The 55,801-nt window shown below is 69.1% G+C and carries 58 protein-coding genes (2 of these 58 running past the window's edge); 24 read left to right on the forward strand and 34 right to left on the reverse strand.

The window, feature by feature from the left end; translation table 11 throughout:
• Positions 1–433, reverse strand: the 5' portion of a protein-coding gene (locus tag B0293_RS09290; RefSeq protein WP_005149572.1) for a nuclear transport factor 2 family protein. It extends 59 nt beyond the left edge of the window; 433 of the gene's 492 nt are visible here — the first part of the coding sequence; it begins with the start codon at positions 431–433; its stop codon lies beyond the left edge, outside the window.
• On the reverse strand, positions 430–1,026 hold the full coding sequence (locus tag B0293_RS09295) for a TetR/AcrR family transcriptional regulator (protein WP_005149571.1): 597 nt from the start codon (positions 1,024–1,026) through the stop codon (positions 430–432). The genes B0293_RS09290 and B0293_RS09295 overlap by 4 nt, the downstream gene beginning before the upstream one ends.
• Positions 1,027–1,106: 80 nt before the next feature.
• On the opposite strand from B0293_RS09295, the gene lhgO reads away from it, so the two are divergent.
• A complete protein-coding gene (gene lhgO / locus B0293_RS09300; protein ID WP_005149569.1) occupies positions 1,107–2,291 on the forward strand; it encodes an L-2-hydroxyglutarate oxidase in 1,185 nt (394 codons plus the stop codon).
• Here the strand turns inward: lhgO and B0293_RS09305 are convergent.
• Together B0293_RS09305 and serS are read right to left on the reverse strand one after the other, a co-directional pair.
• Positions 2,288–3,280 (reverse strand): DUF3558 family protein, encoded by a 993-nt coding sequence (locus B0293_RS09305; RefSeq protein WP_005149567.1) that lies wholly within the window; start codon positions 3,278–3,280, stop codon positions 2,288–2,290. The genes lhgO and B0293_RS09305 overlap by 4 nt on opposite strands.
• A gap of 26 nt (positions 3,281–3,306) precedes the next feature.
• Complete coding sequence (serS, locus tag B0293_RS09310; protein WP_077241281.1) at positions 3,307–4,575, reverse strand: serine--tRNA ligase; 1,269 nt, start codon at positions 4,573–4,575, stop codon at positions 3,307–3,309.
• 166 nt (positions 4,576–4,741) lie between these two features.
• Here serS and B0293_RS09315 point away from each other — a divergent pair, with 166 nt between their 5' ends.
• Positions 4,742–6,025, forward strand: a complete 1,284-nt coding sequence (locus B0293_RS09315) for an aspartate aminotransferase family protein (protein WP_005149565.1) — start codon at positions 4,742–4,744, stop codon at positions 6,023–6,025.
• A gap of 85 nt (positions 6,026–6,110) precedes the next feature.
• Here the strand turns inward: B0293_RS09315 and B0293_RS09320 are convergent, their stop codons facing one another.
• From B0293_RS09320 to B0293_RS09335, 4 genes are read right to left on the reverse strand one after another with little or no spacing between them, the layout of a single operon-like run.
• Positions 6,111–7,016 (reverse strand): haloalkane dehalogenase, encoded by a 906-nt coding sequence (locus tag B0293_RS09320; protein WP_005149564.1) that lies wholly within the window; start codon positions 7,014–7,016, stop codon positions 6,111–6,113.
• Positions 7,017–7,070: 54 nt separating this feature from the next.
• A complete protein-coding gene (locus B0293_RS09325) occupies positions 7,071–7,523 on the reverse strand; it encodes a DUF350 domain-containing protein (protein ID WP_005149563.1) in 453 nt (150 codons plus the stop codon).
• Between the two features lie 56 nt (positions 7,524–7,579).
• The gene (locus B0293_RS09330) at positions 7,580–8,746 is read right to left on the reverse strand and encodes a glutathionylspermidine synthase family protein (RefSeq protein WP_005149562.1); all 1,167 of its coding nucleotides are present in this window, start codon (positions 8,744–8,746) and stop codon (positions 7,580–7,582) included.
• A complete protein-coding gene (locus B0293_RS09335; protein ID WP_245191797.1) occupies positions 8,747–9,355 on the reverse strand; it encodes a hypothetical protein in 609 nt (202 codons plus the stop codon).
• Between the two features lie 94 nt (positions 9,356–9,449).
• Here B0293_RS09335 and B0293_RS09340 point away from each other — a divergent pair, with 94 nt between their 5' ends.
• The 4 genes from B0293_RS09340 (at position 9,450) to B0293_RS09355 (ending at position 12,795) form a co-directional block, all read left to right on the forward strand.
• Positions 9,450–10,460, forward strand: coding sequence for a septum formation family protein (locus B0293_RS09340; protein WP_005149560.1), 1,011 nt, complete (start codon positions 9,450–9,452; stop codon positions 10,458–10,460).
• A 4-nt stretch (positions 10,461–10,464) separates the two neighbouring features.
• Positions 10,465–10,815 carry a metallopeptidase family protein gene (locus B0293_RS09345; protein WP_005149559.1) on the forward strand — a complete coding sequence of 117 codons (351 nt, stop codon included), beginning with the start codon at positions 10,465–10,467 and terminating at the stop codon, positions 10,813–10,815.
• Between the two features lie 212 nt (positions 10,816–11,027).
• Positions 11,028–12,299 (forward strand): MFS transporter, encoded by a 1,272-nt coding sequence (locus B0293_RS09350; protein WP_005149557.1) that lies wholly within the window; start codon positions 11,028–11,030, stop codon positions 12,297–12,299.
• A 61-nt stretch (positions 12,300–12,360) separates the two neighbouring features.
• Positions 12,361–12,795: a hypothetical protein gene (locus B0293_RS09355; protein ID WP_039914854.1), complete on the forward strand. Its 435-nt coding sequence runs from the start codon at positions 12,361–12,363 to the stop codon at positions 12,793–12,795.
• Positions 12,796–12,800: 5 nt separating this feature from the next.
• On the opposite strand, the gene B0293_RS09360 is transcribed toward B0293_RS09355, so the two are convergent.
• The 3 genes from B0293_RS09360 to pheA all read right to left on the reverse strand — a co-directional run bounded on the left by B0293_RS09360 (position 12,801) and on the right by pheA (position 15,132).
• Positions 12,801–13,451 carry a DUF4232 domain-containing protein gene (locus B0293_RS09360; RefSeq protein ID WP_005149554.1) on the reverse strand — a complete coding sequence of 217 codons (651 nt, stop codon included), beginning with the start codon at positions 13,449–13,451 and terminating at the stop codon, positions 12,801–12,803.
• Between the two features lie 155 nt (positions 13,452–13,606).
• A complete protein-coding gene (locus tag B0293_RS09365; protein ID WP_005149551.1) occupies positions 13,607–14,227 on the reverse strand; it encodes a histidine phosphatase family protein in 621 nt (206 codons plus the stop codon).
• Complete coding sequence (gene pheA / locus B0293_RS09370) at positions 14,224–15,132, reverse strand: prephenate dehydratase (RefSeq protein WP_005149549.1); 909 nt, start codon at positions 15,130–15,132, stop codon at positions 14,224–14,226. The genes B0293_RS09365 and pheA overlap by 4 nt, the downstream gene beginning before the upstream one ends.
• A 97-nt stretch (positions 15,133–15,229) precedes the next feature.
• On the opposite strand from pheA, the gene B0293_RS09375 reads away from it, so the two are divergent.
• The 3 genes from B0293_RS09375 (at position 15,230) to B0293_RS43680 (ending at position 17,611) form a co-directional block, all read left to right on the forward strand.
• Entirely contained in the window at positions 15,230–15,871 is a 642-nt protein-coding gene (locus tag B0293_RS09375) for a macro domain-containing protein (protein ID WP_005149548.1), read from the forward strand.
• Between the two features lie 157 nt (positions 15,872–16,028).
• The gene (coaA, locus tag B0293_RS09380; protein ID WP_005149547.1) at positions 16,029–16,961 is read left to right on the forward strand and encodes a type I pantothenate kinase; all 933 of its coding nucleotides are present in this window, start codon (positions 16,029–16,031) and stop codon (positions 16,959–16,961) included.
• A gap of 479 nt (positions 16,962–17,440) precedes the next feature.
• Positions 17,441–17,611, forward strand: a complete 171-nt coding sequence (locus B0293_RS43680; RefSeq protein ID WP_005149546.1) for a hypothetical protein — start codon at positions 17,441–17,443, stop codon at positions 17,609–17,611.
• 33 nt (positions 17,612–17,644) lie between these two features.
• On the opposite strand, the gene B0293_RS09385 is transcribed toward B0293_RS43680, so the two are convergent.
• The 5 genes from B0293_RS09385 to B0293_RS09405 form a co-directional block, all read right to left on the reverse strand.
• Entirely contained in the window at positions 17,645–18,061 is a 417-nt protein-coding gene (locus B0293_RS09385) for a type II toxin-antitoxin system VapC family toxin (RefSeq protein ID WP_005149545.1), read from the reverse strand.
• Complete coding sequence (locus tag B0293_RS09390; RefSeq protein ID WP_037315524.1) at positions 18,058–18,357, reverse strand: type II toxin-antitoxin system Phd/YefM family antitoxin; 300 nt, start codon at positions 18,355–18,357, stop codon at positions 18,058–18,060. Before B0293_RS09390 ends, B0293_RS09385 begins: the two co-directional genes overlap by 4 nt.
• Positions 18,358–18,427: 70 nt before the next feature.
• Positions 18,428–19,984 (reverse strand): DUF1841 family protein, encoded by a 1,557-nt coding sequence (locus B0293_RS09395; RefSeq protein ID WP_039914961.1) that lies wholly within the window; start codon positions 19,982–19,984, stop codon positions 18,428–18,430.
• Between the two features lie 199 nt (positions 19,985–20,183).
• Positions 20,184–21,497, reverse strand: a complete 1,314-nt coding sequence (locus B0293_RS09400; protein WP_005149541.1) for a hypothetical protein — start codon at positions 21,495–21,497, stop codon at positions 20,184–20,186.
• A complete protein-coding gene (locus tag B0293_RS09405; RefSeq protein WP_005149540.1) occupies positions 21,494–22,387 on the reverse strand; it encodes a nitrate- and nitrite sensing domain-containing protein in 894 nt (297 codons plus the stop codon). The genes B0293_RS09400 and B0293_RS09405 overlap by 4 nt, the downstream gene beginning before the upstream one ends.
• Before the next feature lie 151 nt (positions 22,388–22,538).
• On the opposite strand from B0293_RS09405, the gene B0293_RS09410 reads away from it, so the two are divergent.
• The 4 genes from B0293_RS09410 to B0293_RS09425 all read left to right on the forward strand — a co-directional run bounded on the left by B0293_RS09410 (position 22,539) and on the right by B0293_RS09425 (position 27,232).
• Positions 22,539–22,856 (forward strand): nucleotide pyrophosphohydrolase, encoded by a 318-nt coding sequence (locus tag B0293_RS09410; RefSeq protein WP_005149538.1) that lies wholly within the window; start codon positions 22,539–22,541, stop codon positions 22,854–22,856.
• 89 nt (positions 22,857–22,945) lie between these two features.
• Positions 22,946–25,447, forward strand: a complete 2,502-nt coding sequence (locus tag B0293_RS09415; protein WP_039914848.1) for a M14 family zinc carboxypeptidase — start codon at positions 22,946–22,948, stop codon at positions 25,445–25,447.
• 9 nt (positions 25,448–25,456) lie between these two features.
• Positions 25,457–26,596: a hypothetical protein gene (locus B0293_RS09420; RefSeq protein ID WP_005149536.1), complete on the forward strand. Its 1,140-nt coding sequence runs from the start codon at positions 25,457–25,459 to the stop codon at positions 26,594–26,596.
• 9 nt (positions 26,597–26,605) lie between these two features.
• Positions 26,606–27,232 (forward strand): response regulator, encoded by a 627-nt coding sequence (locus B0293_RS09425; RefSeq protein WP_005149535.1) that lies wholly within the window; start codon positions 26,606–26,608, stop codon positions 27,230–27,232.
• 4 nt (positions 27,233–27,236) lie between these two features.
• On the opposite strand, the gene B0293_RS09430 is transcribed toward B0293_RS09425, so the two are convergent.
• The 9 genes from B0293_RS09430 to B0293_RS09470 all read right to left on the reverse strand — a co-directional run bounded on the left by B0293_RS09430 (position 27,237) and on the right by B0293_RS09470 (position 38,785).
• Positions 27,237–28,514 (reverse strand): HAD family hydrolase, encoded by a 1,278-nt coding sequence (locus B0293_RS09430; RefSeq protein WP_039914844.1) that lies wholly within the window; start codon positions 28,512–28,514, stop codon positions 27,237–27,239.
• Between the two features lie 42 nt (positions 28,515–28,556).
• Positions 28,557–29,165 (reverse strand): histidine phosphatase family protein, encoded by a 609-nt coding sequence (locus B0293_RS09435; RefSeq protein ID WP_005149532.1) that lies wholly within the window; start codon positions 29,163–29,165, stop codon positions 28,557–28,559.
• A 9-nt stretch (positions 29,166–29,174) separates the two neighbouring features.
• Positions 29,175–29,816 carry a class F sortase gene (locus B0293_RS09440; protein WP_005149531.1) on the reverse strand — a complete coding sequence of 214 codons (642 nt, stop codon included), beginning with the start codon at positions 29,814–29,816 and terminating at the stop codon, positions 29,175–29,177.
• On the reverse strand, positions 29,813–30,292 hold the full coding sequence (locus tag B0293_RS09445; RefSeq protein WP_005149530.1) for an excalibur calcium-binding domain-containing protein: 480 nt from the start codon (positions 30,290–30,292) through the stop codon (positions 29,813–29,815). The genes B0293_RS09440 and B0293_RS09445 overlap by 4 nt, the downstream gene beginning before the upstream one ends.
• A 112-nt stretch (positions 30,293–30,404) precedes the next feature.
• A complete protein-coding gene (locus B0293_RS09450) occupies positions 30,405–31,550 on the reverse strand; it encodes a GAF domain-containing sensor histidine kinase (protein WP_005149529.1) in 1,146 nt (381 codons plus the stop codon).
• A gap of 14 nt (positions 31,551–31,564) precedes the next feature.
• Entirely contained in the window at positions 31,565–34,810 is a 3,246-nt protein-coding gene (gene cydC, locus B0293_RS09455) for a thiol reductant ABC exporter subunit CydC (RefSeq protein WP_005149528.1), read from the reverse strand.
• Positions 34,807–35,814 (reverse strand): cytochrome d ubiquinol oxidase subunit II, encoded by a 1,008-nt coding sequence (gene cydB, locus B0293_RS09460; RefSeq protein WP_005149527.1) that lies wholly within the window; start codon positions 35,812–35,814, stop codon positions 34,807–34,809. The genes cydC and cydB overlap by 4 nt, the downstream gene beginning before the upstream one ends.
• A gap of 423 nt (positions 35,815–36,237) precedes the next feature.
• Positions 36,238–37,749 (reverse strand): cytochrome ubiquinol oxidase subunit I, encoded by a 1,512-nt coding sequence (locus B0293_RS09465; protein WP_005149526.1) that lies wholly within the window; start codon positions 37,747–37,749, stop codon positions 36,238–36,240.
• Between the two features lie 82 nt (positions 37,750–37,831).
• Complete coding sequence (locus B0293_RS09470; protein WP_005149524.1) at positions 37,832–38,785, reverse strand: S41 family peptidase; 954 nt, start codon at positions 38,783–38,785, stop codon at positions 37,832–37,834.
• A 187-nt stretch (positions 38,786–38,972) separates the two neighbouring features.
• On the opposite strand from B0293_RS09470, the gene B0293_RS09475 reads away from it, so the two are divergent.
• Together B0293_RS09475 and B0293_RS09480 are read left to right on the forward strand one after the other, a co-directional pair.
• Positions 38,973–39,560: a TMEM165/GDT1 family protein gene (locus tag B0293_RS09475; protein ID WP_039914838.1), complete on the forward strand. Its 588-nt coding sequence runs from the start codon at positions 38,973–38,975 to the stop codon at positions 39,558–39,560.
• Between the two features lie 88 nt (positions 39,561–39,648).
• Positions 39,649–40,311: a DUF998 domain-containing protein gene (locus tag B0293_RS09480; protein ID WP_005149522.1), complete on the forward strand. Its 663-nt coding sequence runs from the start codon at positions 39,649–39,651 to the stop codon at positions 40,309–40,311.
• Positions 40,312–40,315: 4 nt separating this feature from the next.
• Here the strand turns inward: B0293_RS09480 and B0293_RS09485 are convergent, their stop codons facing one another.
• Both B0293_RS09485 and B0293_RS09490 read right to left on the reverse strand, forming a co-directional pair.
• On the reverse strand, positions 40,316–40,957 hold the full coding sequence (locus B0293_RS09485) for an IclR family transcriptional regulator (protein WP_005149520.1): 642 nt from the start codon (positions 40,955–40,957) through the stop codon (positions 40,316–40,318).
• Positions 40,954–41,808 carry a hypothetical protein gene (locus B0293_RS09490; protein ID WP_005149519.1) on the reverse strand — a complete coding sequence of 285 codons (855 nt, stop codon included), beginning with the start codon at positions 41,806–41,808 and terminating at the stop codon, positions 40,954–40,956. Before B0293_RS09490 ends, B0293_RS09485 begins: the two co-directional genes overlap by 4 nt.
• Before the next feature lie 85 nt (positions 41,809–41,893).
• On the opposite strand from B0293_RS09490, the gene B0293_RS09495 reads away from it, so the two are divergent.
• The 3 genes from B0293_RS09495 (at position 41,894) to B0293_RS09505 (ending at position 45,757) form a co-directional block, all read left to right on the forward strand.
• Positions 41,894–43,069: a homogentisate 1,2-dioxygenase gene (locus tag B0293_RS09495; protein WP_005149517.1), complete on the forward strand. Its 1,176-nt coding sequence runs from the start codon at positions 41,894–41,896 to the stop codon at positions 43,067–43,069.
• Between the two features lie 118 nt (positions 43,070–43,187).
• The gene (locus tag B0293_RS09500) at positions 43,188–45,005 is read left to right on the forward strand and encodes a substrate-binding and vWA domain-containing protein (protein ID WP_005149516.1); all 1,818 of its coding nucleotides are present in this window, start codon (positions 43,188–43,190) and stop codon (positions 45,003–45,005) included.
• Positions 45,006–45,016: 11 nt separating this feature from the next.
• On the forward strand, positions 45,017–45,757 hold the full coding sequence (locus tag B0293_RS09505; RefSeq protein WP_005149515.1) for a hypothetical protein: 741 nt from the start codon (positions 45,017–45,019) through the stop codon (positions 45,755–45,757).
• A gap of 2 nt (positions 45,758–45,759) precedes the next feature.
• Here B0293_RS09505 and B0293_RS09510 read toward each other — a convergent pair whose 3' ends face one another.
• Complete coding sequence (locus B0293_RS09510) at positions 45,760–46,767, reverse strand: hypothetical protein (RefSeq protein ID WP_005149514.1); 1,008 nt, start codon at positions 46,765–46,767, stop codon at positions 45,760–45,762.
• 95 nt (positions 46,768–46,862) lie between these two features.
• Between B0293_RS09510 and B0293_RS09515 the strand changes: the two genes are divergently transcribed.
• Complete coding sequence (locus B0293_RS09515; protein ID WP_005149512.1) at positions 46,863–47,651, forward strand: DUF2470 domain-containing protein; 789 nt, start codon at positions 46,863–46,865, stop codon at positions 47,649–47,651.
• 531 nt (positions 47,652–48,182) lie between these two features.
• Here the strand turns inward: B0293_RS09515 and B0293_RS09520 are convergent.
• Both B0293_RS09520 and B0293_RS09525 read right to left on the reverse strand, forming a co-directional pair.
• Complete coding sequence (locus B0293_RS09520) at positions 48,183–48,368, reverse strand: hypothetical protein (RefSeq protein ID WP_039914835.1); 186 nt, start codon at positions 48,366–48,368, stop codon at positions 48,183–48,185.
• Positions 48,369–48,824: 456 nt separating this feature from the next.
• Complete coding sequence (locus tag B0293_RS09525) at positions 48,825–49,286, reverse strand: PPOX class F420-dependent oxidoreductase (RefSeq protein ID WP_005149511.1); 462 nt, start codon at positions 49,284–49,286, stop codon at positions 48,825–48,827.
• A gap of 23 nt (positions 49,287–49,309) precedes the next feature.
• Here B0293_RS09525 and B0293_RS09530 point away from each other — a divergent pair, with 23 nt between their 5' ends.
• From B0293_RS09530 to B0293_RS09540, 3 genes are all read left to right on the forward strand, one after another.
• The gene (locus B0293_RS09530) at positions 49,310–50,107 is read left to right on the forward strand and encodes a CPBP family intramembrane glutamic endopeptidase (RefSeq protein ID WP_039914833.1); all 798 of its coding nucleotides are present in this window, start codon (positions 49,310–49,312) and stop codon (positions 50,105–50,107) included.
• A gap of 13 nt (positions 50,108–50,120) precedes the next feature.
• Positions 50,121–51,332, forward strand: a complete 1,212-nt coding sequence (locus B0293_RS09535) for an arginine deiminase (protein WP_077241282.1) — start codon at positions 50,121–50,123, stop codon at positions 51,330–51,332.
• 157 nt (positions 51,333–51,489) lie between these two features.
• Positions 51,490–52,041, forward strand: a complete 552-nt coding sequence (locus tag B0293_RS09540) for a ferritin (protein ID WP_005149504.1) — start codon at positions 51,490–51,492, stop codon at positions 52,039–52,041.
• Positions 52,042–52,125: 84 nt separating this feature from the next.
• Here B0293_RS09540 and B0293_RS09545 read toward each other — a convergent pair whose 3' ends face one another.
• The 4 genes from B0293_RS09545 to B0293_RS09560 form a co-directional block, all read right to left on the reverse strand.
• Positions 52,126–52,968 carry a hypothetical protein gene (locus B0293_RS09545; protein ID WP_005149503.1) on the reverse strand — a complete coding sequence of 281 codons (843 nt, stop codon included), beginning with the start codon at positions 52,966–52,968 and terminating at the stop codon, positions 52,126–52,128.
• On the reverse strand, positions 52,965–53,477 hold the full coding sequence (locus B0293_RS09550; protein WP_005149501.1) for a SigE family RNA polymerase sigma factor: 513 nt from the start codon (positions 53,475–53,477) through the stop codon (positions 52,965–52,967). Before B0293_RS09550 ends, B0293_RS09545 begins: the two co-directional genes overlap by 4 nt.
• Before the next feature lie 204 nt (positions 53,478–53,681).
• Positions 53,682–54,035, reverse strand: a complete 354-nt coding sequence (locus tag B0293_RS09555) for a DUF952 domain-containing protein (RefSeq protein ID WP_005149499.1) — start codon at positions 54,033–54,035, stop codon at positions 53,682–53,684.
• An 87-nt stretch (positions 54,036–54,122) separates the two neighbouring features.
• Positions 54,123–55,007, reverse strand: a complete 885-nt coding sequence (locus B0293_RS09560; protein WP_005149497.1) for a DUF5926 family protein — start codon at positions 55,005–55,007, stop codon at positions 54,123–54,125.
• Positions 55,008–55,307: 300 nt separating this feature from the next.
• Between B0293_RS09560 and B0293_RS09565 the strand changes: the two genes are divergently transcribed.
• Positions 55,308–55,520, forward strand: coding sequence for a hypothetical protein (locus B0293_RS09565; RefSeq protein WP_039914830.1), 213 nt, complete (start codon positions 55,308–55,310; stop codon positions 55,518–55,520).
• A gap of 61 nt (positions 55,521–55,581) precedes the next feature.
• A protein-coding gene (locus B0293_RS09570) for a cytochrome P450 (protein WP_005149493.1) crosses the window boundary here: on the forward strand, positions 55,582–55,801 show its start. Its footprint extends 950 nt past the window's final position; 220 of the gene's 1,170 nt are visible here — the first part of the coding sequence; it begins with the start codon at positions 55,582–55,584; its stop codon lies beyond the right edge, outside the window.

The raw sequence follows: 55,801 nt of genomic DNA on the forward strand, positions 1-55,801 counted from the left end.
GCAGAGGTTTCGTGGCCACCGAGAGCAGCCGGGCCGCGAACGTGCGCCCGTTGCGGCGCGCGATGTCCGGGCCGAAGGCGTCCATCAGCGCGACGAGGCCGGGCAGCGGCCGCACGAACAGCGTCACCTCGGTGATGAGCCCGTCCTCGCCGAGTTTCAGCACCGCCGCCTCTTCGATCTCCTCCTCGCCGATGCGCGCGGTGTAGACGACCACCCGCGTCGACGCGTCGCCGGTGTCGGTGTGGAACCGCACGTCGCGCAGATGCGAGTAGGCGACTTCCAGCAGCGGCTCGAGTTCCGCGTGCCCGGTGAACCGGACCCGGCTCGTCAGCGGCGAGTGCACGACCGCGTCCGGCGCGAAGGCGCTCAGCGCGAGTTCGACGTCCCTGGTCTCGAGGGCCCGGCGGTACCGCTCGGTGGTGTCGATGCTCATGTGTCCTCCTGGATCAGGTTCCCCAGACCGCGCCACAGCAGATCCGCCGTGAGCGCGACGACTTGCTCCCGCGGGATGTCGCGGTTGCTCCACCACCAGGTGGCGATGGCGTTCAGTGCGCTCTTCGCCGCTTCGGCGAGCGCTTCGTTCGCGCGGTCGCGCGGCAGGTCCGCGGTCAGCGCCAGGCCCGGGACCCTGGCGAACACCTCGGTCAGCTGCCCGGTGGCCCTGGCCTGCCCACGCCGGTGCACCTCGGCGACGCCCTCGTCGGACGGCGTCTCGGCGAAGATCATCCGCCAGCCGCGTTCGTTCGTCTCCATCCAGGCGAAGATCGCCGCGACCCGGCCGCGCAGCAGTTCCTCGGCGGTGTCCGACGGCGGCAGCTCCGCCCAGCCCGCCAGCAGACTGTCCACTTCGGACTCCAGCAGACCGGCGTACAGCGCGGCCTTGGACGGGAAATGGTCGTAGAGCACGGGCGTGCTGATCCCGGCGGCCGTCGCGACCTCGCGCATCCCGGCCGCGTCGTACCCCGACGCGGCGAACACCCGGGCCGCCGCGGCCAGGATCCGCTCCCGGCGTTCGTCCTTGCTCAACCGTTTACCTGACATCGGTCAGGTACGCTACCAGTTAACCTGACACCTGTCAGGTAGCGCTCCGGGTAACCTGGTCGATCGTGCGCACAGTCGTAGTCATCGGGGGCGGGATCGTCGGTCTCGCCACAGCCTGGGAACTGACCAAACGAGGCCTGGACGTCACGGTGCTCGAAAAGGAGGACCGCTGGGCGGCCCACCAGACCGGGCACAACTCGAACGTCGTGCACGCGGGGCTCTACTACAAACCGGGATCCTTCAAGGCGAGGATGTCCACCGCGGGCAACCGGTCCATTGTGGACTTCGCGCGGCAGTACGGGGTGCCGGTCGAGGTGTGCGGCAAACTGGTCGTCGCCACCTCCGAAGCTGAGCTCCCGGCGCTGAAGGTGCTCGCCGGACGGGCCGAAGCGAACGGCGTCCCGGCCAAGCTGATCACGCCGAGCGAGGCACGCGAGTACGAGCCCGAGGTCTCGTGCGTCGCCGCGCTGCGTGTGGAGTCCACCGGCATCATCGACTTCCCCGCCGTCTGCTCCGCGCTGGTGCGGCTGCTCGACGAATCCGACGCCGACCTGCGGCTCGGCACGTCCGCGCTGGGCATCCGCCCCGGCCGCACCGGCGGCGTCGAGGTGGCGACCGGCGACGAGGTGATCCACGCGGACGCGCTCGTCAACTGCGCGGGTCTGCACGCGGACCGCGTCGCGCGGCTCGCCGGGCTCACCCCGAGCGCGCGGATCGTGCCCTTCCGCGGCGAGTACTACGAGCTCAAGCCCGAACGCCGTCACCTGGTGCGCGGCCTGATCTACCCGGTGCCGGACGCGTCGCTGCCGTTCCTCGGCGTGCACCTGACCCGCATGCTCGACGGCAGCGTGCACGCCGGCCCCAACGCCGTCCTCGCGCTGCGCCGCGAGGGCTACACCTGGCGCGACTTCTCCGCGAAGGACCTCGCCGAGGTCGCGCGCTTCCCCGGCGTCTGGCGGCTCGCGCGCAAGTACGCGTACCCGACGGGGCTCGACGAGGTCCGCCGGTCGTTCTCCCGCCGCCGCTTCGCCGAAAGCCTCGCGCGGCTCGTCCCCGCCGTCACCGAGGACGACATCGTGCGGCACGGCTCCGGTGTCCGGGCGCAGGCGCTGCGCCCGGACGGCGCGCTCGTCGACGACTTCCTGATCGAGACCGCGCGGAACCAGGTGCACGTCCTCAACGCGCCCTCACCGGCGGCGACGAGCGCGCTGGAGATCGCGAAGCACATCGCCGACGAGGTGTCCGCCTAGGCGGCGGGCGCGTTCGCGGTCACCAGCGGCATGACGGCCTGCGGGATCTCGCAGGCCTTGGCGTTGTCACTGAGGTCACCGGTGTCGAGCTTGATCGACGAGGTCTCCGTGATCGGGAAGAGCGCGACGCAGATCGGGCTGTCCGAGGCGGAGTAGACGATCCACTTCCGGCCGTTCACCATCTGCTCGGCGGGCGTGCCCTCCAGCCCGGGGACGTCCGCCGTCTTGGTCGCCGTGTAGACCCAGAGGTCGAGAGCCTTCTTGCCCTTGTCGCCGTCCGTGTCGTCCCACTGGCAGCCGTTCTTGGGATCCCTCGACGAGCCGTTCATCGGCCGCGCGGCCACGAGGTTGAACGAGGCCGCCTGCTCCGGCTTGAGCAGGGAGCACGGGTCGACGTTCACCAGCGGACCGGTCGGCTCGATCGGCTTCTGCCCCGGCGGCGCGGTGATCTCCCCGCTCGGCTGCCCGCCGGGCAGATGCGAGGCGATCGCGGGAAGGGCGGCCTTCGCCAGGTCACAGGCCTTGCTGTTGTCGCCGCCGGGGGCGTCGCTGGAGACCTCGATGAACGTCTTCGCGTCCAGTTCGGTGGTCAGCGAGCAGTAGCTCGGCCCGAGGATGGTCGCGTACCTGGTCCAGGTGAAGCCGCCGACGCCGAACTTCTCCCCGGGCTGGGCGCCCGCATAGTAGTCGACCGCCGAGAGGTCCTTGCTCTGCGAAACCTCCAGCGCGACGCCTTCCGGCGCGTCCTCGAGTTCGGGGAAGCGGCAGACCCCGGGGATCTTGCGCTCGGGTTTCGCCGGACGTTCCTTGCCGGGGAACGTGACGCCGAGGGCGTCCGCCTGCTCGGCCGTCAGCAGCGCGCACGGCTCGGCCTTCGTGATCACCGGCCCCTGTCCGGGCACCGGCGAGGCCGTACCGCCGATCGTCGACGTGCAGCCGCCGAGCGCCAGCACCGCCAGTCCGATCGCGAGCGAATTCCGAAACCGCATGCGTCCCCTCCTCTTCGGCTCGCACCCTACTTCGATGCGGGCGTGAGCACCTCGGTTCCGCCGAGGAAGGGGCGAAGCGCTTCCGGCACCCGGACCGAACCGTCTTCGAGCTGGTGGTTCTCCAGGATCGCGACGATCCACCTGGTGGTGGCGAGCGTGCCGTTCAGCGTGGCGACGGTCTGCGGGCGGCCGTCGTCGTCGCGGTAGCGGATGCCGAGGCGGCGGGCCTGGAACGTCGTGCAGTTCGACGTCGAGGTCAGCTCGCGGTAGGTCTCCTGCGACGGCACCCACGCCTCGCAGTCGAACTTCCGGTACGCCGACGTGCCGAGGTCGCCGGTGGCGGTGTCGATCACCCGGTACGGGACCTCGATCTTGGCGAGCATCTGCTCTTCCCAGTCCAGCAGGCGCGCGTGCTCGGCCTCGGCGTCCTCGGGACGCGTGTAGACGAACATCTCGACCTTGTCGAACTGGTGGACGCGGATGATGCCGCGGGTGTCCTTGCCGTACGAACCGGCCTCGCGGCGGTAGCAGGACGACCAGCCCGCGTAGCGCTTCGGCCCCTTGCCGAGGTCGAGGATCTCGTCGGCGTGGTAGCCGGCGAGCGGGACCTCGGAGGTGCCGACGAGGTACAGGTCGTCGTCGCGCAGCCGGTAGACCTCCGACGAGTGCGCGCCGAGGAAGCCGGTGCCCGCCATGATCTCCGGCCGGACCAGGGTCGGCGTGATCATCGGGGTGAAGCCGTTCGCCGTCGCCTGGGCGATGGCCATGTTCAGCAGGCCGAGCTGGAGCTGGGCGCCGATGCCGGTGAGGAAGTAGAACCGCGAGCCCGAGACCTTCGCGCCGCGCTCCATGTCGAGCGCGCCGAGGCCCTCGCAGAGTTCGAGGTGGTCCTTCGGCGTGAAGTCGAACTTCTTCGGCTCGCCGACGTGCTTGAGCACGACGTAGTCGTCCTCGCCGCCTTCGGGCGCGTCGGGGTGGACGAGGTTCGGCACCACGCGGTGCAGCTGCTCGAACTCCTCCGACGCCTCGGTCTGCTCGACCTCGGCGGCCTTGACCTGGGCGGCGAGGTCCTTCGCCTTGGCGAGCAGCGCGGCCCGCTCGTCACCCTGTGCCTTCGGGACGAGCTTGCCCAGCGACTTCTGCTCGGCGCGCAGCGTGTTGGCGGCGGCGATCGAGGACCGGCGACGGGAGTCGAGGGAGAGCAGCTTGTCGACCACTCCTTCGTCCTCGCCACGGGCGCGCTGCGAAGCGCGCACGACGTCCGGGTCATCGCGCAGAGTCCTGGGGTCAATCACGAGTGCAGAGGTTAGTCCTAGGACTATCCGCGCTTCGAGGCAGTTTCCCTGAACACACTGTGCGGGCCGCCGCGGAGAACCCGACAGTCTGATCGTTGTCGCCCGTTTCGGGCCGTCCCCATACTGAGCCCGGCCCCGGATTCCCTGCTGCGGACGGAGAAACGCGATGACCGATGCGGACCTGCTGGCGCGGCACAAGGCGGTACTCCCGTCGTGGCTGGCGCTCTACTACGACGAGCCGATCGAGATCGTGCACGCGCAGGACCGCCGGGTCATCGACTCGACCGGGCGCGGCTATCTCGACTTCTTCGCGGGCATCCTGACGAACTCGATGGGCTACGACGTCTCGGCGATCAGCGACGCCGTGCGCAAGCAGCTCGACACCGGGATCCTGCACACCTCGACGCTGTACCTGATCCGCTCGCAGGTCGAACTGGCCGAGCGGATCGCGAAGCTGTCCGGCATCCCGGACGCGAAGGTGTTCTTCACCAACTCCGGCACCGAAGCCAACGACACCGCGCTGATGCTCGCCACCCAGTACCGGCGCAGCAACCAGGTGCTGGCGATGCGGAACTCGTACCACGGGCGGTCGTTCGCGACGGTCGGCATCACGGGCAACCGCGGCTGGTCGGCGTCGTCGCTCAGCCCGGTGAAGGTGAGCTACGTGCACGGCGGCTACCGGTACCGCAGCCCGTTCCGGGCGCTTTCGGACACGGAGTACATCGACGCCTGCGTCGCGGACCTGGTCGACGTGCTGGAGACGGGCACTTCGGGCGACGTCGCCTGCATGATCGCCGAGCCGATCCAGGGCGTCGGCGGCTTCAGCTCACCGCCGGACGGCCTGTTCAAGGCGATGAAGGAGGTCCTCGACCAGTACGGGATCCTGTTCATCTCCGACGAGGTCCAGACCGGCTGGGGACGGACCGGGGAGCACTACTGGGGGATCCAGGCGCACGACGTCGTCCCCGACGCGATGACCTTCGCGAAGGGCCTCGGCAACGGCCTCGCGATCGGCGGTCTCGTCGCCAGGGGCGACCTCGTCGACTGCCTGACCGCGAACTCGATCTCGACCTTCGGCGGCAACCCGGTCGCGATGGCGGGCGCGGCCGCGGTGCTCGACCACATCGCCGACCACGACCTCCAGGCCAACGCGCTCGCGCGCGGCAACGAACTGCTCGGCGGCCTGCGCGCGGCGGGGAACCCGCTGATCGGGGACGTCCGGGGGAAGGGCCTGATGATCGGCGTCGAGCTGGTCGAACCGGGCGGCATGACGCCGAATCCGGGGGCCGCGGCGCGGATGATGGAGGAGACCAAGGCGCGCGGGCTGCTGATCGGCAAGGGCGGGCTGCACGGCAACGTGCTGCGGATCGCGCCGCCGATGACCCTGACCGCCGACGAGGCCGCGGAAGGCCTCGGGATCATCGTGGACGCGCTGTCCGCGGTGTCCTGAGCTGAAGGGGACTTTCCCCGCGTCTCACGCGACGAAGGGCGCTTTCCCTGCATCCGATGCGGGGAAAGCGCCCTTCAGCCGTGTCTCAGGAGGTCGCGAAGCGGGTGATGACCTCGCCCAGCCGCACACCGGCGTCTTCCTGGAGGAAGTGACCGGCGCCGGTGATCGTCGGATGCTCGAGTTCCCGCGCGCCGCGCATCGAGGCCCGCAGTTCGAGGCCCCACGGCGCGGTGATCGGGTCGCCGTCGGAGAACGAGACCAGGAACGGCTTGTCCAGCTCCGAAAGCACCTTCAGCGCGGCCCGGTTGGCGGCCGACGCGGGGTCGTCCGGGGTGATCGGGACGAGCGACGGCATCGCGCGGGGCGCCGCCTTGTACATCTCGTTCGGGAAGGGCGCGTCGTAGGCGGCGCGCACCTCCTCGGACAGCTTGGTCTGACAGCCCGACTGGACGAACCGCCCGACGTCGATGACCTGGGCGTTCTCCATGGTGTCCCGGAACTTGTGCCAGATCTCCGGCATGTCGGTGTCGCCGGTGGGGAGGCCGGTGTTGGCCGCGACGACCCTGGCGAACCGATCGGGGTTCTCGGCGACCAGCCGGAGGCCGATCAGGCCGCCCCAGTCCTGGCCGACCAGGGTGACGTCACGCAGGTCGAGCACGTCGAAGGCGAACGAGCGCATCCACTCGACGTGCCGCTGGTAGGTGTGGTCGACCATGTCGCCGGGTTTGTCGGATCGGCCGAAGCCGACCAGGTCGGGCGCGATGGCGCGCAGTCCGGCGTCGGCGAGCACCGGGATGACCTTGCGGTAGAGGTAGGACCAGGTGGGCTCGCCGTGCAGCAGGAGGACGGGCGGGCCGTCCGCCGGCCCGGCCTCCACGTAACCCACTCTGATCACGCCGCCATGGAGGTCGACGAGTTCCGCGTAGCGCGGTTCGAAGTCGAAATCGGGCAGGTCCGAGAACCGGTCTTCCGGAGTCCTCAAAAGGCGCACGGCTTCCACGTTAGTGGGAGCCGTGCGCCTCCGCCGTTTCAGCTGATCACAGATTCACGAGATCGCGACGGCCACGATCAGGCCGAGGGCGAGGTGCGCGGAGGCCACCACGACGCTGGCCGGGGCGAACTTCTCGCTCTCGATGGTCGAGCGGATGTCGATGCGGGTCGCCCACTCCAGCAGCCGGACCGCGAGCACCTGCACGATGATGCCGAGCAGGCCGTAGACCAGCGAGGTGATGAGGCCCTCGGTCAGGTCGCTGGCGGAGTTCGCGATCGCCACGACGATGATGAAGGCCATCGACAGCAGGCCCGACGCGGTGACGATGACCGCGTTCGGCAGGCCGCGGGTGACCAGCTGGGACAGCTTGCCAGGCGTGGTCCAGTCGATCGCCCAGAACCCGGCGAACATCATCAGCAGGCCGACGACGCCGTACAGCAGGATCGCGCCGATCCCCCGCACGAGGTCGGAGCCGAACGTGTCGGACAGCGCAAGGGTGGTGGTCACAGCGTTCTCCCGGAGAGCTACAGGCCGAAAATGTCAGGTTTGTGCGGTTGCTTCTATCACGACTCGACGATGCGGTGCGGGACGAACGCCGCACCGTCGTCCGTGACGAGGCCCGCGGTCTCGCGGATCCCGAGGCCGGCGGCCTGGTCCCCGACGATCCACGCGCCCAGCGCGGGGCGGTAGCCCTGGAACTCCGGGAGCGGGTCGAACGCCTGGTAGACGTAGCCTTCCGCGCCGTAGACGCCATCGGTCTGCGTCTCGTACCCGGTGGCGACGATCTGCACGTTCGCGCCCTCGCGGCCGAGTTTCGGCTTGCGGACGTACTCGGTCAGCAAACCGGGGTCGTCGGCGAAGGCGGGCAGCAGGTTCGGGTGTCCCGGGTAGTTCTCCCACAGGATCGCGAGCAGCGTCTTGTTGGAGAGGATCATCTTCCACAGCGGCTCGACCCACAGTGTGCGCGGCATGGTCTCGACGGCGAAGCGGCCGAACTCCTCGTCGACCACCCATTCCCACGGGTAGAGCTTCACCACGGTCGCCATCTGCGCCTCTTCGAGGTCGACGAACCGCTTGAGCACCGGGTCCCAGCCGATCTCCTCGATCGACAGGCCGACGGTGTCGAGCCCGGCCTCGGCGGCGGTCTCCTGCAGGTACGCCGTCGTCACGTGGTCCTCACCGGACGGATCGGCCGAGGACCAGGTGAAGTGCAGTTCGTTGGAGGGCAGCTTGTCGGCGAGCTCGCCCCAGCGCTCGACCAGCTTCTCGTGGATCGAGTTCCACTGGTCGTCGTCGGGGAAGACCGCGGTCTTCCAGTGCCACTGCAGCACCGCGGCCTCGAGCAGCGAGGTCGGGGTGTCGGCGTTGTATTCGAGCAGCTTCGCGGGGCTCTTGCCGTCGTAGCGCAGGTCGAACCGGCCGTAGACGTGCGGATCCTGCCGCTTCCACGACTCCGCGATATGCGGCCAGACCCACTCGGGGATGCCGAAGCGGTGGTACTGCTCGGTCGTGATCACGTTGTCCACGGCTTCGAGGCACATCGAGTGCAGCAGTTCGACGTCCGCCTCGACGGACAGGATCTCGTCCATGTCGAAGACGTAGTGGACCGACTCGTCCCAGTACGGCCTGGACTTGCCGGCGCCGTCACGGGCGGGGGTGCCGAAGACCAGGCCCTGTTCCTCGACGATGTTCTGCCAGTCCCGCCGGGGCGGCTTGGAATCCCGATACAACTACGAGCCCCCGCTCTTGCCGGTACCGCCGGAGGTACCGCTCTTGCCGCTGATGCCGAACCCGCCGCGCTGGACGGACTTGCCCGATTTGGTGCTGACGTTCGCCCGCGACGACGGCGGGTCGTACGAGCCGCCGGACACGCGCTGTCCGATCGCGCCGGTGCCGCCGTAGTTGTAGCGGTAGCTGTTGTACGCGCCGCCACCGATCGGGATGAAGAAGAAACCGCCGCTGGAGTAACCGCCGTGCGACCGCACGTAGTTCTCGTCGCAGTTGTCGTCGTTGTCGACGATGCCGTCACGCGTGCAGGTCGCCGTGACCTCAGTCGGCTTCGCGACGGTGTAGAAGGTCGCGACCAGACCGACCAGACCGACGGTCACCCCGGTCCCGATCAGGAGTTTCTTCTTGGTCGAAGACTTCTTCTCGGCGGCGCGGGCCTGTTCGGCCTGGAGCGCCTCTTGTCGTTCCTGCTCCGCCACCGCCTGCTGCCGCGCCCGCTGCTCGGCCAGCGACGGCTGCCGCGCCTGCGTGCTGCCGTCCTGAAAGCGCATGGTGCCGCGCTTGGGCGGCTCTTGAGGCGGCTGTGCCCCCTGGTTGTCATCCTGCGTCATCGAAGCTCCGTAATCGCCCGCCGGCCCGAACCCGTGTCCAACACTAACCACCCGGTACGCGCACCTTACGTGCGGCGCGGGCATCATGGAGTGGATGTCTCAACAGGCCGAGCGGTTCCGTGATCCGCGAAACGCGCTGAGCACCCTGCGCACCCGGCTCGTCATGGCCGGTGTGTTCGTGGGCGCGATCATCGCGCTTTCGCTGAGTGTGGCTTTCTCGTGGAACGTGGGCCCGGAGGGCGGTGCGGGCGGCGGCGCCCCCAAACTGTCGCCCGCCGCGGTCGAAGCGTTCCAGTCTCCCCCGGGGACCTGTCTGACCTGGAGCAACCCGGACGCCAACGACGCGAAGCGCGTGTCGTGCGCGGAGCCCCACCTGTTCGAGGTCACCAGCATCGTCGACATCGGCGCGCAGTACCCGGCGGGCGTGCCGAGCCCGAGCCTGGAGCAGTGGCAGGAGATCTCCCGGTCGCGCTGCACGGTCGACGTCAAGCCGTACCTCGGCCGCACGCTGGACCCGTACGGCAAGTTGAGCATGAACCTGCTCCGGCCGACGCCCGCGCAGTGGGAAGACGGCGACAGGCAGCTTCGGTGCGGTCTGCAATGGGCGGGCCAGGGCGGCAAGCTCCAGCCGACCAAGGGGGCGGCGAAGGAGCAGGACCAGTCCGCGGTGTGGGAGCCGGGCACCTGCCTCGCGCTGCTCAACAACAGCTTCGGCGACCCGATCGACTGCGCGCAGCCGCATTCGTACGAGATGATCGCGACGATCGACCTCAAGACGAAGTTCAAGGACGGCTACCCGTCGCAGGAGCAGCAGAACACCTGGCTGGACACCGAATGCTCGACGGCCGCGCAGGAGTACACCGGCAACGCGGACCTGGCGGCGAAGAAGCTCATCCTCAGCTGGGACGTCCGCGAGCAGGAGAGCTGGGACGCCGGGTCGACGCTGGTGAACTGCAAGGTGGCGGCGGTCCTGCCGGAAAACAAGGGGCTCGCCCCGGTCACCGGGAGCGTCAAGGTCGGCAACGGCGGCGGCAACGGGGACGCCCCGCCCTCGGACGGCGGCGGCCCGCCGGCGTCCTCCTCGGCGCCGAAGACCGGCGGGTGATCCGGTGCCCGTCGAGATGACCCGGCAGCGCTTCGAAGAGCTGGTGTCGGAGGCGCTGGACGAGCTCCCGCCCGAATTCGCGGACGCCATGGACAACGTCGTGGTCCTCGTCGAGGAGTTCAACGAGGAGTCGCCCACGATCCTCGGGCTCTATCACGGTGTCGCGCTGACGGAACGGACCCACGAGTACGGCGGGGTGCTGCCGGACCGGATCTCGATCTACCGGCGCCCGCTGCTACAGATGTGCGACTTCGAGGAGGACGTCGTCGAGGAGGTGCTGATCACGGTGGTCCACGAGATCGGGCACCATTTCGGCATCGACGACGCGCGGCTGCACGAACTCGGCTGGGGCTGAGCCGCCGGACGGGCGATAGCAAAGGTCCCTTGCTCCCCGCCGACGGATTCCGCGCCGGAGGGGGCATGGTGGGTGATTTTTGTGCGTCGGGCACCAAGGGTTCTCCGGATTCTTAACTGGACGTAACAACGCCGCCACTTTGAGCGACAGCCCCGCTAAACTTTCGACCACGTTGTCGTCGGCCGGCGCCGGCGAATGCCTGGGGAGGCGGAATGGCCGAGTCGACGGTGCGCGGGCGCGGGGACCGGCGGTTGCGCTGGCTGCTCGCGTCCAGCGCGGCGTCGAATCTCGGCGACGGGATCGGCAAGGTCGCGTTCCCGTTGCTCGCGGTCACCCTGACCCGGGATCCGCTGCTCATCGCCGGTCTCTCGGCGACCCAGTTCCTGCCGTGGCTGCTGTTCGCGCTCCCGGCGGGCGCGCTGCTGGACCGGATCGACCGGCGGCGCGCGATGATCCTCGCCAACAGCGCCCGCGCGGTCGTCGTCGGCGGGACGGCCGTCCTGGTCGCGGCCGGCGGGGTGACGATCTGGGCGGTCTACGCCGCCGCCCTGCTCATCGGCGTCGCGGAGGTGGTCGCCGACAGCGCCGCGAACGTGCTCATCCCGGCGGTCGTCGGCGAGGGTTCGCTCGACGGCGCGAACAGCAAGCTCCAGGCCTGCGAGATCGTCGGCCAGACCTTCCTCGGCGGGCCGGTCGGCAGCGCCACCTTCGCGCTCTTCGCGACGTTCCCGTTCCTGCTCAACTCGGTGGGCTTCGCGATCGCCGCGGTCGTGCTGCTCGGCCTGACCGGGAGCTACCGGGCCCGTCCTTCGACCACGGCCTCCAAGAGCTCGCGCACCGCGCTTCGCACCGAGCTGGCGGAGGGTTTCCGCTGGCTGAAGCACAGCGGGCTGGTGTTGCGCCTGGTCGTCGTCGCCGGATTGATCAGCCTGGTCAGCGAACTCGCGCAGGCGCAGCTGGTGCTGTACGCGATCGACTACCTGCGTCTCAGCGAAGCGGCCTTCGGGGTCTTCGCGTTCGTCGGCGGCATCGGCGGCCTGCTGGGCGCGGGGGTGGCTCCGCGGCTGGTGAAGGTGTCCAGCCGCCGCGCGGTGCTCCTCGGGGGCACCGCTTTGTGCGGTGTGGCGTTCACCGGCATGGGCCTGACCGGCTCACCGGTGGCGGGGGCGGCGCTGTTCGGCCTGTTCGCGGCGGCCGTCGTCGCGGTGAACATCGTGCTGGGGACGGCGCGGCACAAACTCGTCCCCGGCGAACTGCTCGGCCGGATCCTCGGCGTGTGGCGCACCGTCGTCTGGGGAGCGATCCCCCTCGGCGCGCTGCTCGGCGGGCTCCTGACCCACGCCCTCGGTTCCCCGGCCCGGACGTTCCTGACGTCCGGGCTGCTGCTGTTCGGAGTAGCCGCTTTCGCGTTCGTCTCGTTACGGCGAGGCGCCTTCGATGACGAAACGGCCACGGAGGTCCGGGTTCTCCACCAAGACCGGTGAAAACCCAGGCCTTTGGTGCTGAAATATCCCATCACCGCCAGCTGGTGACGGGAGGTCCGCGATGCAGCAGACACTGGTGCCGGAGGCCGGCGTGGGGACGACAGAACCTTCCAGACGCCCGCAAGTGCTCACCGCCGTCGCCGGCTTCGTGATCGGCGGTGGCGTGATCGGGATGCTGTGGGCGCTCTCGGGCGTCAACGCGGGAGCGCTCGAAGACGCGCAGGACGCGTGCCAGGCCCTGGCCAGGGTCGGCACGATCCCGGACACCACCGACTCCCCCGGCGACCGGACCGTGGCCGTGCTGGCCCCCGAGATCCTGCACCGGATGACGGCCGCGCGCGAACTCTCCGCCGCGGCGGCCGCCGCCAACGACACCTACCGGCCGCTGGCCGAACACATCGACGGCGTCAGCCGGATGGTGTTCAGCCTGCACTTCAACGAGATCTCCGGCCAGCGCCACCTGGCGCAGGCCGAACAGCTCTGCACCCAGCTCTGATTTCGTCAGCCCTTGTGGACGGTCTTGACGGTCAACTGGTTGCCCGGGATCTTCCCCGCGCAGCCCAGTCCCTGCACCGCCACGAAGTTCGAGGCCGTCTCCTGCGGCAGGTACACCCGCAGTCCCCGGGTCTCGGTCGGCTTGCAGGCCGCCTCGTCGTAGTTGCGGACGTTCACGAAGCCGATGTCGGCGGCCGCGCTCTCGCCGCTGTTCAGCTGGACGGGCCCGCCCTTGTCACCGTCGCGGTACGCGGCCTCGCCGACCTGATGGCCGTCCGCGCCGGTCACGTAGGAGACGCCGGGGAAGCCCTGGATGGTGCACGGGTGCCCGCTCGTGTTGGTGATCACGAGTTGCCGGTACACCGTGCCCGCGGCCGCGTCGCCGCCCCCGACGGACAGCTTGACGTCGCCCGCCTTGCAGAGCCCGTCGTTCTTCGGTGCCGGGGCGGGTGCCTGAGGGGGCTGCGAGGCCGGTGCCGGGCTAGACGAGCTCGCGCTGGGCGCGGCCGAGGTTTCCGGCGCCGAACTGGACGGCGGCACGGACGAGTTCTGCGCGACAGGCGTGCTTTCCGAACCGCAGGCGCTGAGCAGCAGGAGCCCGGCGGTACCCGCGACGAGACCGCCGATGGAGATCATCTTCGAACGAACCATGGTCATTCGCCTCCCTGTAGTCGACCGCTGCCGGGTGACCCACCGTTCAGTAGACGTGTTGTCCGCCGAAGGGGTTGCGCTCAGCCCGGTTAATTCCCCACAAGGTGTTAATCGATCTTGTGGGTGTATTCCCCGGCGGGAGCGGAGGCAAACGTCCCTGGTCAGCGTTCGACGGAGATGTCAGCCCAGCTGAGACAGGTCCAGCCGGCGGCGGTCGCGACGAGTTCGACGACGCCGGTGTTGGGGATGAGGCCCTGATTGGCGATCTCGGCGGTCACGTTCCCGGCGAGCCATTCGCCACCCAGGCGGATGGCGCCGCCGTGGCTGACCAGGACCACCGTGCCGTCGGGATCGGCCTGTTCGTGCTTGGCGCGCAGCCGGGCGACCGCGTCGAGCATCCGGGTGCGGACCTGCGTGCCGGTCTCGCCGCCGGGGATCGGCGGGTCGAGCTCGCCGAGCGTCCACCGGCGCACGACGCTCATGTACGTCGTGATCGAGTCCTTGTCGGTCTTGCCTTCGAGGTCACCGGCGGCGACCTCGTGCACGCCGTCGACGACCTGGACGTCGAAGCCGAGCTTGGCGGCCAGCGGCCCGGCCGTCTGCTGGGCGCGGACGGCCTGCGAGGCGTAGACCGCGACGATCGGCTCGCCGTCGAGCCGCGTCGCGAGGTCCCGGGCCTGTTCGCGGCCCAGGTCGGTGAGCGGCGGTCCGGGCAGCGCCGTGTCGAGCGCGCCCCGCACGTTGCCGTCGGTCTGGCCGTGGCGGACGAGGAGAAGTTTCACGCCTGTGCTCCCTTCCGTACCGACTCGACCCAGGCGATCGCGTCGGTGAAGTCCTCGTTGGCGGCGCCCGGCTCGATCTCGGTCGTGCCGTTGTCCGCGCGCGGGTGGGAGCCGAGGAACCGGACGTTGCGGCACCGGCGGCGCAACGCGGCCAGCACGTCGCCGATCCGGGGCTCGGCCACGTGGCCCTCGAAGTCGATGAAGAAGCGGTACTCGCCGAAGTTGTTCCTGGTCGGGCGGGCGTCCAGCTTGGTCAGGTTGATCCCGCGGACCGCCAGCTCGGTGAGCAGTTCCGCCAGCGCGCCGGTCCGGTTCGTCGCGGCGGCGACGATCGACGTGCGGTCGGCCCCGGTCGGCGCCGGCAGCTCGCCGGGCGCGCGGACCAGCAGGAACCGGGTCTTGGCGTCGCGGACGTCGGCGACCTCGGTGGCCAGCACCTCCAGCGGGTAGTGCTCGACGGCGACCGGCGCGGTGACGGCGGCGTCGAACTCGCCCGCGTCGACCGCGACCGCCGCAGCCGCGGTGGACGACGTCGCGACCGGATGCGCGCCGGGCAGGTTCGCCTCGACCCAGTGCCGGACCTGGGCGAGCGCGTGCGGGTGACTCGCCACGGTGCGGATCTCGGTCGTGCCGGGCCTGGTCAGCACGCTGAAGTGGACCGGCAGCAGCGCCTCCGCCACCGCGACGAGCGGCTCGGCCTCGCTCAGGCTGTCGAGGGTGGCGGTGACCGCGCCCTCAACGGAGTTCTCGATCGGCACGCAGGCCGCGTCCGCCGCGCCCGAGCGCACCGCGGCCAGTGCCGCCGGGATCGTCTCGGCGGGGATCAGCTCCTCGCCGGGAGCCAGCCGGCGCGCGGCCTGTTCGGTGAAGGTTCCCTGGGGGCCGAAGTAGGCGATCCTTGACACCCCGCCAGATTACGCACGCCGCGGGTGGCGACTTTCACTCGGACAGCCGGTACGCGCACCGGTTACGCCGGGTGGCTTTTTTTGCCATGCTTAGGGCGTGACCGCCGAACCGGGCACGCACACCGGCCGAGAGGATGCCGGCTCCTCCTTCGCTCCCCTGCCGGACCGTCCCACGCCAGAGCTGGTGCTGTGCGCCGTCGATGACCTGCTCGCCCAAGCCTGGGCCACCGTCGCGGACACTGTGGACGGCAGGGTCTTCGTGCACCGCGGGTCCGTGCTCGACGTCGTCGCCCAGGCCGTCGTCAGCCCCGCGAACTCCTACGGCTGGATGCGCGGCGGCATAGACGCCGTCTACGCCCGCGCCTACCCGGACGTCGAGCAGAACGTGCGCAGCGCCGTCCTCGCCTACCACGGCGGGGAGCTGCCGATCGGCGAAGCGGTGATCGTGCCCACCGGCGAGGCGGAGCCCGCCTGGCTCATCAGCGCGCCGACGATGCGGGAACCCGGCGAAAGCCTTCCCCGCGACACGGTGCACCCGTACCTGGCCGCCAGGGCGGTGTTCCAGCAGTGGCGTTACGGCAGCCTCGACCAGGGCCGGGTCCGGGACCTGGTGCACACGATCGCGATGCCCGGACTCGGTACCGGCGTCGGCGGGGTCGCGCCCGCCTCGTGCGCCCGGCAGGTCGCCGCGGCGTGGGACGAGGTCTTCGCCCCCGGCCGTCCCCGTAACGGACGGTAACGCCCCGAAGCGGGGTACATCACATCGAAGCGCGTTCACGAGCCGTAAGCCCTACCGTTAAAGCGGCTTCATCCGGTTCGCGGCACGTTCACCCGCCGAGAACTCGTCAACACGGTTTTGTACGGCGCCAGCGCAGGCGACGGGCGAGGAGTGTGCGATGCCGCGGGTCCGTGAGCTCAGTCCCTACGTCGAGCTGCACCGTGAGCAGTGGCGCGAGTTGCGCAGGTCGACTCCCCTGCCGCTCACGGCAGCGGAACTGCTCCGGCTGCGCGGTCTCGGCGAACAGGTCGACCTCGCCGAGGTCGCCGAGGTCTACCTGCCGCTCTCCCGGCTGATCAATCTCCAGGTCGCCGCCCGGCAACGGCTGTACGAAGCCACCACCACCTTTCTCGGTGAAGACAGTCGGGGCACCAAGGTGCCGTACATCATCGGGATCGCCGGCAGCGTGGCCGTCGGCAAGTCGACCACCGCGCGCATCCTGCGCACCCTGCTCGCCCGCTGGCCGGATCACCCCAGGGTCGACCTGGTCACCACCGACGGGTTCCTCCACCCGCGCGCCGAACTGGTCCGGCGCGGGATCATGCACCGCAAGGGCTTCCCGGAGAGCTACGACCGGCGGGCGCTGCTGCGGTTCGTCACGGAGGTGAAGTCCGGGGCCGAACGGGTCAGCGCACCGGTGTACTCGCACCTCGCCTACGACATCCTTCCCGACGAGGAACAGGTAGTTCAGCAACCCGACATCCTGATCCTCGAAGGGTTGAACGTCCTCCAGCCCGGCCCCCGGCTCAGCGTCTCCGATCTGTTCGACTTCTCGATCTACGTGGACGCGGCGACGACCGACATCGAACGCTGGTACGTCGAGCGCTTCCTCAAGTTGCGGCACACCGCGTTCGCGGACCCCGCGTCACACTTCCACCACTTCGCCGGCCTTCCGGACGACGAGGCCCGGGCCGAGGCGCGCCACCTGTGGCGCACGATCAACGAGCCGAACCTGATGGAGAACATCAAGCCGACGCGGCCGCGGGCGACCCTCGTCCTCCGCAAGGACGCCGACCACGCGATCAACCGGGTCCGGCTGCGCAAGCTCTGAACGGCGAACTCGCGTGCTCGGACGGCCAACACACGTGATCAGACGGCCAACTCGCGTGCTTGGACGGCGAACTCACGTGATCGAAGGCGCGACTCGCGTGATTGAAGGCGCAACTCGCGTGATGGGACGCGGGACTCGGGACACTGAAACTTGGGACGCTGAGTAGCCGGACAGGCACGGAATCTCTACTCACGGCGAGCGTTCACGGGGACTTCCAAGATCATTTAGCCGGAGCTCGATCACCCGGGCGAATTCCGGGCGTTCCCTCACAAGGACCAGCGGTCGCACCACCGGCGAGACCTGGTCACCGGCCTGTCGCGCACCGCGACCGGCGAGCGGCTCTCCTCGGCCGATCGGCCGATCCACGCTCAGTACGTGTAACCGGTTGGCCGATACCGGCTACAGCCCCCCGAGGCGACCCTTGTGTCAGGGGTTCAAGAGGTCTCGAAAAAGGACCTTGAGCAGGGAGGAGGCTCACGATGTTCTCGATCATCCTGACCTGGGTCGGCTCGATTCTCGGACTCGCGCTCCTGGTGGCCATGGCCGCGGGCACCTTCTTCGTCGACTTCGACGACGCCCGCGGGGACCGTCGGCGGAAGAAGCCGCAAGTCACGGAGAGCAAGGGCACTCCCGCGGCACCACTGGGCTGATAGCGCCCGCTCACCAGCGCGAACTCAGCGAACTCAGTCGAACGGGTTGTGCACCTGCGCCCCAAGTCCCGCCATGTCGGCGAGGTTCCGGGTGACCAGGGTCAGCTCGTGGACCCGGGCGGTCGCGGCGATCAGCCCGTCGATCGACGGCACTTTCCTCGGCGCGTACTGCCTGCCCCATTCGGCCGCGATCTCGGCGGTCACCGGAAGGATCCGTTCCGAGAACTGCGCGGTGAGCCCGGCCAGCCACTCGGCCAGCGCGTCCGCACGCTCCCTGTCCCGCTCACCTCGATGCCTGAGCTTGCTTATCCCCCTCTCGATCTCTCCGACGGTCAACGCGCTCAAATAGAGCCTGCTCGACGAAACCCCGCCCCACCACCGGGCGAAACCCGGGTTCTGGCTGCGGCGCCGGGCCTCGGACACGATGTTCGTGTCCAGCAGGAAGCTCACCCGCTCACCTCCACGACATCCCTCGGCAGGTCCTCCGCGCGTTCGGCGGCGATCTCCTCCAGCACGTCGGCCAGCGCCTCCCCGTATTCGGGATGGTGCTGCTCACCGGAGAGCACGAGCTTGAAATCGACGGCTTCACCGCCTCCGGCCAGCCTGCGGTAGTCCGCGATGTCCAGCACCACGGCCACCTCCTCCCCATGTTTGGTGACGAACTGCGGCCCTTCGGCCGCGGCCCGGCGCAGCAGCTCGCTCAGCCGCTGCTTGGCGTCCTGCACTTGCCAGGTTGCTGCTTCCATCTAGACAGACTAGACGGAATGGGAAGGGTTGGCAAGATCGAGAGAGGTGGAGCGGGGGCTTGCGGGGGCTTCAGGACAGCTCGTCGAGCGCCTTCCGGTAGTCGTCGACGTCGTAGTCCATCTCGTGCTCGCCCGCCTCGACAAGCTGAGCGGCCAGGGTGTCGACGAGGCGGTCGAAGATCTCGTCGCGCTCTTGCCCGGCCTCCGTCAGCCGCCGCACGGCCTGCCAGACCTCGGCGGGCTCGTCGGCCCAGAGCTGGTCGACGATCGTGGTCTTGAGCGCGAGCCGCATCCTCGGCTCGCCGTCGAAGGTCTCCTCGGCCAGCGCCTCGTGGTACTCGGGGTGCTCGCCGATCACCAGCAGACGGCGTTGTTCGGGGTCGGCGGGCTCGAGCTCCAGCTCCTCGTCGCCGATCTCCGTGTAGACCGTCGGGACGGCGAACATCCGGCGTTCGAGCGCCTCGGCGAGTTCCGCCGGGTCTTCGATCCCCTCGGAGCCGTCGAAGTAGACGTCGAGCGCGGAGTCCTCGTCCTGCGCGAACTCCTCCAGGAACTCGGTCGTGCTCTCCAGCAGCGCCACGCGCGCGGCCTCGGGGAGGCCGGCGCGGCCGGCGGCCCAGGTGACCCAGCCGAGCAGCGCGGGCTCCAGCGCGGACTCGTACGCCTCGTCGACCTCGAACTCGCCGTCCAGCAGCGATTCGAGGAAGCGGGCGAGCTTCTCGGGACCGACGCGCAGCGGGCTGCCCGGTTCGGTCTCGCAGCCGTGGTCGACGAGCAAGCGCGCGTAGAACCGCGTCGCCTCCGTGTCCTCCACGAGCCCGGACCCGACGAAGTCGGCGACGACCTCTTCGCGGACCTGCTCGGGCCATTCGGTGACTTCGGGCGAGGGTTCGGGAGCGGGCAGCGTCCGGATCCAGGCCAGCGCGAGCGCGTGGAACCGCGCGTAGTCCTCGCTGACGTCGGGCTCCTCGACGACGTCCGTCGCGGCCAGCCCGTCCGCGAGCAGCTGGTGGGCGCGTTCGGGCAGCACCCGCTCCAGCGTCACCAGATCCGGGTCGTCGGCGGCCTGCTGCCGCATCTCGGCGAGGACGTCCTGCGGCTTGTCGACCACGACGACGTCGCGGATCCGGCCGCCCTCGGTGAAGTCGACCAGCGCGAGCAGACCGTGCTCCACACCGCCGCGGGAGAACACGCAGAGCAGGGAAGACTCGTCACCGAAGACGTCACCGGTCCGCCAGCAGTCCCCGACGGTCACCGCGGCCAGGTCGGCGACCCACTCCGGCTCCGGGATCCCTCGGCCCAGCACGGTGTTCAGCGCGGCGGCAGCCGCCTCGCGCTCCTCGTCGGTCTCGGCGAAGACCCGCAGCCCGGCGAGCAGCGCGGCCGCGGCCGGGGTGATCTTCCGCTCGGCGAACGCGATGAGCTCCATGCCCAGCGGCGTCTCGTCCTCTTCGACCTCGATCTCCCACCACTGACCGAGCACCTCGGAGGTCAGCAGCTCGACGTCGAGCACCTCGGGTTCGGCACCGAGGGTCGAGAAGTCCCGGAGGACGTCCTTGAAAAGGCCCGTCACACTCGGGGTGGAGGGCTGAGCTGCCTTCTTGCGGGCACGACTGACCGGACTCATGGCGACATGTTTGCACGCGGACCCGATCGGGCTCGTCGCGGTGGTCCCGGGCGCGTAACACGGGGTCCAGGTCGCGGGGAGGACGCGGGCGGACACCGGTTCCGGACCACCGCGACTTCGCTGGCCCGCCCGTATGGCTCGACCTCTTCAGCCGGGTTTTCCTCGGTTCACTTCGAATAACGAGCGGCGCCGGAAGCGGTTACGCCTTGATTGGTTTCGGAATCGCGATTCTCGCCGCCTTGACCTCGGCGATCAGCCGTGTCTTGCGTTTGTGTATTTCCACCAGGGCGCCCAGGTAGGAGCTGAATTCTTCAGCCGTACCGGCCTTTTTGTGGGCCGTGCGCAGTTTGCGCAGCTGCCGGGCCGCTTCGCGATAGGAGTTCGGGTCTTTGTGCGTGATCAATTCTTCGACATGGTCCCGATAGACGGGAATGGTTTCGGCCGGATGGGCGACGGAACGCGAATCCGCGAGTTCGACGCGCACCGGCAAAGAGGCCTCGAAACGCACCGCCGCGCGCCATGCCTCGTCCAGCCGATCCTCGCCGAGCAGCGCGCGAACGAGCTCGTCGGCAGCCTCCGTGCTTTCGGCGGCGAGCTCCCGCAAGCGCGCCAGCGCGGTCTTCCGCTGCGCTACCCACCGACCCGTTTCCAGCGACTCCTCGCGCAGGGCGAGATAGGTAGCCACGCCGGGACTCTCGTCGAAGTCCTTGCGCGACAAGGGAACCGGTTCCTCTTCGGGCGGCGGCACCTCTTCCTTCTTGTCGTGCGTGAGCGCCCGCGCCGCGTGCGCGATGGCCTCGCTGTGCCGTCCCGCCGCGCGCAGCACGCGCACGATCTTGAGGCTGACGTCGACCCGCGGCGGCTTGGCGGCGAGGATCGCGACGAGCGCGTCGACGTCGCCGGACACCTCCGCCAGTTCCTCGCGCAGCCGCTCGGCAGTCTCGTGTTTCGCGCCGGTCCGATGCCCCGCGAGCACACTGTCCACAGTGGATTTTATGCGCTCGATCCCCTTGTCCCCCAACGCGGAGGCGAAGTCCGCCAGCTCGATGGCAGGCCAGCCGGGTCCGTCGAACTCCACTTCGAGGATCCAGTCGGCCAGGCTCTCCGGATCCGGCGGGCGCGCGACACAGGCCCGCGCGTACAGCTCGACCGCCCGGTCCAGCCTGTCCGCGACCTCGCCCGAGGTGTCGTCGATCTGCTCCAGCATCTCGCTGATGTCGTCCACGGTCCGACGGGCGAGCGGGGCGAGATCGGCCCGGCTGCCCGCGTCGAGGAGCCGCTGAAGCGTGTCGAGGACGGAGCCGACCTTCGCGGCGTACTCGACGTTGCCCGCCAGCACGGCGGTGTCGAGGAGACGGTGCGCCTCGGCGAGGTCACTCCCCTGGGTGGCGAAACGGTTCTCCAGGGTCTGCCGTAACACAGGGTCACGCTCGGCCTGGGCGTGCAGCAGGTCCGCCAGCGTCTCCGCGTCCAAGGTACGCAGGTAGGGGCGCAGATCCGTCGTGGAACTCACCTGGACAAGTCTGCCCGACCGGTTCGCCGACTCGTGTGGGCCAACAGCGTGCTCTTTTCGGCGTAATCGCTCACCAGGTGTGACCAGTCCGGCGGCGCCACTTCGACCCGCGAAGGGCAGCGGATGATCGGGACCGGGAGCCGTCGGGCGAGCTGCATGACGATCGCCATCACCACCCCCGCGAGCAGCGCGATCGCCGTCGCGGCGGCCAGGGCACCGCTCAGCACCCGGCGTCCGCCGTCGACCGCGAGCTGCGCCGAATACTCGATCTGGCGGGCGGCGAGGCCGCCGAGGGATCGGCCGACGACGCCGGCCGCGGCACGCCAGGCGTCCTGGCCGACGGGCGGCGGCGTGGCCGCGCTCAACGCGGTTTCGACTGCGCCGAACCGGCTCCAGTCCACACTCGTGACCAGATTCCGGTAAGCCCGGCGATTACTTTCCGTCAGTTTTCCGGCGACGGCGTCGAGCCTCGACCGGTAGGCGCCGACGGCGGCGGCGTAGTCGCGCCGTCCCTCGTCGTCGATCCCGGCGACGGCCAGGGAGTCACTGCGGTCCATCCCTTCGACAACGGTGAGCAGTTCGACGGCGATCGTCTGCTGGTAACCGGCCTCGGCGTCGGGGGCCGCCCTCGCGATCTCGCGCAGGGACGAAAGCGAGGTGTCGATGCGATCGGCGTACGCGAAGTAGGAGGCGGAACGGCTGCCCGGTGCCTTCAACGCGACGGCCCGTTCCCGTTGCAGCGCCGCGATCTTCCGGCTCGCCTCGGCCATGGTGACCGCGCCGTTTTCGGCGTCGTCCCGATCCTGGATGGCCTGCTGCACGAGGAATCCGCCGATGAACAACGCGACGAGCACCAGGGCCGCGCAGGGGACGAACGCGATGGAGAGCATGCGAGAGCGAAGGCTTCGCTGGTACGTCAAGACTTTCCTTCCGGATCGGTTTCCCGACGGCCAGCGACGTTAGGCAAGTTGCAAATTGCGCGTCAACGCTCGTCCGCCATACGGCCGTTAGCGCACCGTGACGATCTGGTAGGCACGGCACGTGACTCTCGACAACCTCAACCAGCGCCTCCGCGACTTCGCCGCCGCACGGGACTGGGAGCCTTTCCACACGCCGAAGAACCTGGTCATGGCACTGTCCGGCGAAGTCGGCGAGCTGATTTCGCTGTTCCAGTGGCTCACCCCGGAGGAGTCCGCGAAGTGGCGGTCCGATCCTGAGCTGGCGCACAACGTCGTCGACGAGATCGCCGACGTCACGCTGTATCTCCTCCAGCTGGCGAACAGCCTCGGGGTGGACCTGATCGAAGCGGCCAACGCCAAGATCGACCGGAACGAGCACCGCTTCCCGGCGCCCGATTAGGCACCTTTCGGATCTTGTGGGGCGTTCGTTCGGCGGAAACACTGGGCCGACGTCCCTGGAGGTGGCCCTTGTCGCGTTCGGCTCGCACCGTGGTCCTGGCTTTGATGCTCTCCCTGAGCGCGGTCGCCGCGCCGGCGTACGCGGCGCCACCGCCCACGACACCACACCGGGATCCCGGTAACGGGCCGGAGCGCAACGACGTCGCCGCGACCGACCCGCCCGTGAGCGCCGCGCGGGCCGCGAGCGGCGAGAACGTCGCGGGCGATCATTCCGGCTATCCGCGCAAGACCAAGCTGCGCGTGTATCCGGAGAATCCGGCCGACAAGTCGATCAAGCTCGGGCTCGCGCCGTATCACGCGCTCGCGCCGAAGCTGAACGCGTTGCAGGCGCGCAGCGACCGGATCTCGGTCGAAGTCGCCGGACAGTCCGGCCTCGGCCGTGACCTCTACCTGGTTACGGTCACCGCGCCCGAAAGCCCGTTCGAGACGCGACGGCAGGACGCGTGGCGGTCGCTGATCGAGAACGATCCGGCCCGTGCCGCGCGCGATCCGTTCCTGCGCCACGGTTACAAGGCACCGGTGTGGATCAACAACAACATCCACGGCAACGAGTGGGAGGGCACCGACGGCGCGCTCCGCGTCATCGAAAGGCTGGTGACGTCGAACGATCCGAGGACCGCGGACCTGCTGAAACGGAACCGTTTCTACTTCAACGTCACGGCCAATCCGGACGGCCGGGTCGCCGGTACGCGGCAGACGTCGCAGGGTTTCGACCCCAACCGCGACTTCGTCACCGCGTCGCAGCCGGAAGTGCGGGCCATGCGCGGGATCGCCATCGGCAAGCAGCCGCTGATGATGCTGGACGAACACGGTTACGTCGAGAACACGCTGATCGAGCCGACCACGCCGCCCCACGGCCAGAACTACGATTTCGACCTCTACATCAAGCACGGATACGCCAACGGCCTCGGCATGGAACAGGCCGTCAAGGCGCTGGGCCGACCGGAGACGGCGAAGCCGGAGATCCCGTTCCGCGACTACGAACCCGGCAGCTGGGACGGCTGGGCGCCGATCTACACCGCCCAGTACGCGATGTACCACGGCGCGGTGTCGTTCACGATCGAGATCCCGATGCGGGTCAACAACGCGGAGTACGAAACGCAGCCGGTGGCGGAGCTCCAGCGGCGTTCGGTGATCAACACCGAGGTCGTCGAAGCCACCATCGGCAGCACGCTGGACTACGTCGACCGCAACCGCGGTGAGCTGATCGCGAACCAGATCGAGATGTTCCGCCGCGGCACCGCCGGTGAGGCGCAACGTGAGATCCCCGACGGGTTCGTACCCGGCTTCGGGCCGGAAGACCGCTACCGCACGGAGTTCCCGCGCGCGTACGTCATCCCCGCCGGCGCGGACCAGCGTTCGGCCGTCGCCGCTTCGCGTCTCGTCGATCACCTGGTGGCCAACGACGTCCGGGTACGGCAGGCCGATCGCCCGTTCTCCCTGTCCGGGCGCCGCTATCCCGCCGGTTCGTACCTGGTCGACATGCACCAGCCGAAGCGCGGCCTGGCGAACGTGATGCTGGAACGAGGCAGCGACATCTCGGCGAAGGTGCCGGTCATGTACGACATCTCCGGCTGGAGCCACCGGCTGCTGTGGGGCGCTTCGGTCGACATCGTGACCCACGGCAGGCTCGACGTCCGTACGCACGACGTCGTCGCGGCCTCACCCACCGGCGGTGTCGACGCCGCGCCCGGCCGGGACCTGGCGCTGAAGCTCGTCGACGGCAAGGACGTCAGCGCCGTCAACGACCTGCTGAACCGGGGTCTCGCCCTGGGGCGCGCGGACGACGGCACGATCATCGTCCCCGCGTCGGCGCGTCCGGCCGCCGCCGAGGTCGCGGACCGCTACGGCGTCCGGTTCACCGAGGCACGCGGGACGGCGGCGCCGTTGAGCCGCAAGACGATCGCGGGCGCCGTCGGGCCGGACGAGCTGAAGGCGTTGCGGGACATGGGCTTCGAGGTCCGGCCGGTGTCGGCGGCGGTGCTGAACGCGGGCTTCGACTGGTCGCGGATCGACCTGCTGTTCGTCTCTTCGGGACTGCGGTACACCGATCTCACCCCCGCCGCGAAGGACGCTTTGCGTGCCTTCCTCGCTCGCGGCGGTGTCATCACCCGAGGTGCCACGGGCGCGCGTTTCAACACCGACGCGGGCCTTCTCGAAGCGCGTCCGGTGGCGGGCTGGGAGGACGGCAACGGCGTGGTCTCGGTGACCGGCGGGACCGGTCCGGTGGGCGGCGGCGCGCTGCCGGACTCGTTCGTCTACGGACCGTTCTGGTTCACCGATCTCGGCCCCTCGGTCCAGGTCGAGCAGCGCTACGCGAGCGGGAATCCGCTGGTCGCGGGGCATTGGCGGACCCGAGACGACGGGACGGGCGGGCCACTGGAGGCGGCGGGCCAGGCGGCCGTCGTCTCCGGGACGTCGGCGCTGGGCGGACGGGCGGTGCTGTTCGGCACCGAACCGTTGTTCCGCGATCACCCGAAGGGCTTGTACTCGCAAGTGGCCAAGGCGATCTTCTGGGCCACCTCGAAGTAACGTGGGGGAATGCCCGTATCCCGTGGCCGAAAGCCGAAGAAGAACAAGAAGCAGGCAAAGGCGCAGAAGACGTCGGCCTTGGAACCGGCCGCCCTGCCCGCTTGGATGCCGGAATCCATCGAGAACGTCCTGGACGGGGCGAGTGTTCTCCTGAAGTCGGAAAGCCCTCGCGAACTCGACCAGGCGACCGCCTCTCTGCTCGGTGGCGAGCTCCATCGCGCGCTGCTGGGCGAGAACGACGGCCTCGACTTCGACCTGTTCTTCGAAGCCGTCGTCCTGGCTGCGACGAACGCGGACCCGCGCCAGGAACTTTGGCTTCTGTTGCAGGGGATGAGCGCGATCTCCCCGCCGGGGTTCGAGTCGTTCGTGCGCGCCGGCGTGAGCACACTGCGGAAGGCGTTGCGGTCGGAAATCCTGCCCGACTGGCCTCAGCTGACCTCGAAGAACAAGGCCACCGGCGACGTCTGGGAAATCCAGGACGTATACGGAACACGTCTCGGCGTGCTCGCGGCCTTCGCTTACCCCGGTGGCGTGGCCCCGACGGTCTACCTGTTCGAAATCGATACGTCGTGGATCCCCCGCCTGGATGGAGGTGGCGTCTACGACTCGCTCGATCAAGCCGTCGAAGCATGGCGACAACGTTTCGGCGAGCAGGCCGCCCCTGTGGCGGTGACCGACCCACGACGGCTGGAAGGTCTCGTCAGCCGCTCACTGGACCTCCTCGGCGACGAGTCCCGCACGACCCTCGACAACTGGTACCGCGCCGAGCGTCGGTACTTGGACCTCGACACCGCGATGAAGAACCGCGGTCTGCGGTTGCCGCCTGGCAGCTACTACGTCGACGTCGACCCGGCGGTGATGACCGGTCCGTTCAACGCCTGGCATCTCGAGACCTTCGGCAACGAACCCGACGACCTGGTCGTCGAAGACCTGGCCGCCGAATGGATGGAGGGCATCGTCCCGGCCACCTGGTTCGCGGTGTCACCGGACCGGCTCGATCACCTCGGCGCGCTGATCGGCGACTGGCCGGACGACACCGTCCGCCCCGCCGCGCAGGCACTGCTGCCGAAGTGGGTGAGGTGGCTGGGCGACCGAGCCGACCTGCCGTCTCCGCTGGTGGAAGCGATGGTCGCCAAGGCGACGAAGTAACGTGGGGGTATGCCGATCCAGGTGCTGCTCATCGACGACCACGAGGTGGTGAGGCGCGGTCTGCGCGACCTCCTCACCGACGAGCCCGACATCGAGGTCGTCGCCGAGGCGAGCGGGGTCGACGAGGCCCTCGCCGTGGCGATGCACGTGGAACCGGACGTCGCGGTGGTCGACGTGCGGCTCGGTGACGGCGACGGCATCGCGCTCTGCCGCGAGCTGCGGTCGAAGGCGAACCCGCCGCAGTGCCTGATGCTGACCGCGTTCGACGACGAGGAGGCCATGGTCGGCGCGATCATGGCGGGCGCGGCCGGGTACCTGCTGAAACAGGTCCGCGGCCAGGACGTCGTCAACGCGGTCCGGGAGGTCGCGGCGGGCCGGTCGCTGCTCGACCCGGTGTCGACCGCGCGGGTGCTGGACAAGCTGCGGCATCCGCCCGAGGACGAACTCGGCTCGCTCACCGAACGCGAGCGCGAGGTGCTGGAGCTGATCGGGCAGGGGATGTCCAACCGCGAGATCGCGGAACGCCTGTTCCTCGCCGAGAAGACGGTGAAGAACTACGTGACGTCCGTCCTCGCGAAGCTGGGGATGCAGCGGCGCACGCAGGCCGCGGCGTGGATCGCACGCCGCGACCGCTAGCGCGTCAGGGGTGCACGGTGTCCCGCTGGTCCGGGATGACCGTGCCGTCGTCGCGCAGCACCGGACCGTGCGTGCCGTCGGCGTTCTCGTACGCCGTCGTCGAGCACGGGTAGGTGCGGTTCAACGCCGGGAAGGGCTCGATGAACATCGGGTTCACCGCCCACTTGCCGTCCGCGTTGTCGTAGGCGCGGCACATCAGCTCGTCCTTGTTGCGGTTGAGCGTGACGCGGACCCCGGTGGCGTCGCGCAGCATCGTGACGTCGGTGGTCGCGTCGCCGCCGGCGAGCGCCTGCCGTTTGTCCGCCGGGGCCGCTTCCATCGCCTTCGCGCCGCGGATCCCGAGGATCCGTTCGTTGATGTAGCAGCGTTTGCCGTCGATGTAGGTCATGATCTCGTCGGCGCCGTCGGCGTGCCCGCCGCAGCCTTCGAGGTGCCCGTTGATCCGGCCGTTCGTGGTCTGCGAGTAGATCCCGAGCGTGCGGCTCGGCGGGATGCCGACCGCGGCACCCCAGACGTCCGCGAACTCCTTGGGCGAGGCGGAAACGACCCAGGTGGAGAAGCCCGCCTTGTTCAGCGTCGCGATCAGGTCCTTGATCTCGGGGTAGTAGCGGATCCACGCGACCTGGGTGCTCGAACCGACCTTCTGGGTCGCCCCGATCGGGGCGAGCAGCGCCGTGGCCCTGGCCTGCCGGGCGATCGCGCGGACCTCGTCGGGACGGTATCCGGCGTTGATCTGCGCGACCCAGGCGTAAGCCGCCTCCATGTACCGCCGGTCGTTCCCCGCGAAGACCTCTTCGCCGGTGGTCGTCTTCGCGTTCTTCCGCACCGAGAGAAGTTCATCGGCGCACGCGATGTTCTTGCTGGTCGGAAGCGGCTTTCCGGCCGGGGTCGTGGTACCGCACGCCTTGCTCAGCGCGTTCGCGCCGTCGTCGGTCATGAACCGGCTGGTCGTCCGCCAGTCCTGGTTTCGCGGCTGGAGGACCTTGTCGTGCCGGATCATCCAGAAGACGGTCTGGTCGGAGATGTCGTTCTTGATGACCGTGTTGTCCCAGTCGAACACCGCGACCGGACGCTCGCCGTGTTTCGCGCCGCAGCGGCCGCGTTCGTCGATGACCCGCTGGATCTTCGCCGCGTTGCCGCCGTACCAGTGGTCGGCCAGCCGCAGCTGCGGACAGCGTGACGTCGTCGACACAGTCGAAGCGGCGGCGGACGTGCCGGGCATGGCCACCGGTACGACCGCCACGGCGGCGGCAAGGGCCACGGCTCGCAGGAACCTCGGCATGTCATCTCCCCACATCATCGTCGGCTGTCCGGGGAGATCCTGTCATTTCCCGGCGAGGGTGACGACCTGCCGGTTGTGAAAGTAATCGTCTTCACGGAGCACGGTGACGCTGCCGGGTGAACCGCGGAAGTCGACGTACCCGGCCGCTTCGAGCGGCATCCGGATCCAGGCCGCGATGACGAAGGTGAGCGCGCCGCCGTGCGTCACGACGATCTGGTGCTCGCAGCGGCTTTCGAGGATCGACTCCATCGCCGCGTACACCCTCGCGGCCATCGCGCCCTTGGTTTCGGCGCCGGGGATGCCTTCGTCGTGCCCCAGCCGCTCGCCTACGGCGGGCGGCGGGACGAACCGGCTGTCCAGCCATTCCTGCGGCTTGCCCCCGGCTTCCCCATACGACTTCTCGCGCAGCCGCCGGTCCAGGACCGGTGTCACGCCGAGCCGTTCGCCGATCACCTCCGCCGTTCGCGCGGTGCGGCGCAGGTCCGAGGCGTAGAGCTCGACGTCGTCCGGCACTTTCGCGCGCAGCGACTCGGCGACGGCGGCGGCCACGCGCTCGCCGCCGGGGGTGAGCCCGGAATCGAACCACCCGCCCACAACGCGGTCGACGTGGTGGGTGGCCTCAGGATGCGTGACGACGTAGACGGTGCGCATCCTCCGAATCTAAGCGCGGGTCAGTCTCGCGAAGGCGACGACGTTGTCGAGGTAGTTCCCGGTCGAGGAGTCGAAATCCCCGCCGCAGGTGATCAGGCGCAGTTCCGGCTCGGTCGTGTCGCCGTAGACCCGCTCGGTGGGGAAGGACGTCTTCGGATGCCGCTCGACGGCGTACACGGTGAACACCGCGGTGACCCCGTCCTCACGGTGGACCAGGGCTTCGTCGCCGGTCCTGAGTTCCTTGAGCCTGCCGAAGACGCCGGGGATCTTCTTGTAGTCGACGTGCCCGGCGAGGACGGCGGGCCCGATCTCGCCGGGTGCCGGACCGCCGGCGAACCAGCCGGTGGTGATCGCGTCGCGCGGTACCTGCAGGCTACCGTCACCGGCCAGGCCGAGGTCGACGATCTCGCCGGTGCGGACACCGATCGAGGGGATTTCGAGCGTCGCCGGTTTCGCGGGCGCGAGCGGCGGGGTGGCGGTGGGCGTGGGTGCCACCGCGGTCACCGTCGATGGTGCCGTAGGTGCCGCCGGTGACGTGATCCTGCCCGTCGTCGGGGCGGTGCACGCGGTCAGCGCGGCCGCGAGGCCCACCCCGATGAACGTGCCGATGACCAGGGGAAACGGCCATCGGCACCAGGAAGCCCGGGTCATCGCTCGGCACGCCGCCGGAGCAGCAGGGACGCGCCCGTGGCCGACGCGGTCAACAGGACCGTGCCGGTCAGCGCGACCGCACCGATCTCCAGGAGACCGCCGTTGGGTTCGGCGGGTTCCCCGCCGCCGGTCGCGACGCCGCCGACGGGCTTGACCTTCACCTGGTCGGCTCTCGCGGGGCCGCCGAAGCGGGATTCGCAGGCATATCCGTCGTGGTCACCATCGAGCTTGTACGGATCACGCGGGTTCTTCTTGAGTTCGGCCTGCGCGGCCGCCTGCGAGGGGAAATCGGCGCAGTCCTTGTCGGGGAATTGCGCCGGACCTGTTTCGCAAGCGATTCCGTCGAACCGGAAGCCCTCGCAGCTCTGGTCGGCGACGGCGGGCAGTTCCAGCGCGAATGCGACGGAAACCGTTCCGAACAACGAGAATCCGGCGAGTATCACGGCCGTGCCGATGGCTCGACGAACCGAGGACATGCGGAGTCCTTTCGCTGGGAATTTCTCTTGAAATCGCGCCTCGGACCCCACTGTTACGGATTAATCCAAAATCCCGAATTGTCACTCGAACGAACGAAAAAGACCGTGAATTTCACACGATCTGATCGAGGGGAACGTCGAAGGCGACCAGAGTTCCCAGGCTCGGCGACGAATTGATCGAAAAACGCCCGCCGGACGTCGTCGCGCGTTCGGCGAGATGCCGGAGACCGCGTTTGGCGACCCCTTGCGGGACACCGGATCCGTTGTCCCGCACGCGGAGTTTGACGCCTTCCGCGTCGCGGCTGAGCGTCACGCGGGTCTCGCTCGCCCCGGAGTGTCTGACCACATTGGACAGTGCTTCGCGCAGCGCGGCGCGGATGTGATCCGCCTGGTCGGCGGGGATGTCGGCGAGTTCTCCCGACAGTTCGAGGGTCGGCGGGTAGCCGAGTAGCTCGCCCGCGATGCGCACCTCGCCCCGCGCGGATTCGGCGAGGTCGGTCGCGGTGACGGTCTCGTTCGCCGGTTCCGGGCTGCGCAGGGCGCGCACGGTGCCGCGGATCTCCTCGATGGTCTGGTCGAGCTGGTCGATCGCCTCGGACAGCCGCGCGCCGTCGGCCTGCGCGAACCGCTTCCGCATGTTCTTGCGGACGCGGTCGAGCTGCATCCCGGCGCCGTAGAGCCGCTGCACGATGACGTCGTGCAGCTCACGCGCGATGCGTTCGCGCTCCTGGTACAGGGTCACGCGGTGCCGGGCGTTGGCGCCTTCCGCCAGCGCGAGGACCACGCCCGCCTGCGCCGCGAAGGCGGTGAGCACCTCGACGGTGCTGGCGGAGAACGGATCCCCGCCGTGGCGGCGGTACACGGTGAGCGCGCCGAGGACGCGTCCGCCCGCGCCGAACGCCGACGCCGCGAAAGGCCCGAAGCCCTGGAGCTCCGGCGGGACGAACGGCGCCGTGCGGGGATCGACGGTGAAGTCCTCGCTGACGACCGGTTCGCCGCCGCGGGCGACCTGCCCGGCGGCGGAATCCGCGGAAAAGGCCAGTCCTCGAAGTCCCCGGGTGTCGGCCCCGTGCGCGGCCTCGGCGACCACCTGGCCGTCGTCCGCGCGCACCATGACGAGACCGAGGTCGGCCTCGGCCAGTTCGACGGCGCGGGCGACCACGGTCTCCAGCACGTCGCCCGGGTCGTCGCCGGACAGGGCGGTGCCGGTGATCTCGGTGGCGGCGGACAGTGCGCGCGCGGCAAGTGTGGGGTCCATGAGCGCTATCGACATTAGTCGGCTCCGGCCATCACTCGCGTTGTGACGCGACCCTCACGTACTTCCAGGATCACGTCGGCGTCGCCCGCTTCGGCGGCGTTGTGCGTGACGTGGACGACGGTTTTCCCGGCGAGCGCCGCACCGAGCCGTTCGCGGACGGTCCTCGCAGTGGGCTCGTCGAGATGCGCTGTCGGCTCGTCGAGCAGGACGAGGTCGGCTCGCGCCGCGCCGAGCACGGCACGGGCCAGCGCGACCCGCTGCGCCTGCCCGCCGGACAGCCCGGCACCCGCGCTGTCCAGCATCGTGGTGAGCTCGACGTCTTCGAGAACGGCCTGGTACAAGGCTTTCCGCAGGTCGGCCTCGGACGCCGTCGGCTGGGCGAGGCGCAGGTTCTCGGCGACGGTGGTCGAGACGAGCATCGGTTCTTGCGGCGCCCAGGCGACATTCTCGGGAACGACGACGTCACCCTTGCTCGGCTTGAGGAAGCCGAGCAGGGCCGCGACGAGCGTCGACTTCCCGGCGCCGCTCGGGCCGACGACGGCGACGTGCGTGCCGGGCGCGATGTCGAGGTCGACACCGGTGAGGACCGGGTGCACCGCGTCGGGCCAGCCGAGGTCCGCGTTCCGGATCCGCACCCCGCCGGTGCCGGGAAGGGAGCTTCGTTCTTCGTCCTGAACGCCCCTTTCCCGACACTCGGCGAGGCGCAGACGGGCCTGGCGCAGGGTGTCCCAGTGCTGCGCGGCCGGCGGAAGAAGGGAGAAGACCTCCGCCAGCGCGAGCGGCACCAAGGCGACCACCGGCGCGAGAACCGGGTCCAGCGCGCCGGCGGCGACGGCGCGCGCGGCGAACCCGGTGCTCACGACGGTGGCGGCCCCCGTCGCCAGGATGATCAGGGCGTCGGCCGCTCCGGCGCCGAATGCCTGTCGCCGGGCTTCCGCGGTCAGCGCGGCGTCGGTCGTGGCGATCCGTCGGCGTCGCTCTTTGTCGACCCCGTACGCGATCAGTTCGGCGGCGGCTTCGAACAGGCTCAGCACCTGCGCCGACACCGAACGCCGTCCGGCGGCCAGCGCGCTGGTCGCGCGGCGTTCGGCCCGGAGCGCGAGCAGCGGCGCGAACGCGCACACCAGCACGGCCGCGGCCAGCACGAGTCCGGCTTCGGGCAGTACGGCGGCCTGGACCGCGACGGCACCGGCGGCCACCAGCGCGACCACGATCAGCGGCGTGATCACCCGGGGCAGCAGGTCTCGCACGGTGTCGGTGTCGCCGACCAGCCGCCGCTGTTCCTCACCGGCCCGGAGCGCCCGCGCCGGTCCGATCCGCACCAGCGATTCCCACAGCCGGACGCGCAGGCTCCCGGCGATCCGGAACGCGGCGTCGTGGGTGACCAGCCGTTCGAGGTAACGCAGCCCCGCGCGGCCGAGGCCGAACGTCCGCACGCCGACGATCAGCACCGTCAGGGTCAGGATCGGCGGCTGCTGCGACGCCTTGGCGATCAGCCAGCCCGAAAGCGCGGTCAGCGCGACCCCGGCGAGCAGGGCGGCGGCGCCGAGCAGCGCACCGCCGAAGAATCTGGGCCGGAGCAGGTGGCGCCACGGCACCGGCCTGGTCGTCGTCCGCTCGTCCGTCGTGGCGGCTTCTTTCACGAAGTCGGTCGATATGTCGACACCGGAGGTGCGTTCGTGTGCGGCGATGATCGCGGCGGCACCGTTGTCGACCGCCCTGCGGACAGCGGCCATGACCAGCCCGGCGTTGACCTCGTCGAGGTGCGCGGTGGGCTCGTCCAGCAGGAGGAGCCACGCGCCCGACCGGACGCGCACCAAGGCCCGCGCCACCGCGACGCGCTGACGTTGTCCCTGCGACAGCTTCGCAACCGGCCGTCCGGCCAGCCCGGTCAGCCCGAGTTCGCCGAGGATGTCGTCGTCGCCGACCTCGTCGCGGACCGTGCCCCCGCCGAACACCGGCGACTGCGGTACCCAGGCGACGTTCTCGCGCCAGCGGTCGAGGTCGGCGTCGGCGAGGTCGGTACCGCCGACGGTGATCGATCCGTCGTGGGCCTGCACGAAGCCGAGCAGGACGGCCAGCGTCGTCGACTTGCCGCCACCGCTGGGCGCGCGCAGCCAGGTCAGTTCGCCGGGCCGGACGGAGAACGTCTCGCCGTCGGGCGCGAACCCGCCGCGCCTCGAGACGCGGAGCACGCCGACGTTGACCTCTCCCTTGACTGGCGTCTCGGAACCGTTGGGCGGTAAGGGTTCCGCGAGTACGTCCGCGACCCGGCGCACGGCCTCGACGCCGTCTTCACTGGCGTGGAACGCGGCGCCGACCGCGCGCAGCGGCTGGTAGCACTCCGGCACCAGGATCAGGACGCCGAGCCCGATGGCCAGCGGCAGGTCGCCGGAGACCAGCCGGACGCCGATGACGACCGCGACCAGCGCGACCGAGAGCGTCGCGATCAGCTCCAGCGCGAACGCCGAGGCGAACGCGACCTTCAGGGTTTTGAGCGTCGTGCGGCGATGGCGTTCGGAGATCTTCCGCACCGTCTCGGCCTGCGCTTCCGCGCGGCGGAACGCGCTGAGGATCGGCAGCGCGCGGACGAGTTCCAGCAGATGTCCCGAAAGCCTCTGCTCGGCGTCGGCGGCTTCGGCGACCCGCTCGGCGGTGTGTTTGCCGATCAGGATCGCGAACAGCGGCACCAACGGCACGGTGATCACGACGAGCGCGGCCGACGGCCAGTCGGCGAACAGGATCGCGGCACCGGCCGCGAGGGGCACGATCGCCGCGGTCACCAGCGCCGGGAGGTACTGGGTGAAGTAGGCGTCGAGCGCGTCGAGTCCCTTGGTGGTCAACGAGGTCAGCTCGCCGTGCCCGCGGCGCGCGATCCATTCCGGGCCGAGTTTCAAGGCGTGGTCGAGGGCCTTGGCGCGCAGTTCCTCCTTCGCTCGGGCCGCCGCGCGGACGGAGACGATCCGCACCGCCCAGCCGGTCGACGCGCGCCCTGCGACGAGCGCGAGCAGCACGGCCAGCTGGGCGGTGCGGTCCCCCATGGTTCCGCGGACGACCGCGGAGAGGACGTCGGCCAGCAGGAACGCCTGGCCCACCAGCAGTACGGCATTGCAGAAGGACAGGATCGCGCTGAGGATCAACGCCCGGCGCGCCGCACTCGAAAGTGGAGCCAGCGCGCCGAGCGGACCCTTCCCCGGTCGCGCTGGGTCCATTGTGGACTCCGTGGCGGAAAGGGTGTCGCGGCCGGGAAGTTCGGTCATGGTGCGTGCACCGGTGGGATGTGCCGGGTGCCGATGCGCTTGCGGAACACCCAGTACGTCCAGCCCTGGTAGATCAGGACGGCGGGAGCGCCGAAGAGCGCGACCCAGGTCATCACGGTCAGCGTGTACGGGCTCGACGCCTCGCCCGCGATGGTGAGCGTGTTCGCCGGGTCCAAAGTGGACGGAAGGACGTTCGGGTACAGGGCCACGAAGATCGCGACCGCGGCGGCTCCGATGACCCCGCCGAGCGCGGCGAACGCCTGCCCTTCCCGGCCCGCGCGGATCCGGAACCAGGCGAGCACCGCGGCGACGACGGCGATGCCGATGAGCAGCAGCGTCCACAGGTCGCCCGAGCGCAGCTGCACGACGATGAGGAACGCGAGCAGCGGCAGGAGCGCGACCGGGAGCAGGCGCGTGGCCAGGTTCCGCGCGCGGTGCCGGAGGTCGCCCTCGGTCTTGAGGGCGAGGAACGCGGCGCCGTGGACCAGCGAGAACCCGACGACCGCGATCGCGCCGAGCAGCGCTTCGAGGCTCAGTGCGGCGAACGGGCCGCCGACGCGGTTGCCGTCGGCGTCGAGCGGGAGGCCGAGGGTGGTGGTCGCGAGGAGGAGGCCGACGCCGAACGGCGGGATCCACGAGCCGATGCCGATGACGCGGTCCCAGTTGCGGCGCCAGCGGTCGGAGTCGACCTTGCCGCGGTACTCGAACGCGACGCCGCGGCCGATGAGGGCCAGCAGGACGACCAGGAGCGGGAGGTACGCGGCCGAGAACAGCGACGCGTACCAGCCGGGGAACGCGGCGAACATCGCGCCGCCGGCGACGATCAGCCAGACCTCGTTGCCGTCCCAGACCGGGCCGATCGTGTTGACCATGACGCGGCGCTCGGTGTTGTCCTTCGCGAGGACCGGCATGAGCATGCCGACGCCGAAGTCGAAGCCTTCGAGGAAGAGGTAGCCGAGCCAGAACAGGGCGATGACGCAGAACCAGATCGTTTCGAGGGTCATCGGGTGCTCACTTTCCTGGCTTCCCGGGGCTTCCTGGGCTGAAGGGGACTTTCGCCGCATGCGATGCGGCGAAGGGAGCCTTCGGTGCGTGCGATGCGGTGAAGGACCCCTTCAGCCCGCTCGGCCCCCTCAGCCCGCTCGGCCCGCTCGGTCCCGCGCCCGGTCACCTGTCCGTTCCGGACGTTGCGAAAGCCACTTTCGCAACGTTCAAGGTTGCGAAAGTGGCTTTCGCAACCCGCCGCTACCACGCCTGCCCGCCCGATCCGGCTCTCCGCCCCCTGCTCGCCCTGAGTTATCCACAACCACCCGAGTTGTCCACAGATTGGCTGTGGGTAACCCACCTGAGCGACACCCCCGATACGCTGGGTGCGGGGCCGTCCCCCGGGAAGGGCGGGGGGCTGGGCTGGTGACGTCAAGAGGCGATCAGTAGGCGAAGGCCAGCGCGTCGTCATCGCCGTCACCGCCTTCGGAATCGCTGTTCTTGCTGGTCGAGGTCGGTTTTTTGGGTGGCATGACGGCGTCGACGCCGCCGCGGACGTACTTGCGCATCAGGAAGACCTCGACGACGCCGAGCGCCGCGTAAACGGTCGTCAGAGCGATCAGCGACGTCCAGACCTCGCCTGTGGACAACTTCGAGACGGCCTGCGCGGTGAACATCCACACCCCGTCGACACCGGTCGGGTTGGGCACCACCACGAACGGCTGGCGGCCCATCTCGGTGAAGATCCAGCCGGCGCTGTTCCCGATGAACGGCGTCGCGATCCCGCCGAGCACGAGCCACGGGAACCAGCGTTGCCCGGGGATCCGCCCGCGCCGGGTCAGCCACAGCGCGAGCAACCCGATCCCGGACGAGATCGCGCCGAAGCCGATCATCGCGCGGAAACCCCAGTAGGTCACCGGCAGATTGGGCACGTAGTCGATCGGCTTCCCCGCGAGCGAACCGAGCTGCGGGTCGTCCGGGTAGTTCGTGCCGTACTTCGCCTGATACTCGGTCACCAGGTTCTCGACACCCTTGACCTCGGTCGTGAAGTCGTTGTGCGCCAAGAAGGAGAGCAGCGCCGGCACGTTGAACGTCTTGACGTCCTCACAGTTCGAGCCGCTGACGTCGCCGATCGCGATGATCGAGAAGCTCGCCGGTTTCTCCGTATGACACAACGCTTCCGCCGAGGCCATCTTCATCGGCTGCTGCTCGAACATCAGCTTGCCCTGCATGTCGCCGGTGATCGCCAGCACCGCGAAGGCCACCACGCCGGTCCAGCCGCCGAGACGCAACGACGAACGCCACACCGCGCGGTGCTCGTCGTCCTCCGAACGCTTGCGCCACAACCGCCAGCCCGCGACACCGACCAGGAACGCCGCCGCCACCGAGAAGGCGCCCGCGAGCGTGTGCGGGATCGCGGCCAGCGCGGTGTTGTTCGTCAGCACCGCCCAGATCGAGTTCATCGTCGGCTTCCCGTCGACGAACTCGACGCCGACCGGATGCTGCATCCACGAGTTCGCCGCCAGGATGAAGTACGCGGACGCCACGGTCGCCAGCGAATACGCCCACGCGCACGCCAGGTGGACCTTCTTCGGCAGCTTGTCCCAGCCGAAGATCCACAGCCCCAGGAAGGTCGACTCGACGAAGAACGCGACGAGCCCTTCCATCGCCAGCGGCGCGCCGAACACGTCACCGACGAACCGCGAGTACGCGCTCCAGTTCATCCCGAACTGGAACTCCTGCACGATCCCGGTGACCACGCCCATCGCGAAGTTGACCAGCAGGAGTTTCCCCCAGAACTTGGTCATCTTCAGATAGCGCACATCACCCGTGCGGACCCAGGCCGTCTGCATCCCGGCGACCAGGACCGAAAGCCCGATGGTCAGCGGGACCATCAGGAAGTGATAGACGGTGGTTATGCCGAACTGCCACCTAGCGAGATCGAGAACCTCCACGCCTCAAGCCTGCTGAACCCGGCGAGGCCCCGCCAGTTCAAGTGGTCCCGTCCTCGACAGGACGTAGGTCCCGCACCCTGGTTCAGCCGAGATCGGCGAGTGTGAGCCTGGCCTCGTCGGCGACCTGCCGCCGCACCCCGGAATCCCCCAGTGTCAGCACGTGTTCCAGCGCCAACGCGTACGCGGTGCCGAACGCCGCTTCGGCGTCGACAGGGATGTCGGGCCGGACGCCGACGCCTTCCCAGTTGGTCCCCGTGATCGGGTTCACGGCCCTTCCACCCGGGACGGTGACATCCAAATGGGTGTCCACTTTGTACTGTCGCCGCGGGTTCGCCCCGCCACCGGTGACCGCGCCGACCGTCTTCGCCCGGCCCAGCTGCTGCAGCGAGTAGCTCAGGTCCTCGGCACCGGAGAACGTCGTCGCGCTCGTCAGCACCCACACCGGCTTGTCCGCGCCGAACTTGCGGCCCGGTACGTACGGCAGCGTCCAGAACTGGTTCGTCACGTCACCGTCGCGCAGATAGATGCTGTTGAAGTGCACCGGCTCGTCGACCAGGTAGCTGATCAGCAGCGCGACCGTCGTCGGATCCCCGCCCCGGTTCTCCCGGACGTCGACGAGCAGCGCGTCGGTGGTCGCGAGCAGCGTCATCGCCGCGGAGAGGGCCTCGCCGGCGATGTCCGGCCCGTAGAACAGCTTGGTCTCCAGGTAGCCGACGTTCCCCGCCAGCCGCCGCGCCGACGCGATGCCGTGTCCGTTCAGTTCCGCCTCGATCCGGTACACCTCCGGGTCGTAGGACTCCCCGTTCACCTCGGGCAGCGGGTCGACGTGATGACGCAACCGCAGATGCTTGTCCCCGTTGACCGACTGGAGGTCCTGGGTCACCTCGGCGGCGAAAGCCTGGTCGTCGAGCCCCGCGTACGCGCCGTCCGCCAGCCTCGCCCGCAGGTACACCGTCAGCTTCTCGGCGACATCAGGGAACACGTAGTGGTCCTTCAGCCGCTCGCACACGTCCTCGATCCGCGCTCTCTCGTCCACGATCGCCGACGCTACCAGCGCAGCCTGAAAAAAGAATTCGGTTCACCGAAATCTCCTTTCCGCTCCACCGAGGAATACAATTCGACCGCACATGCCGTCCGATTCGGAAATGCGATCAGCTTGCCTTTCCCTGAATCGCCCCTTTATCGTTGCAGTGAAAGGGGTGGGATTCATCATGTCTGGTTCGATGTTGGCGCTGATCAGCGCTTTTGGCCTGGTATTGGCCGTGGAGCTGCCCGACAAGACCCTCGTCGCCACCCTGGTTCTCACCACCCGTTTCCGGGCATGGCCGGTATTCGCCGGAGTCACCGCGGCCTTCGCCGTGCAATGTGCGATCGCCGCCACTTTCGGCAGTGTGCTCACCTTGCTTCCGGAGACACTGGTGACCGCGATCGTCGCCGCGATGTTCGGTATCGGCGCGTACATGCTCCTTCGCGAAGGGTTCAGTCCCGGCCAGGACGGCGGCGAAGACGCGTCGCGCTCCGGAGCCGGTCCCGTGTCCTTCCTCCGCTCCGCGCTGACGTCGTTCGGCGTGCTGTTCGCCGCGGAGTGGGGTGACGCCTCCCAGCTCGCGACGGCCAGTCTCACGGCCCGCTTCGGCAACCCGTTCGCGGTCGCGCTCGGCTCCTTCGTCGCGCTGGTCGCCGTCGCCGGGCTCGCCGTCTTCATCGGCGCGAAGGTCCGCAGCCGCATCCGCCCGAAGCTCATCCAGCGCGTGGCGGGCTTCGTCTTCGCCGGGTTCTCGCTGTTCGCGCTGGCCCAGCTCGCCTTCTGAGGCCCACGGCTTTTTCACAGGATCGCCGGGTAACCTTTCGGGAACGAAAAGGTGAACACCCGCCCCGACGTGCCTGGAGAAACCGGTCGTGACCTCGCCGAAGACACTCGCCGTTTCCCCCGTGCACGGCAGGCTCGCGGTCCTGGGCATGGCGGTCGCCGTCGCGATCTCGATCGACCTGCACCTGCGGCTGTCCAGCCAGGTCAGCCCGATCTGGCAGACGCTGTCGGAGTACGTCTACGGCTATCTTTCGCCCGGTTCGACGGCGGCCCCGCTGTTCGGCGCGATGTGCCTGGCGCTGGGGTTCGGTTCGCTCGCCCTGCTCGGCGGGATCGCAAAAGCGCACCGCAGGGGGTACGAGTCCGTACTCGTCCTGCTCGGCGTGTGGTGCGCCGGGCTGTTCGTCCTCGCGCTGGTCCCCGTCGATCCCGAGGGCCAGGCGCGTTCGCTGGCCGGGCAGATCCACAACTACGCGGCGCTGACGGCCTTCCTCGCGCTGCCCGCGGCCGCCTGGGTGCTGACCCGCCCCGGCCGGGCGCGCTGCCCGTGGGAGCCGCGCCGCACGACGATCCGGCGGCTCGCGGTGGCGAGCTTCGCCGCCGTGGTGATCGTGCTCGGCGGCTTCGTCTGGACGATGCTCACCGGTCCGTCGCATCAGGAGGTCACGCTCGGCCTGTTCGAGCGGCTCCTGTTCGCCGTCGACCTCACCCTGCTGGCGACCATGGTGCGCCCGCTGCTCAGCACCCGCTGACGCGCTACTCGGGCTGCTTCAGCACCTCGGCCAGCCGGACGGCGGCGCTCACGACCGCGGGCCCCACCACGGAGGCGTCCAGTGGCTCCAGCGAGACGACGCCGAGGCTGGCCTTCAGACCCGGCACCCCGCGCACGGGCGCGGCGACCCCGGACGCTCCAGCTTCGAGTTCACCGGACGAGGTCACCCAGCCTTCGCCGCCGCCGGGGCGCAGACTCATCGCCTTGCCCGCCGCGCCGGCGGACAGCGGATGGCGCGTGCCGACGCGGTAGGCGACGTGGAAGCTCGTCCAGGACGGTTCGACGACCGCGACTGCCTGCGCCTGGTCCCCCTGCGCGACCGACAGGTGCGCCGTCGCGCCGACCTTCTCCGCCAGCTCCCGCAGGACCGGCCTGGCCGCCTCGCGCAGCTGCGGGAGGACCTGCCCGGCGAGCCGGAGCAGGCCGACGCCCAGCCGCACCTTGTTCCCGTCGCGCCACACCAGGCCGCGTTCGGACAGCGGGACGAGCAGCCGGTAGACGGCGGCCCGGCTCGCGCCGATGGTGACGGCGAGTTCGGAGATCGTCGCCGCCTCGCCACCGGCGTCCGCCACGGCCTGCAGCAGCGCGAGCCCTCTGTCGAGGGTCAATGACCCTTCGCGGGTCACAGCAACCCCAGTTCTCCCAAGTCGGCGACGGGCTCGTCGAACGACGCCGCCGCGTACGAGGCGAAGAGCCCGCGAACGGCCTTCGCGGCCGGCTCCGACATCCCCTTGGCCTCGGCCGCGAGCGCGGCGCCGTCGGTCGATTCGAGGGCGGCGCGCACGTCGCCGCCCGAAAGGCACCGCGCGGACGCCACGATCAGGTTCAGGAACCCGTGGTGGGTGAACCCGCTCGACTCCTCGGTGTGCCGGACGGCGCGGTGCAGGCTGTTCGTCGCCTTGAACGACGCCCCGGTCGAGCCGCTGACCACCGCGAGGAAGTCGGCCACCTCGTCGACGCTGGGGAAGTTCTCGCCCGCCTTGCCCCCGCAGCGGATCTTCGGCCAGCTGCCGTGCTCGATCACCTTCCGCACGCCGTCCAGCCAGCCGACGCCGCGCCGCGGCTCGACCACGCGGATGACGTCCTCGGGCACGAACTCGGAGACGCGCTCCAGCCACACCTCGTCGACGTCCGACGGGGCGGGCATCTCCACCATGCGCAGCGCGAGGATCTCGCTGCGCGATTCGACGATCGAGATCGCCTTCGGGACCCCTCCGAGGCCGGTGTCGATGATCAGCGACAGCGGCAGCGGTTCCTTCGGTTTGATCTTGATGAGCTCGGTGATGAGCTCGGGCAGCCGCGACGCCTGGCACAGGAACACACCGAGGACGCCGGAGTGTTCACCGGCCCTCGACGCGAAGTGCGCACGCAGCGCTTCGGGCATGGACGCCTCACCGGGCGGGAACAACGCCGAGTCGTCGACGAGCCGCGCGAACAGGGGAGGGATTCCTCGGGGGCCGGGTGGCGTGAGTTCCACAGCGCTTGACACGACTGACACGCTAGTAGCGTACGACATCAGGACAAAATCGTTCGCACAACGGACACGTTCCGGGGAGATTCCGATGCCTTACTACCGGCAGGTAGGCGAGATCCCGCACAAGCGCCACACGGCGTTCCGCAAGCCCGACGGGGGCCTGTACGCCGAGGAACTGATGGGTGTCGAGGGCTTCTCGGCGGACTCGGCACTGCTCTACCACCGCGGCCTGCCCACCGCGATCGTCGACGCCGTCGCGATCGAGGACGAGCGTGGCCCGATCACCCCGAACCACCCGCTGAAGCCCCGCGCGTTCAAGACCCACGATCTCAAGTTCGGCGACGCCGACGCGGTCACCGACCGGCGGCGGCTGTTCGGCAACGCCGACGTCACCATCGGCTTCGTGCACGCGAACCGGCCTTCGCCGCTGTACCGCAACGCGGCGGGCGACGAGCTGTTCTACGTCCAGGGCGGCAGCGCGACGGTCGAGACGATCTACGGCTCGCTCGAGATCGGCGACGGCGACTACCTCGTCATCCCGACGTCGTGCACCTATCGCGTGCTCCCGCACGACGACGGCGGGGTCAAGCTGCTGACCATCGAGGCGCGCGGGCACATCGGCCCGCCGAAGCGGTACCTGTCGGCCAAGGGCCAGTTCCTGGAGCACTCGCCGTACTGCGAGCGCGACATCCGGGGCCCGTCCGAACCGCTGGTCGTCGACGGCACCGACGTCGAGGTCCTCGTGCGGCACCGCGTCGGGCTGACGCGCTACACCTACGCGACCCACCCGTTCGACGTCGTCGGCTGGGACGGCTGCCTGTACCCGTGGGTGTTCAACATCGACGACTTCGAGCCGATCACCGGCCGCGTGCACCAGCCGCCGCCCGTGCACCAGACGTTCGAGGGGCCGAACTTCGTGGTCTGCTCGTTCTGCCCGCGCAAGGTCGACTACCACCCCGAGTCGATCCCGGTGCCGTACAACCACGCGAACGTCGACTCCGACGAGCTGATGTTCTACGTCCGCGGCAACTACGAGGCGCGCAAGGGTTCCGGGATCGAGGTCGGCTCGCTTTCGCTGCATCCGTCCGGGTTCACGCACGGGCCGCAGCCCGGCGCGGCGGAGGCGTCGATCGGGGCCCAGTTCTTCGACGAGACCGCCGTCATGGTGGACACCTTCGCGCCGCTGGATCTCGGCGAAGCGGCCGACGCGTCGGAGGACCACGGCTACGCGTGGACCTGGTCCGGCCGGGGTCCGGGCGCCTGACGACCCCCTCGCGGCCGTGGCGGGATAAGTACCGCCACGGCCGCAACGGTTCGGCAACGTCAAGGCAGGCAAGGCGAAACCTCCGGATAATCGGTCTTCCCACCGGCGGAGGTTCTCCATGGTCGTGAATCCTCAGCAGTCCCGCGGCGGCCGCAAGGTCCTGGCGTTCGCGGCCGCGGCGGTGGTCGCGGTCGGCCTGATCATCGGGCTGCGCGCGATCACGAGCGACTCCGGCGAGGAGGCCGCGGAAGCGAAGTGCACGACGGGCGACGCGGTCAAGCTGCAGGTGTCGTCGTCGCCGGAGAAGGCGGGCGTGGTCGCCGAGATCGCCAAGGGCTACAGCGGCCGCACGGTGGCCGGACGCTGCGTCGATGTGCTCGTGCAGTCGAAATCCTCCGGCACCGCGATGCAGGCGCTGTCGCGCGGCTGGAACGAGGCGGTCGACGGCCCGCGGCCGGACGTCTGGACGCCGGCGGCGTCCGGCTGGGTGAACCTGCTGCGCCAGAACCTCGCCGGCACCGATCACCCCGCCCTGGTGCCCGAGGGCGACCCGGAATCGGTCGCGAACGCGCCGCTGGTGGTCGCCATGCCGAAACCGATGGCCGAGGCGCTCGGCTGGCCGGGCAAGGGCATCGGCTGGAAGGACCTCGCGGCGCTCGCCACGGATCCCCAGGGCTGGGCGAAGTACGGGCATCCGGAGTGGGGGAAGTTCCGGCTGGGCAAGACGAACCCGAACATCTCGACGTCCGGCCTCAACGCCACCATCGGCGCCTACTACGCGGCGACGGGCACGTCTTCGGACCTCACCGCGAACGCGCTCGCGAAACCGGAGGCGCGGACGTTCGTGCAGAACGTCGAGCAGGCGATCGTCCACTACGGCGACAACACGCTGACGTTCCTGACGAATCTGCAGAAGGCCGACGACCGCGGCGCCGCGCTGTCCTACATCTCGGCGGTGACGGTCGAGGAGAACTCGCTCGTCGGCTACAACCAGGGAAACCCCACCAACGACCCGGCGAAACGCGGCCAGCACGCGCCGCCGAAGGTTCCGCTCGTCGGCATCTATCCGAGCGACGGCACGCTCAACTCCGATCACCCGTTCACCGTGCTGAACTGGGCGGACGACCTCCACAAGCAGGTCGCGGCGGACTTCCTCGGGCATCTGCGCGGCGCCGAGGCACAGCAGAAGTTCAGCGACATCGGCTTCCGCACCTTCGACGGGAAACCCGGCTCGCAGACCACGTCGGAGAACGGCGCCCAGCCCGACGGGAAGCTCAACCTGATCCGCCCGCCGAGCCCGCCGGTGCTGACCGAGGTGCTGAAGTCGTGGAAGGACCTGCGGAAGAAGGCGAACGTGCTGCTGGTCGTCGACGTCTCCGGGTCGATGGGCGACAGCGTCGGCGGGACCGGGAAGAACAAGATGGATCTCGCGAAGCAGGCGGCCGTGGCGTCGTTGCCGCAGTTCAGCGACGCGGACAAGGTCGGGCTGTGGATGTTCGCCACGAAACTGGACGGCGGCAAGGACTACTTCGAACTCCGGCCGGTGTCGCCGATCGGCGGTGAGCCGGGCAGGCAGGAGCTGGCGTCGCGGCTGAACGGGCTGACGCCGCAGAGCGGGACCGGGCTCTACGACTCGTCGCTCGCGGCCTACGAGTTCATGAAGCAGCGGCTGGACCCGAACGCGATCAACGCCGTCGTCGTGCTCACCGACGGCCGGAACGAGGATCCGGGCGGGATCGATCTGCCGAACCTCGTCGGGCAGCTGCGGACCGAGGGCAGTGGCGAGGCGGTGCGGATGTTCACCATCGCCTACGGCTCCGACGCGGACCTGGACGTGCTCAAGGAGATCGCCGAGACCACCCAGGGCGTGGGGTACGACTCGTCCAAACCGGACTCGATCGACCAGGTCTTCACCGCCGTGATCTCGAATTTCTGAGATCCTCGGATATGCGCTTCGTCCGTGAGCTAGCCGAACCGTGGGGACTGCTCCTCGCGGCGACGTCGGCGGGTGCGGCCTGGGCGGTGCAACTGCCGGTGGTCGCCGCGCTCGGCGTCGGCGTCACCGTGCTCGCCGCCCGTGCCGGGGTCGCCGCCGCCACGCGGCCGAAACCCGCGCCGGAACTCGAAGAGCGGGCACTCCCCGACGTCGAACCGGGATCGCCCGAGGCGGACTGGCTGCGGCGCGCGGAGGCGGCCGCCGACGGGTTCCGGTCGATTTCCGGCTCGCTCGACGCCGGCCCGCTCGCCGACCGGGTGGCCGACATGGAACCGGTGGTGCGGGAGACCGTCGACACCCTGCGGCGGCTGGCGGGCCGCGCGACGGCCACCGGCAAGGCGTTGAAGCGGGTGGACGTCGGCGCGGTGTCCGCCGAGAAAGCGCGGCTGCGCAAGGAATTGAAGACCGCCGACGACGACATCCGCGGCGACCTGACCCAGTCGCTCGAAGCCGTGCAGGCACAGGAAGACGTGCACGCGCGGCTTTCGAACGCGCAACGGAAACTGTTGGCACAGCTGCGATCCGGCGCGCTCGGCCTCGACGGGCTGGTCGCCAGGGCGGCGGAGTTGTCGGCCGCCACCGGCGATTCGCTGCTCGACACCACGACGATCGGCGAGCTGGGCGAGCAGCTGGAAGGGATCCGGCGCGGCGTCGTGGAGACGGAGGAAGCGACGCGGCGCTCGCTCGGCTGAGCTCAGCGGCCGAACTTGACCGGCCCGAAAACGGCGTGACCGGGCACTCCGGCCTTCGCCGTCCTCCCGGCCATCGGCACCCCGAGCACCCAGAGCCGTCCGGTCGCGGCGATGTTCGCGGCCAGGGACAGATCCGAACCGCCGGCCCGGACGACGACCTCGCGACCGTCGGGAAGGACCGTCCGCCCCTTCATGGTGACCATGCCGAAGAGGTTGACCGAAGCCGGTCCGGAGATGACGGCGAGTTCGGTCCACCGCGGCTCAGGGGACGGCCGGGTCATCACGACGGCCGTGATGACGAGGCCGATCGTCGCGAGGAGGCAGAGCGCGGCCAGTAACCGCGCGTCCAGCACCAGGGCACTGCGACGGTCCGGGAAATCGATGACGATCCAGAGCGAGAAGGCGGCCGCCACCAGCGCGATGCCGGCGGCGAGCAGGTAGTACGAGGCCAGGAGCCGCCGCTGCAAGGTGAGCATCCGGCCCGACGAGACCGGCTGGGGCGTCAGCGGCGTCGAGCCCTTCACGGGAGCGTCCCGGAACACGCCGCGCCGGGGAACGATGACGCCGGGAAGCAGGAAGAACGGGCCGAGTACCCATATCCGCCGTTGAGCCGCGAGTTGCGCGCGGAGCGGTGCCGGCAGCCGGACGACGAGCCATCGGTCGTCGAACGGGACGCTCACCCGCGCACCGGCGACGACGGCGCCGTCCAGCCCGCTCACCAGGCGGAACGGCTTGCCGGTGAGCTTCCGCATCGGCGAGCATCCGGCGAGCAGGACGTACCCGAAGTAGAGCGAGACCGGTGTCATGAAGCAGACCAGGAACGCGGGCACGGCGACCCCGTACCGCCCCGAAAACGCCAGGAAGACGCCCAGCGCGACGATCATCCCGGCCGTGAAGACCAACGTTCCGTAGGTCACGGTGAGCCGGTCGAGCAGGGCCACCAGGACCGGCGTGTTCGCCGCCGGAACCCCTTCGGGTGGTTCGAGGCCCCGGATTCTGTGCTCTTCCACCTGGTCAACCTATACGCGCTCGTCGAGAAGTGACCGAGACTACTTCCGTTCGCCACGCAGATCAGGTTAGGCTCACCTAACTTAGGAGGTGAGCCGTGACCACACCGACGTCCATTCGCCGCCCGCCGGCGCCGAACCCCGCGGAACGCGCGAAGACGATCGCCACGCGCAACGGACCGGCGACGCTCATGCCGACCGCCGAACAGCGCGACCAGCCAGGACAGTACGGCCGCGTCATCCCCGAACTGCACCACGTGCACACGAGTGGCAGCGTCAGCGTGCTGCTGCCGGACGAGCATCACCTGGTGAAACGCGCGCACGAAGCGCAACGCGGCGAACTCGCGGTGATGGTCGAACTGACCGATCAGGCGCCGGTCGACCTGCGCGAGCCCATCCGCGGACTGCTGTGGATCACCGGCTGGCTCCGCCCGCTCTCCGAGGTCTCGGCCCGCGCCCGCGCGGTCTCCATCGCCGAAACCCGGCCGGACGAGCGGCTGCTGGACGTCGGTCATGGCCTGACGCTGCTGAGGCTGACCCCGGCGTCGCTGGTGCTCGCCGACGCCGAGGGCACGCACTCGCTCCGGCCTCACATGTTCAGCGCCGCGCCGCCGGACCCGTTCCACGACTACGAGGCCGCGTGGCTGCGGCATCTGGAGACCGACCACGCCGACGTCGTCGCGCAGCTCGCCAAGCACGTGCCCGCCGAACTGCGCGACGGCTGGATCCGGCCGCTCGGGCTGGACCGCTACGGCCTGCGACTGCGGGTCGAGGCCGACTCCGGCGACCACGACGTCCGGCTCGCGTTCTCCCGTCCGGTCGAAGGGCCGCAGCAGCTGAGCGGCGAGATCCGCCGCCTGGTCGGCTGCCCGTATTCGTTCGGCTAGGCCCCAGGAGCTGCCAATAGGCGAAGCGAAGGGCCACCAAGCACCCAATGTTCCAAAACCCCTGCTCAGAGCAGCCTAGCTGGTTTCACCCTCAGCGAGAAGCTGACAACTTAGCGTTACATCAATTTCGCTGCCAATAACTCGGACATTCAGGCATTGCCCCGGGGGGTCATCGAAAGCATTTGGTGCACTAGAACACTAAATATGAATGATATTCCGAAAAATTTCATGTTTCGCCAACGGTGAGATCCAGATCCACTGACCCATCGACATTGAGACCCACCCCACGGATCCACCCAAAAGTACCACTTGAGCTGCGGTTTCACCACAAAAAGACACCGGTCAACAAGCTTTGTGAGCCTCAGATTTGAGATACCGCTTTTGGAATCACGCTCGATGTGTTTAGAGTGACGCGTCACTTGAGTAGAAAATACTCGCAAGCTTGTAACGCTAGTACCCCCGCTTGCGACAGCCAGGCTGGCGGACTATGGGGACTGGCCCCAGATGTGCAAGATCTGAGGCCAGTCGAGCTCAGGAAAAGATCCTGAGCACCCCGTCCACCGCCTGAGCGATGGCGAGGACTACCTGTGCGCCGGTGACAACGCGCCGGGCCTTCTGGGCCCGGCGCTCATCATCGTCCCGAGGTTCCGGTCGCTCCGAAGCGGGGTCTTCGCCCTCCGGACCGACTTCGTCACCTTCAGGATGCTGCTTCGCCATGTCGGCGCTCCTCCTATCTTGTTGATGTTCGACCCCCCGTACGGGACTTGGTCGAGCACGCCACAAGACGGAACACGGACAGGTTCTACAACCACCTGAAGGCCTGGAACCTCAGACTGCCGACACTTCCACAGAAGACGTCGGCTGGCGAGTAGCGACGGTACGTAATCGAAGCCGCGATCGGAAATTATTCGAGTGTGACCTGCATCACGGTAACCCAGGGACATAGTGTTGCGATAGGTGCAAAACCACTGATCAGAGCCTTGTTACCGCAAAGTATGTTCACGCAAAGACAACACCCAACGTGAGGCATGCGTCACGTGATTAGGCGTCAAATAGTCCGATTGAGCGTCATTCAAATTTTGTAAGCGCATGCTCATAATGTAGTTAGCATGAAAAAATACCTGGCGATCCGAGAAGAACTTGTCGAACGTCTCGCTGCCCGTATTCGTTCGGCTAGGCCAGCTCCGCAGGGAAGCCGCCCTTGGCGATCGGGCCCCACGATTCGATGGTGACGCGGATGATGCTCTTGCCCTGCTTCACCATCGCTTCGCGGTACTCGTCCCAGTCGGGATGCTCGCCCGAGATCGCGCGGAAATAGTCCACCAGCGGCTCGACCGAGTCGGGCAGGTCGAGCACCTCGGCGGTGCCGTTCAGCTGGACCCACTGGTCGTTCCACTCGTCGGACAGGACGCAGGCGGACACCTTCGGCTCGCGCCGGATGTTGACCGCCTTCGCGCGCTTCGGGTACGTGGAAATGACCAGACGGCCTTCGGCGTCGACCCCGCAGGTCACCGGGGAGAGCTGCGGGCCGCCGTCGGCCTTGGTGGTCATCAGGATGGCGCGATGACGGGTGGACAGGAAGTCGACGAGCGCGGCCCGGTCGACGGTTTCGTTGGTCGCGATACTCCTGGGCATGACCCGACGGTAACGTGCGGCCGATGAGCTGGCTGCGTCCCGAACGCCCGGCGCTGCCGGAGTTCGTGGAGGACCCGGCGCGCCGTCGCGCGATCGTCATCGAACTCGTCGTGGTCTTCGGGATCACCCTCGGCCTGTCCGGGGTGCGCAGCCTGCTGTCCCTTGTGGACTCACTGCTGCAACCGGTCCCGCTGGCGCAGCAACAGGCCCAGCTCAACGTTCCGCAGGCGACGCTCAGCCTGGTCGACCTGCTCAAGCAGCTCCTGAGCGCGGGCCAGCTGGTCGGCTGGGGCGCGCTCGGGCTGTACCTGTTGTGGCGTGGTGGGATGAAGCTCGCGGAGATCGGGCTCGACAGGAAGCGTCCCGGCCGCGACATCGTCCACGGGCTCCTGCTCGCCGCGGTGATCGGGATTCCGGGGCTGGGACTGTACTTCCTCTCCTACGGCCTCGGCTTCAGCCTGTCGGTGCAACCGTCCACTTTGGGCGAAACGTGGTGGCGGCCGATCACGCTGACCTTGTCGGCCTTCGGGAACGCGTTCGCCGAAGAGGTGCTCGTCGTCGCGTACCTGCTGACCCGGCTGCGGCAGCTCGGGCTGCGCGAGAACACGTCACTGGTCGCGTCGTCGGTGCTGCGCGGGTCGTATCACCTGTACCAGGGATTCGGCGGTTTCGTCGGCAACGTCGTGATGGGCCTGGTGTTCGGCAGGCTGTGGCAGAAGACGAACCGGCTGTGGCCGCTGATCGTGGCGCACACCGCGCTGGATTTCGTTTCCTTCGTCGGATACGCGCTGCTCAAGGGGCGAGTTTCCTGGCTTCCCTAGCTAGTGTGAAACGGTGATTGACGAGACGACTCCACCCCGAGTTGACAGCGAAGTCGGCCCCCTGCGAGCGGTGCTGCTGCACAGGCCCGGCAACGAGCTCAAAAGGCTCACGCCTCGCAACAACGACCAGCTCCTGTTCGATTCCATCCCCTGGGTGGACCGCGCGCAGGAGGAACACGACGCGTTCGCCGAGGTGCTGCGCGGCCGCGGTGTCGAGGTGCTGCTGCTGGCCGACGCGCTGCGCACGGCGCTCGGTGACACCCGCGCCCACGCGGCCGGTGTGCACGCGGCCGTCGACGAGCGGCGGCTCGGTCCCGATCTGGCCGATTCGCTCCGCTCCCATCTGTCGAGCGTCTCGCCCGCGGTGCTGGCCGAGGTCCTGATGGCGGGTATGACGTTCGAGGAGCTGCCCGCCGCCGAGGGCGCCTCGCTGGTCCGGCTGATGAACCACCCGAACGACTTCGCCGTCGATCCGCTGCCGAACCTGCTGTTCACCCGGGACTCGTCGGCGTGGATCGGCAACCGGGTCGCGGTCTCCTCGCTCACCATGCCCGCGCGCGTCCGCGAGACCGCGGTGCTGGACCTGATCTACGCCTACCACCCGTGGTTCCGCCACGCGGCCCGCGCGTACGGCGCGCATTCGGCGCCGATCGAAGGCGGCGACGTCATGTTGCTGTCGCCGGGCGTCCTGGCCATCGGCGTCGGCGAGCGGACCACCGCGGCGGGCGCGGAGTCCCTCGCCCGGTCGGTGTTCGCCGACGGGATCGCGCACACCGTGCTCGCCGTCCCGATCCAGCAGACCCGCGCGACCATGCATCTGGACACCGTCTGCACGATGGTCGCGGCCGACGCCGTCGTCATGTATCCGCTTTCCCGCGATTCACTGACCGCCTTCACCATGCGCCCCACCGACGACGGTTCGGTAAAGGTGGAAGGACCCGCCCCGTTCCTCACCGCGGCCGCCGAAGCGATGGGAATCGATCGCCTCCGCGTCATCGACACCGGACTCGATCCGGTCACCGCGGAACGCGAGCAATGGGACGACGGGAACAACACCCTCGCGCTCGCCCCCGGCGTCGTCGTCGGGTACGAACGTAATGTGGAAACCAACGCGCGCCTGGCGGAAGCCGGTATCGAGGTGCTGGCCATCACCGGCTCCGAGCTGGGCTCCGGCCGCGGCGGGCCGCGCTGCATGTCGTGCCCGATCCGGCGCGAAAGCATCTGAGAAACAGATTAAGTAAGCCTTCCCTAATCATTTGTGATCGATTAGGGAAGGCTTACTTAATTGAGGTGGACCTATTGTCGGTAATGGTAACCTAATAGGGGGGAGATCACCAGGAAGAAGTGGAAATCCGATAGGGAAATGGCGTATCTTCGAACACATGGCCCTCACCAAGAAGCAACCGCGCTCCAAGTTCTACGAATTGCTGCAGGCGCAGATCCACAACGAGTTCAACGCCTCCCAGCAGTACATCGCGCTGGCGGTCTGGTTCGACGCCGAGGACCTGCCGCAGCTCGCGAAGCACTTCTACAAGCAGTCCGTCGAGGAGCGGAACCACGGGATGGCGCTCGTCCAGTACATGCTGGACACCGACCACCACGTGGAGATCCCCGGCACCGGCGACGTGCGCAACGACTTCTCCGACGTCCGTGAGCTCATCGAGCTCGCGCTGCAGCAGGAGAAGGACGTCGCGACCGACATCCAGCAGCTGGCCAAGGCCGCGCGCGCCGAAGAGGACTACATCGGCGAGCAGTTCACGCAGTGGTTCCTCAAGGAGCAGGTCGAGGAGATCTCCCAGATGTCCACTCTGCTCAACATCGTCAAGCGGGCCGACGGCAACCTGTTCGAGGTCGAGAACCACCTGCACCGCGAGTCCGTCGGCGACGGCGGCGCGGACTCGAGCATGCCCCCGGTCGCGGGCGGCGCGCTCTGACGCACTGACCAACGCTCCCACCACAGGGAAAACCCGGGCTCTCCCCCTTGGAGCAGCCCGGGTTTTCTCTTTTCACGGACGGCTTCAGCTGAACTGGCAGTCCTGGTTGAGGCTGGTCAGCAGGATGCTGACGGCCGAGCCGTCCTTGGCGACGAAGATCCGGTACGCGCTCACCGCGCTGACCGGCGCGACATACGCGCCGCCGTTCTTGGTGCTGCCCGGATAGGCGGCGAGGATGTCCGCCTCGGTCGAGCCGACGCCGATCCCCTCGGGGGTGTGCACCGTGCCCGCCGGGTTGATGACGGTGATCCCTTCGGCCTCGGTCAGCGACACCGACGCCGGCCCCGGAACGGCGGCTCCCTCCGCGTAGCCGTACGTGCAGGCGCCCCGGGCCTCTTTCGCCCGCAGCGGGCCCGCGGCGGCTTCCGCCTCGGACTCGCTCATCCCGAGCCGGAGCTTGCCGAAACCGGCGGACGTCAGGAGCGCGCCGGTGGTCACCTTGCCCTGCGTGGGCGGCCTCGAGGCGGCCGTGCTCTTCGGCGGCTTGGCGGGCCCGTCGGAGACCGTCGAAGGCGGTGGCGCGGACGTCTGTTCCGGCGGTGGCGCCACCGAAGAGGACATCGGCGGCTCGACGCTCCCCGGCCCCGGCCGCACCAGGCTCGACGAGGCCGCGCCCATGGTGAGCTGGTCACCGGGGAAAGCCGCGTTGCCGTCCTTGCCGTGGATCGTGAAGACCGTGAGCCCGCCGCCCACCATGACGATCGCGGCGGCCATCCCGCTCGTGGTCTGCATCAGCTGACGGCGGCGACGCCGTCGACGGGCGCCCGCGACGATCGTCTCGGGATTCAGCGTGGATCCCGCGCCCAGCCGCTCGTCGGAGAACAGGTCGCGCAGCTTCTGCTGCACGTCCTCTTCGGACATGTTCATCCCGCTTCCCTCCCTTCGTCTCCGGGTTCGAACAGCGCGAGCTTCGTGCGCAGCGACGAGATCGCCTTGCTCGCCTGGCTTTTGACGGTGCCCTGGCTGACGCCGAGCGAATCCGCGATCTCCGCTTCGGAAAGCCCCTCGTAGTAACGCAGGACCATCACCGCGCGTTGCCTCGGCGGCAGCGCGCGTAACGCCTGCCACAACGGCTCGTGCTCGAACGGGTCGGCCGGGCTGTACGGCTGAGTGTCCGGCAGGTCGGCGACCAGGCTCTCCCGTTTGGTCCGGCGCCAGCGGCTGATGTGCGCGTTGGCCATCGAACGGCGGATGTAGGCCATCGGGTCGCCGGTCTTGTGCTGGACGTAGGACCAGCGGGAGCCGATCTTCTCCAGCACGGTCTGCACCAGGTCGGCGGCGTCGTGCGGATTCCCGGTGAGGGCGTGCCCGTACCTCAGCAGACCCGGAAGGCTGGCCTGCACGAAGTCGCCGAAGTCGGTGAGCTCGCCCGGCACGTGCCTCCCTCGGCTTTCGCCGGCCCCCCAGACGTCCGTCCCCGGGATGACCGTCGCGGCAGCGGTCACCGTATCGCCTCCTCCCGGGGTCACGCGGCCAGGTCCGCCTGGCTCACCTCTTCCGAAACGCATGACCGCCCCCACAGGTTGTCTCTCGCCGCGAACACTTTCGGGAGACGCCCGGTCGAAAGAGGAGTTGCCTGCTCAACGTCTCGACACGGACTCGGGAATTCTGAACGAACCGTCCCCCTGAACAGGGAATTCGTGAACGGCCACCACGGCGTTACGGGGTATCGGACCGTACACGTGGGGGAACTGGATCGCGGCCGGATGCGGCGGGTCGCCGTCCTCCCAGACGACGGGCGCGCCGACGAGCGCCGGGTCGATCTCCAGCAGGAGCAGATCGGTGCGGCCGGCGAACACGGCGTTGGCCGGGATGTGCGCCGTCCCCGGGTCCGAGCAGTGGATGAAGCCGTCGGATTCGAGGGACGCGGCGGTGTAGACGCCGCCTTCGGGCACCGCGGCCCAGTCACCCTTGGGGCAGATATGCAGGATCACGGGACCATCCTCGCGCAATTCGTCCTCTGAATGCGGTGGTTGCGTGCGCAACTACCGCATTCAGAGGACGAAACGCGGAAAGGGGGGTCAGCGGATGGTGAGCTGGCGGCCGATCAGGCCGTCGCGCGAGCGGCGCTCGGTGGCGTTGAGCGGCTCGGAGTCGAGGGACTTCAGCGCGGCCTCAAGGCGGACGCCGAGCTGGTCCTTCGCGTCGGCCCACTCGCGGGCGTGGGCCTCGGGGTCGAGGTCCCACACCGGGACGAGCAGCCCGTGCGCGCGGAACGAACCGGCGTAGCGGGAGCCCTCACCGAGGCCCAGCTCACCGGCCGCGGACAGCCGCGCAAGCGCTTGCAGCAGCAGGTTCTCCGGCTCGGGTCGGACCCAGCGCAGGTGCGCCTTCTCCCCGGCGAGCACCCAGTAGGCACCGGCGCCGAGGCGCTCGGTCGGCATGATCGCCGCGTTCGCGCGCTCCAGCGACAGCGCGACGTCACCGCTGGCGTCGGCGTCCTCGGGCAGCCACCAGGCGAAGTCGTTGTAGAGCGTGACGTCGAGTTCGGCGCTCGTGTCGAGCAGGTCCTGCAGACGGGCCTTCTCGTCGGCGGTCGGCGGCGTCGTGGTGTCCGGCACGGACAGGACGTCGCCCTCCTTGGCGTCCAGCACCCACTGGAGCGCGCGGCCGAGGTCGCGGCTGATGTCCGAGGACCGGGTCTGCACCTGCATCCCGACGTAGCGCTCGCCGTCGGACCGGACGAACGCGGCCGCCGCCATCGGCAGCACCGTGCCGAGGGTGACCTTCTCGCCGGAGCCCGCCAGCGTGAGCGCGGCCGTCGCCGAAGGGACGAACTCGCGCAGCGCGATCAGTTCGGTCTCCGCCGCGAGTCCCTCGAAGGGCTGGCCGACGAAGACGTCGCGCACCTTCGGCTTGCGGTCCGAGGTCGTCTTGGGACCCTTCTTGCGCGAACCCTTGCCCACGTCAGCCTCCTCAAGCTCGGTTCGAAACGCTATCGCGGGAAGGACGCGGGCCTCGTAAGACCCCCGGGGTTCATCGGGGCCGGTGACGGAATCATCGCGGACGACACCCCACCGACCACCGGATCGACCGGATCGGCCGGTTTCAGCGGCCGTTCGTGTATCACGCAAACGTGACTGAAAACGGTTGTCATCATCCGGACGAGCGGACCGCGGGTGATCAGCCTGCCGTTTTCCCCTCACCGCACCGAATACTCGATCTCGGCGCCATACCGGCGTCGTCGTGCGGAGAAGGGATCACAGATGAGCACCTCGAAACGCCGGGCCGCGCTGGCCGCGTTTCCCGTGGCACTCGGGCTGATGCTGGCCGGCCCCGCCGTGGGCACGGCCTCGGCCGCGCCACAGTCCGACTCGACAGTCCAGGCCCGCCACTGCCTGCTGCTGTGCGTCGGCCCTCACCACGGGCACCATCACCACGGCATCGGCCTGCACCTGGGACTCTGGCTGCATCTGTAGCTCCCTTGCCGCGCCGGGGCGACCACCCCGGCGCGGCGCCCGGCCGGGTTACAGTCGGCGGGTGTTCGACCTCGCCGACCCGGCCTTCCTCGCGAATCCGTACCCGTCCTTCGCCGAACTCCGCGAGCGCGGCGAAGTCCATCGGCACGACGGCCTCGGCATCGCCGTGGCGGTGTCGCACGCGGCGTCGGCCGCCGTCCTGCGGCATCGCGGGCTCGGCCGGATCTGGCAGGACGCGCTGCCGGTGGAGCGGTTCGCGTCGTTCAACCTGCTGCACCGCA

The sequence above is a fragment of the Amycolatopsis azurea DSM 43854 genome, from assembly GCF_001995215.1.
Lineage (GTDB): Bacteria > Actinomycetota > Actinomycetes > Mycobacteriales > Pseudonocardiaceae > Amycolatopsis > Amycolatopsis azurea.

Bases quoted from the DNA above. Each gene is read 5' to 3' on its own strand.
- B0293_RS09525 (WP_005149511.1), bottom strand. From the start codon at position 49,286: ATGCCCAGGAGTATCGCGACCAACGAAACCGTCGACCGGGCCGCGCTC.
- B0293_RS09425 (WP_005149535.1), top strand. From the start codon at position 26,606: ATGCCGATCCAGGTGCTGCTCATCGACGACCACGAGGTGGTGAGGCGC.
- B0293_RS09420 (WP_005149536.1), top strand. From the start codon at position 25,457: ATGCCCGTATCCCGTGGCCGAAAGCCGAAGAAGAACAAGAAGCAGGCA.
- B0293_RS09405 (WP_005149540.1), bottom strand. From the start codon at position 22,387: ATGCTCTCCATCGCGTTCGTCCCCTGCGCGGCCCTGGTGCTCGTCGCG.
- B0293_RS09390 (WP_037315524.1), bottom strand. From the start codon at position 18,357: ATGGAAGCAGCAACCTGGCAAGTGCAGGACGCCAAGCAGCGGCTGAGC.
- B0293_RS09500 (WP_005149516.1), top strand. From the start codon at position 43,188: ATGGTCGTGAATCCTCAGCAGTCCCGCGGCGGCCGCAAGGTCCTGGCG.
- B0293_RS09530 (WP_039914833.1), top strand. From the start codon at position 49,310: ATGAGCTGGCTGCGTCCCGAACGCCCGGCGCTGCCGGAGTTCGTGGAG.
- B0293_RS09495 (WP_005149517.1), top strand. From the start codon at position 41,894: ATGCCTTACTACCGGCAGGTAGGCGAGATCCCGCACAAGCGCCACACG.
- B0293_RS09520 (WP_039914835.1), bottom strand. From the start codon at position 48,368: ATGGCGAAGCAGCATCCTGAAGGTGACGAAGTCGGTCCGGAGGGCGAA.
- B0293_RS09395 (WP_039914961.1), bottom strand. From the start codon at position 19,984: ATGAGTCCGGTCAGTCGTGCCCGCAAGAAGGCAGCTCAGCCCTCCACC.
- B0293_RS09305 (WP_005149567.1), bottom strand. From the start codon at position 3,280: ATGCGGTTTCGGAATTCGCTCGCGATCGGACTGGCGGTGCTGGCGCTC.
- B0293_RS09445 (WP_005149530.1), bottom strand. From the start codon at position 30,292: ATGTCCTCGGTTCGTCGAGCCATCGGCACGGCCGTGATACTCGCCGGA.
- B0293_RS09355 (WP_039914854.1), top strand. From the start codon at position 12,361: ATGCAGCAGACACTGGTGCCGGAGGCCGGCGTGGGGACGACAGAACCT.
- B0293_RS09340 (WP_005149560.1), top strand. From the start codon at position 9,450: ATGTCTCAACAGGCCGAGCGGTTCCGTGATCCGCGAAACGCGCTGAGC.
- B0293_RS09360 (WP_005149554.1), bottom strand. From the start codon at position 13,451: ATGACCATGGTTCGTTCGAAGATGATCTCCATCGGCGGTCTCGTCGCG.
- B0293_RS43680 (WP_005149546.1), top strand. From the start codon at position 17,441: ATGTTCTCGATCATCCTGACCTGGGTCGGCTCGATTCTCGGACTCGCG.
- B0293_RS09545 (WP_005149503.1), bottom strand. From the start codon at position 52,968: ATGAACATGTCCGAAGAGGACGTGCAGCAGAAGCTGCGCGACCTGTTC.
- B0293_RS09450 (WP_005149529.1), bottom strand. From the start codon at position 31,550: ATGGACCCCACACTTGCCGCGCGCGCACTGTCCGCCGCCACCGAGATC.
- cydB (WP_005149527.1), bottom strand. From the start codon at position 35,814: ATGACCCTCGAAACGATCTGGTTCTGCGTCATCGCCCTGTTCTGGCTC.
- B0293_RS09440 (WP_005149531.1), bottom strand. From the start codon at position 29,816: ATGACCCGGGCTTCCTGGTGCCGATGGCCGTTTCCCCTGGTCATCGGC.
- B0293_RS09350 (WP_005149557.1), top strand. From the start codon at position 11,028: ATGGCCGAGTCGACGGTGCGCGGGCGCGGGGACCGGCGGTTGCGCTGG.
- B0293_RS09335 (WP_245191797.1), bottom strand. From the start codon at position 9,355: ATGACGCAGGATGACAACCAGGGGGCACAGCCGCCTCAAGAGCCGCCC.
- cydC (WP_005149528.1), bottom strand. From the start codon at position 34,810: ATGACCGAACTTCCCGGCCGCGACACCCTTTCCGCCACGGAGTCCACA.
- B0293_RS09315 (WP_005149565.1), top strand. From the start codon at position 4,742: ATGACCGATGCGGACCTGCTGGCGCGGCACAAGGCGGTACTCCCGTCG.
- B0293_RS09565 (WP_039914830.1), top strand. From the start codon at position 55,308: ATGAGCACCTCGAAACGCCGGGCCGCGCTGGCCGCGTTTCCCGTGGCA.
- B0293_RS09430 (WP_039914844.1), bottom strand. From the start codon at position 28,514: ATGCCGAGGTTCCTGCGAGCCGTGGCCCTTGCCGCCGCCGTGGCGGTC.
- B0293_RS09475 (WP_039914838.1), top strand. From the start codon at position 38,973: ATGTTGGCGCTGATCAGCGCTTTTGGCCTGGTATTGGCCGTGGAGCTG.
- B0293_RS09505 (WP_005149515.1), top strand. From the start codon at position 45,017: ATGCGCTTCGTCCGTGAGCTAGCCGAACCGTGGGGACTGCTCCTCGCG.
- B0293_RS09435 (WP_005149532.1), bottom strand. From the start codon at position 29,165: ATGCGCACCGTCTACGTCGTCACGCATCCTGAGGCCACCCACCACGTC.
- B0293_RS09540 (WP_005149504.1), top strand. From the start codon at position 51,490: ATGGCCCTCACCAAGAAGCAACCGCGCTCCAAGTTCTACGAATTGCTG.
- coaA (WP_005149547.1), top strand. From the start codon at position 16,029: ATGCCGCGGGTCCGTGAGCTCAGTCCCTACGTCGAGCTGCACCGTGAG.